Raw genomic sequence first — 57523 nt, forward strand, 5'->3', positions numbered from 1 at the left:
GGCACGGACAAGGACGCTGGCGCGGTGACCGAGGACGTGGACACCAACCCGGCAGAGGCGGGGGTCCAGCTGACCGTGGGTGGTCATCTGACCATCAGCGACGCGGACCAGAACGACAAGCCGGCATTTGACACCACCAAGGTGGGCGCACCGCAGGGCGCGCTGGGCAGCCTGACCATCACCGAGGCCGGTACCTGGAGCTACAGCGTCGACAACAGCAAGGTGCAGTACCTGGGCAAAGACGAGAGCAAGGTGGAAGTCTTTACCGTGTACGGCAAGGACGGCAGCAGCCACCAGGTGACGATCACCATCAACGGCACCGACGATGCACCTACCCTGAGTATCGACAAGGGGGCCGTGGTCTCCGAAGAAGGGCTTGCTGGCGGCATTACCGATACGGCAGGCAGCAGCGATACCACCGACAGAGTGGCCGCCAGCGGCAAGATCACGGTCGGCGATGTTGACAGCCATGATACGCTTACCATCAGCCTGAACGGACCGGCCGGGCTGACGTCCGGTGGGGCCAAGGTCCAGTGGAGCTGGGATGCGGGCAGCAAGACGCTGGTCGGCTACACGGGGGTGATAGGCGGCGCCGATTACAAGGCAGTGGTCGAGGTCAAGCTGACGGCACCCAATGCCAGCGGCAAGGGAGAGTGGACCTATGACGTGACCCTCAAGGGCCCCCTCGACCACGGGGATACGACCTCGGAAGACAAGTTGTCGTTCCAGCTGGACGTGGAGGTCTCCGATGGCAGCGGCGTCACCAAGGGCAAGCTGGATGTCAGCGTCGAGGACGACTCCCCCATTGCCGGCAGCAGCGATGCCGTTTCCGTGGTGAAGACCGATATTCCGAACGTGCTGACCGGGCTCTTCGACCTGACCAAGTACAGTGGCAACCAGAGCACCCTGAACATGGCGGGCTTTACCATCAGCGCCCTGGGCTTCAAGTCGGCAACCGATTCCTCACTGGTAACGGCGGATGTCAACGGCTCCAGCTCGGGGCTGGGGGTGGCCAGCGGTGCTGCGCCTTACCACAACCTCGCCAACGAGATTGACTTCCGTCACTTTGCCGACGGATCGTCCGCCTCCGAGCAGTTGATCGTCAGGCTGGATGCGGGCAAGGTTGCCTACGGCGCCAACATCAAGTTCAGCAAGATGTTTGGCGGCGAGCTGGAGAGCGGGGTCGTGGAGTTCTATCGCGGTGGTGTGCTGATCAGCACCCTGGTATTCAACTCCAACGCATCGGGTGGGGAGTTCAACCAGAACTTCCAGGTGCAGCAGGGTGGCTTCGATACCATGGTGATCAAGGCGACCAACAACGGCAACACCAATACCTCCGACAACAGCGACTTCACCGTACAGAGCATCGAGTTCCTCGGTGCCAACACGGCGCAGGCCATCGCCTATGGTTCCGGCACCGTGACCCCGCAGTGGGGGGCGGACGGCAAGGGCTCCATCGGGCTGGTGCTGGACCCGGCGACCTTCGAGAATGGTCTGCGGACGGCTTCCGGCTCAGCCATCGCCATCACCGCCAGCGGGGCCAATACCCTGCTCGGGAAGGATGCGGGCGGCAACCTCGTCTTCAAGCTGGAGTTCACGCCGGCCACCGGCAAGTGGGAGTTCTTCCAGTACCAGCGCATGTCCAAACCCCTGGGTGATGGTGACATCGACTTCCAGATCCGGGTGGTGGATGGTGACGGTGACGCCAGCACTGGCTCCTTCGCCACCAAGCCTCTCTTCACGCCGCTGGTTCAGGGTGTCTCCAGCGAGAGCGTGACTGAAGGGGGCAACCTGTTGCACAAGGTCACCTTGTCCGATGCGACCCAGGAAGCGACCGAATACGATTTCGCCATTCGCGGATCGGGCAACAACCCCGCCTCCAACCAGGACTGGGGCAATGCCCAGTTCAGCAACGGCGTGACCTACAACAGCACCACCGGCAAGATCACGGTACCGGCGGGCGTGACAGACTTCACGGTGACCATCCCGACGGTGAACGATCGTCTGGTCGAGACGAACGAGACCCTCTCGGTGACCATCGGTGGTCAGAGCGGGACCGGTACCATAGTGGACAACGATCGGGCGCCGACGGCGGCCGGCGGCCACAGCGCCGGTGCCGAAGATCAGCCCCAGGTCCTGACCTGGGCCCAGTTCGGTGCCAGCGACGATCAGGACGCGACCGATCTCGGGGTGCAGATCAACACCCTGCCGCTGAACGGTACCCTCGAATACCTCAATGCGGCTGGGCAGTGGGTTGCGGTGCAAACCGGATCCCTCATCTCCTATACCGAGGTGAACGCAGGCCATCTGCGCTTCGTGCCAGGTCTGAACGAATCGAGCACCCATGCCGCCAACGGCAACGGCGCCGTGGTCGGCAACATGAAGGGCGATTATGCCAGCATCGGCTATCAGATAAGCGACGGTGCCAACCTCAGCAACGGCAGCAAGCTGGTGATCGACGTGGCGGCGGTGGCCGACAAGCCGACCGTCAACCTGAGTCTGGTGGGCAACGGTATTCCCCTTTACAACCTGAGTTTCCCGAGCGCGGGGATCACCACGGGCCAGTTCCAGTCCGGCAGCTTCGACAAGGGGGCCCTCGGGATCACCAACACTCTGACCGATAGCACTTCTAGTAAGGAAACCGTGGTGGGTGGTGATGGCAACGACTACATCGTGAGCCAGAAGGGGGGCGGAGACCACTTCGTCGGTGGCAACGGCAATGACGTGCTGGTCGGTGGCAACTCAGTGTCGGGCGATACCCTCGACGGCGGCGTTGGAAACGACATTCTGGTCGCTGGGTTGGGTGGCGATACTCTCTATGGCGGTGCTGGTGATAAAGATATCGCTGTACTGTCCGGCAACCGTGCCGACTACGCCATCACGAAGGGCAGCGGATACTCGATCAATGATCGCTGGTTCAACTTCTCCGTCACGGAGAAGGGGGTCGGCATCACCAAGGCGCTGCACGACGTGGAGTATGTCCAGTTCGCCGACGGTGTCTACCAGATCAATCAGGATACGGGCGTGCTGACCCTGGTGCAGCCGGTGGTGGTCGACTACCCGCTGGAGGTGAGCGCCTCCCTGAGCGATCGGGATGGCAGCGAAGTGCTCGACAGCCTGGTACTAAGCGGGATGCCCAAAGGCTCCGAGCTCTACAAGGGCAGCCAGTTGCTGGGCACCGTCGGGGTTGATGGCAAGCTTACTCTCACCGTCAACAGCGGTCTGTGGAGTGAGATCGCGCTGGATGTGAAGTTGAGCGGACTGACGCTGCGAGTGCCGGGCAGCAGCGCCGGTCGGGTGGATCTCAAGGTGGAGGCGATCACACGCGAGTTGTATTCGGAGTCGTCAAACACCGCCAGCGACGAAGACAGTATCCGTCTGAGCTACTTCAATGCCACCGAAGGGGAGCCGGGCAACCAGGACCAGACCTATGGCAGTGAGCACAATATCGTTGTGGGGGATCTGGATGGCAGCGTTGTGCTGCCGGGTCAGAACTACAACATTGCCTTCATCGTTGATAGTTCCGGTAGTATCGGTGACGACGCAATAGAGACGATCCGCACACAACTGGAGAAGGTCTTTACCAGCCTCAAGACCAGTGCGGGCACTGACAATGCGGGTACCGTCAATATCTTCCTTGTGGATTTCGATACCACGACCCATGGCAGTGTCAGCGTCAATCTGACCGATAGCGGGGCATTAAAGACCTTGCTTGATGCCCTCAAGGGGATGTCCGCCGACGGTGGCACCAACTATGAGGCCGCATTCAGCAAGGCGGCGGACTGGTTTGCCGCAAGCACGGCGACAAGCAATGTGGATGCGAAGAACCTGGCCTACTTCATCACCGATGGCGAGCCGACCTTCTATGATCTCGGCACCACCACTAGGCTCAGTGATGTGAAGATCATCGACAGGGCTTTTGCCAATGACGACTATCTCAGCGCTACTTCTTTGAACCTCAACAATTATGTGCTCGGCAATACCGTGGCCTATAGCGGTCTCGAAGTGGTCAACAGTAAAGGGGAAGTGATCAAGTGGACTCAAGTATGGGGTGGTTGGTCGAGGACCACGGTGGGAGTTATCGTCAAGGGCAGCAACGGCCAGAACCAGATCCAGCTGCTGGGCGGGGATGGGCGAAACAGCACCGATGAGGTTCGGGCCGACGCCTTGTTGGGTTACCAGCTGTTGACCGCAAAAGGAGTGACCGTCGAGGCGATCGGACTGGGAGCGAATATCTCCTATAACGATCTCAAGTCCTACGACTCTGATGGTGTTATCAAGACAGGGGTCAATGCCTCCGATCTGGCCAATGCCATCCTGGGGACGCCGGTCAGCAACCTGCCCGGCGTTGACAGGCTGGATGGCGGTGCCGGCGACGACATCCTGTTTGGCGACGCGGTACGCTTCACCGGCATCAGCGGGGAAGGGTATGCGGCCATCAAGCAGTATGTGAGCGGCAAGCTGGGGGCAGGGTCGGTGACCGATGCCCAGGTGCACGCCTACATCACGGATCACGCCAGCGAGTTCGATCAGTCGTCGGCCAATGACAAGGGTGACACCCTCCTCGGCGGTGATGGCAATGACATCCTGTTCGGTCAGGGGGGTGATGACTTCCTGTACGGCGGTGCCGGCAACGACACCCTGTTCGGTGGTAGCGGCAACGACACCCTCTATGGGGAGAGCGGCAACGATCGCCTCTATGGCGGCAGTGGCAACGACACCCTCTATGGCGGTACCGGCAACGACATATTGAGCGGCGGGCTGGGCAACGACATCCTGATCGGGGGGGCCGGCAACGACATCCTCATGGGGGATGCAGGTGCCGATACCTTCACCTGGCTGAAAGGGGATACCGAGGCTGGTAAGGTGGCCAAGGACTACATCGTCGATTTCAGCAAGTCGGAAGGGGACAAACTGGATCTGAGCGACTTGCTCGACAGCGATGGCAGCAAGAGCGAGAGCTCCCTGAAGAGCCTGCTCTCGGTGTTCCAGGACAGCGAAGGGGTGCATCTGCAGGTCAAGGAGAGCAGTGCGGCGCCGGTGACCCAGGAGATAGTGTTGATGAACCACACCTTCGACACCCTGACGGGCGGTTCAGGGACGACGGCCAACCAGGTGATCGATTTCATGTTGCAAAACAACATGTTGGATATCAACAAGTAACAGCCAAGCGGGCTGGACAAAAGCGGCAGAGCAATCTGCCGCTTTTTTTATGGGGGATTTTCGGGCGGATGGGCGCAGACGAGGGGGAGGGCAATGCAAGGAGAAGGTAAAAAAGGGCGCCCTTCAAGAGAAGGGTGCCCGGGGTAGACGGGATGATTGCCAGAGGATCAGGCGTTGACCCCTGCCAGGCGGGAGCCGCGCTGGAAGCAGTTGGCCAGCAGCAGCAAGGTGGTGACACCGACGGTGCCGAGCACCAGCCAGGGCAACCAGGGTTGCCCCTGGGCCATGGCGTAGTCGTGCAGGGCACCGCCCCCCACGTAACCCGTCATGCCCCCGAGCGCCAGCCCCAGTCTGCTGAAGCCCATGTAGCTGCCCCGCGCCCCCGGTTGTGCCAGCTTGGTCATCAGGGTTTCCCGCGCCGGCTCGGCGATGACGATGCCGAGATAGAAGCAGGCGAGCAGCAGGAAGACGGCGGGCAAGGTGGTGGCAAAGGCCACCAGCCCGATCCCCGTGGTCATCAGCAGCACCCCCGCCATCAGGCGGTTCTCCAGCTTGAAGTGGCGCTCGCCGAACCGGGCAAGGGGGTAGAGCAGGGCCAGGGAGATGGCCGTCTCCAGGGTATACATCCAGCCCACCGCCGTGGTGCTGCCCGCCATCTGTTTGACCAGAATGGGGAAGATCAGCATGACCTGCACCCAGAGCGCGTAGTAGCCGCTTAAGATCAGCACCAGTCGGCAGAAGGCCTTGTCCGCCAGCACCTGGCCGAGGCCGTCCCGGATCGGCGTCGGGCGCACCGAAAGCTTGTAGGGGGGCAGGATCAGCAGGTTGCACAGGGCGGCGCAGACGAACAGGCCGGCACCCAGCAGGCAGACATATTCAAAATCGAAGTTGAGCAGCCAGCTGCCGAGCAGGGCTCCCACCACGGCGCCGGCGCTCTCCAGCATCATCAGCAGGGAGATGTAGCGACCCCGCTCCCGTGGCCGGGTGAACTTGATCACCAGGGCGGCGCGGGGGGGATCGAACAGGCAGCCACCCAGCCCCGAGATGATGCAGGAGAGGATCAGTTCCAATCCGCTCTGGGCATAGGCCAGGCTGGCAAACCCCAGCGCCCGCAGCAGCATGCCGCAGACGATGAGGGGGCGCGCCCCGAACTTGTCGGCGAGGGAGCCGCCAAAGACCCCCAGCCCTTGCTGGGTAAGCTGACGCAGCCCCAGTGCCAGTCCGACCACACCGGCGGCCCAGCCCAGTTGGTCGACGAAGCGCAGGCTGATCATGGGCATCACCACGAAGAAGCCCAGGATCACCAGCAGGGAATCCAATGCCAAGAACCACCGCCCCAACCGCCTCGCCCGATCCACCATGACCCTGATACCTCTGTTTGCTTCGCTGATATTGTTGTCTTTCTTGCCCGAACGGCGCCGTCACCAAACAGAGCCAAGGGGGATGACAACTCCCTGGCTCGGTGGCGTTCAGCCGGTTCATGACGATTGATGCTGCTATTCTGGTGGGGCTCCAGATATAGTGGTAGCCGACAACTGGCTATATTTCATATTGGATTTGGTTATGGCTATGACCCTCGACGATTTGCAACTGCTGCTGGATGTGGCCAACCGTGGCAGCTTCAGCAAGGTGGCCGCCATTCGCGGCTGGTCACAACCCATGGTGAGCCAGCGCATTGCCGTGCTGGAGCAGGAGCTGGGTCAGTCCCTGTTCCGTCGCCATCGTCGGGGGGCCACCCCGACCCCGGCCTGCGAGCAGTTTCTGCCTGCCGCGACTGCGGCCCTGAGCGCACTGGAAGGGGGGCGGCTGGCGATGCAGGGGGCGCCTGCATTGCCGCGGATCCGGCTCTCCTGCCTCCCCTCCCTGACCACGGCGGTGTTCGGCCCCCTGCTGCTGGCCCTGGTGGACGAGACCTTCGAGATCCGCTGCAACACGGATCACTCTGGCATCATCATGCAGGAGTTGCTGACCGGCGAGACCGACGTGGGCTTCATTCTCAAGTGCCCTGCCATCGCGGGCATCCAGCTCGAACTGCTTTACCGTTCTCCGATCATCGCCGTGGCCTGCGCCACCCACCCGCTGGCCGGGCGGCAGGGGCTGACCCTGCAGGACATTGCCAACGAGCGGCTGGCGCCCCAGCAGTGGGGGACGGGCTGCGACGAGCTGATCCTGCAGTTGCGTCTGCTGCGCCAGGTGGCGAGCCCGCTGCACGCCATCCAGCCAGCAAGTGCGGCGCGTGAGCTGGCGCTGGAGCACGGCTTCATCACCCTGATGCCGGCGCTCGCCATCACCCGGGATCTGGAGTTCGGTCGCCTGGTGAAGCTGGACGTGGTGGATCTGCCACCGGATCACTGGGACGTGATGATGGCCTGGCGCAGCGGCAAGCGCCCCAATCCCGCCAAGGAGCGGGTGCTGGAGGCGGCCCGTACCCTTGCCCGGCGCTGGTCGGGCAAGCGGACATAAAAAAGCGCCGGACCAGGCCGGCGCTCTTCGCTTATTCCCCTTGATGCCCGCTCAGACTCAGTAACTGGCCTTGAGGGTGACGCCGGAGAAGGCGCTGAACCCGCTCAGCTGCACGTGCCAGGTCCCCGCCTTGGGGGCGTTCAGGGTACAGGTTTCGGCATTGCCGCTCTTGTAGGGGCGGCAGTCATAGCTGCTGGCGGTCGGCGCGCTGCCGAACTTCACGTAGAGATCCGCATCCCCGCTGCCGCCGCTGCTGGTCACCACCAGCTGGCTTCTGCCGGCGGGCACCTCGACGGTGAAGTTCAGCTTGCCCCCCTTGGCGGCGGTGAGATTGCTCACCGGTACCCCGTTTTGCAGCACGCTGCCCGGTTGGGGCGTGGTGCCGCCACAGGTGGCATTGACCCCGACGGCGGTGAAGGCGGCTGCCACGTCGATCACGCTGTAGCCGAGATCCGTGGCGGCCTTGGTTACCCCGCACGCCCCCTGATCGAAGGTGGTGTTGGGGCCCCAGTAGAGGCGGTTGGCCAGCACGAACACCTCGAACGCCTTGCGGGTTTGCCAGCCGCTGATGTTGGCCAGCAGGTAGAAGGCGCGGTTGTAGACCCCGGAGCTGTGGTGCACGTCGATGCCGTCATAGTAATCGCTGGCGTGGCCGATGGACTTGCCGTCCCGGGCCGGGTCCTCGAAGTAGCGCAAGGAGCCGTTGCCCTTGAAGATCTGGGCCCCTACCAGCCAGTCGTTGCTGCCCTTCATGTAGTATTCGGCCGCTTCCCCCGCCATGTCGGAGAAGGCCTCGTTGATGCCGCCGGACTGACCGGAGTAGACCAGTCCTGAGTTCTGCTCGGTGAAGCCATGGCTCACCTCGTGGGCCGCCACATCCAGGCTCACCAGCGGATAGAAGGTGGTGGCCCCGTCGCCGAAGGTCATCTGGCTGCCGTCCCAGAAGGCGTTCTCGTAGTTGCGGCTGTAGTGCACCCGCATCTTGAGCTTGAAGCTGAGCGGCGCCGTGTTGTACCAGTTGCGGTACATGTCGAACACCACGTTGCCGAAGTAGTGGGCATCGTTGAGAGGGGAGTAGGCACCGTTGATCTCCTTGACCGTGTTCTCCGGGCAGGTGAACTGGTGGATGGTGCCCCCCGTGGTGCCGTGATTCATGTTGAGGGTGTCCACATTGGTCCCCGTCATGCGGCAGTTGTCATCCACCTGGAGGGGGCCAAAGTCGGCGCCGTAGAAATACTTGCCGGTCTTGACGTTGCCCCCCGGGCCGGTGGCGTCCTTGTGGTTGATCCCCTCCCAGCGTTTGAGCTCGCTGCCGGTCTGGGCGTCGATCATCACGAAGGGGCGGCTCGGTTCCTTGCTGGCGGCGAGCCAGGAGACCAGATAGACCAGTCTGGCCTGGCCGGTCTCATCCTGCATCACGAACAGCTTGACCTGTTCGTTGCTCCCCTTGGCACCGCTGCGAGCCTGGCGTGCGGCGTCGCTGGCGGAGAGGGCAACGGCCGGGCCCGTCAGGTCGGCATCGATCTTGCGCAGCATGGTGCCGGACACCTGATTGACCTGGCCCCCCAGCGCCTGATCGGCCACCAGGACCTGGCCCCACACTGGAATCCCCTGCCAGGTCTGCTCATAGCGTATCCGCTGCTGGCCATTGGGCAGCGTCACCGCTCGCACCTTGCGAAACTCGCCATCCCCGGCGCCAAGGGCGCCAATCTTGGCGGCGCCGCTCACCGCACCGGTCAGGTCGGAGACCTGGTTCACTTCCACCTGTTCTGCCGCCATGGCGGCGCTTCCCCAGCAGGCCAGCATGACGGCCAAATAGACTTTGTTCATCTCGTCTTTCCTTAGTCGATGAAGATTACACGCCGGGTCCGTTGCCCGGCGCTCTTACACTAGTGGGAAGGGGAAAAATAACGGCCTGTCATTTGTCACAGGGCAGCGAAAACAGGTAGCACGATTCACTTTTACAGCGTCAATCATCCATAAATGCTGGTAATGGCAGCATGTTGAACCGCTGTGAGGGGTGATTGATGACCTGGGGGGCAAGGTGCCCGCATGGGGATCGCCATATGGGGGTTGCCAGCGGGGAAGTCGGTTGAAAAGTCCTTGGCAAACAAGGGATTGATTGACTACATTGGCTCCCATGCCGGCAGATGGCCGGAGCGGAACCGGGGAGGAGTGGCGATGTTTTCATGGCAACTGGATGACGAGCTGGCGCTCCTGTTCCTGCAACCCGACATGGCCAGCGAGCTGTTTCGCCTCTGCCAGCGCAACCGCGACTACCTCTCCCAGTGGCTGCCCTGGGTGCCCCACATCCAGCAGCCCGCCGACAGCGCCACCTTCATTCGCCACGCCATCGAGAAGTTTGCCCGGGGGGAGGGGCTGACCACGGCCATCGAGTATCAGGGGGAGGTGGTCGGCGTCATCGGTTACAACCAGATCGATCACGAGCTCGGCAAGGTGACCATCGGCTACTGGCTGGCGGAGCGCTGGCAGGGGCACGGCATCATCACCCGGGCCTGCCAGGCCCTGATCCATCACGCCTTCGAGGAGATGGGGATGGAGAAGGTGGAGATCAGCGCCGCCCTCGAGAACGAGGCGAGCCGAGCCGTGTGCGAGCGGCTGGGAATGACCCAGGAGGGAGTCACCCGGCGGGCGGAGCGGCTGGCGGACAGGGTGGTGGATCATGTGCACTACGGCCTGCTGCGGGACGAGTGGCTGAGGCTGAGGGATCTCTGATGACCCTTCTGTCCGCTTCCAACCTCCTGAGGGCGAGATGACGACGCTGCCCCACATTGCCACCCCCCGTACCCGGCTGACCGTGCTGACCCCGGAGCGGGCCTGCCTGATGGTGGATTTCTATCTGCGCAATCGCGCCCACCTGGCCCCCTGGGAGCCCAGGCGGGAGGAGAGCTTCTACACCCTGGCCCACTGGCAGACCCGCTTGCGCGACGGTTACGGCCACTATTTCGAGGGCAGTGCCGTGCAACTGGTGGCGCTCGATCCCAGGGGGGAGCGGGTGCTCGCCACCTGCAATTTCACGAACATTGTGATGGGCATGTTCAAGGCGTGCCACCTGGGCTATGCCATCGACAAGGAGCACGAGGGGCAGGGCCTGATGCAGGAGGTGGTGGCCGCTGGCATCGATCACCTGTTCCGGGAGCGGGGCCTGCATCGCATCATGGCCAGCTACATGCCCGCGAACCTGCGAAGCGGCGCGCTCCTCGAACGGCTGGGGTTCGAGCAGGAGGGTTACGCTCGGGACTATCTGATGATCAACGGCCGCTGGGAGGACCACGTCCTCACCGCGCTCATCAATCCCGCTGGCTAGCAGAGCCGTTGTCGAAAGGGGGGCTGGCGGGTGACCGCCATCGCTTTTTCACTGCAAGATCGCACTATCTGTACACCTCTCATACCCCTGGGGATAAAAGCGTGTAAAATTGCGCCCTGAATTTTCCCGGCCGGCAGACGCAGGCCGCGACTCCATACATGCAAGGCAGACATTGTGACAGAAGTAGATAGATTCGCGGACATTCGCCCCTATCGCGATGAAGAAGTACCGGCTGCCATCGAGCGGCTGATCCAGGATGACGAGTTTATCGGCGCCATCGCCAAATACCGCTTCGGTTCCCTGATGAGCTGGCTGGGTTGGGCCATTCGCCCGCTGATCCGCCAGTTCCTGCGCCACAAGTGGGCCAAGGTCAGCACCATCCATCAGGTACAGATGGGGGTAACCCGCTACATGACCCGGATGATCGCCACCTCCACCCAGGGAGTGAGCTTCTCCGGGCTCGAACACCTCAAGAAGGAGCAGGGCTACCTGTTCGTCTCCAACCACAGGGACATCGCCATGGATCCGGCGTTCGTCAACTGGGGGCTGCACACCCATGGTTTCGATACCGTGCGCATCGCCATCGGCGACAACCTGCTGCGCAAGCCCTGCGCCACCGAGCTGATGAAGCTCAACAAGAGCTTCATCGTCAAGCGCTCCGCCAAGGGACCGCGGGAGATGATGAAGGCCCTCGGGGAGCTGTCGGCCTACATCGGCCAGTCGGTGCACGAGGGGCACTCCATCTGGATCGCCCAGAAGGAGGGGCGCGCCAAGGACGGGGATGACAAGACGGATCCGGCCATCCTCAAGATGTTCTACGTGGACGGCAAGAAGCAGAAGATCGAGTTCGTCGACTACATGCGCAGCCTCAACATCGTGCCGGTGAGCATCAGCTACGAGCTGGATCCCACCGACAAGGCCAAGGCGCGCGAGCTCTACGAGAAGTCGGTCAACGGCAGCTACGAGAAGGGCGAGTTCGAGGACATCGAGAGTATCGTCGCGGGCATCGTCGGCCAGAAGGGGCGGGTACACGTCTCCTTCGGCGCCCCCATCACCGAGGGCTTCAGCGATCCGGACGAGCTGGCGGCGCTCATCGACAAGGCGATCTGGAGCAGCTATCGCCTCTTCCCGGGCAACTACCTCGCGGCGGATGTGCCCGGCAAGGCCAGCACCATAGAGCAGAGCGCCTTCCTGACTCGCCAGTCCGAGGTGCCACAAGAGCACAAGGCCATCTGGCGCGCCATGTACGCCAAGCCGGTGGAAAACGCCGGAAAGGTTTGAATGGCACCGCTTTTGAGCGGGTGATGGAAAAAAAACGGGAGCAGATGCTCCCGTTTTTGCGTCTGGTCAAAGTCGGGGGAGATTGGGTAGTGAATAATATTGTTTCAACTGGTACGATCATCAGGTAAATGGGCGAGTATCTCTTGGCAGGGGCGGACGAGTATGCAACAGTGACTCGGCGCCATCGGCTTGGAAGCGACAGCGCCCCCGTCTGCACGGATGGCAGACGAGACGATAAAAGGACCTTCAATGGTCCTTTTTCATTGGTGCACAAAGATAGACCACAGATATACCTAAGGATGCGAACCTCATGATCACCGGCAGTCTGGATACCTTGCAACGCACCCCCTTGCCCGCCCCCCTGAACCGTATCGTGGCCGAGGTGGTGCAAAGCGTCGAACGCTGGTTGCACGCTCCCCTCGGCAAGCAGGAGGTCGACGGCCTCACGCTGTTCTGCCTGGTGAGCGAGGATCTGACAGAGCCGGTGGCGGATCGCCGGGGCGAGTTTCATGAGCAGTATCTGGACATCCAGCTGCTGCTGCGCGGCGAGGAGTGGATCGGCGTGGGCCCTCACGCCTACAGCCGGGACGGTGCCGACCATCCTCACCCCGATCTCTGGTTCGTCGATGACGAGCAGACCAGTTATCTGGCGTTGCAGCCCGGCGACTTCGCCATCTTCTGGCCGGGAGAACTGCATCGCCCCCTCTGTACCCTGACGACCCCAGGTTCGGTCAAGAAGCTGGTCGTCAAGGTTCACCAGTCGCTGCTGACCGGCGCCTGAGTGGCAACCGGGGCCTGGAGTCCCGAGTGATTGGGCCAACAGAGGCCCGTTGCGAATCGCTGATTCGACGCGCGCGCCAGACGAACGGTCTGCGCCCAACGATTTGAAAAATTGGACGCACCCTCCTGCGACCATAAGCCCCCGGCAGGGGAATCCCATCCATCGCTGGATGACACGACACTGTCGGCGTAAAGCCGAAGCACAGGAAGATGTAGAACATGAGCAAGTTGGTATTGATCCTTAACTGCGGTAGCTCTTCCCTGAAATTTGCCGTAATGGACGCTGAAACGGGCGAGGACATGCTGTCCGGCCTGGCCGAATGCTTCAATCTGGATGACGCACGTATCAAATGGAAACTCCACGGGGTCAAGGGCGACGCCATGCTGGGCGCCGGTGCCGCGCACCAGGAAGCCCTCGACCACATCGTGGGCCACATCCTGCCCCAGGATCCCGCCCTGGCCGATCAGCTGGTCGCCATCGGCCATCGCATCGTGCACGGCGGCGAGCAGTTCTCCCGCTCCGTGCGCATCGATGACGGCGTGATCGCCGGCATCGAAGCCGCCATTCCGTTTGCCCCCCTGCACAACCCGGCGCACCTCATCGGCATCCGTGCCGCCCTCAAGGTGTTCCCGGCCCTGGCCGACAAGAACGTGGCCGTGTTCGACACCGCCTTCCACCAGACCCTGCCAGAGGAAGCCTACCTCTACGCGCTGCCCTACAAGCTCTATCGCGAGAACGGCATCCGTCGTTACGGCGCCCACGGCACCTCCCACCGCTTCATCGCCGAAGAGACCGCCAAGGCGCTGGGCAAACCGCTCCATGAGCTCAACATCATCAATTGCCACCTGGGTAACGGTGCCTCCGTCTGCGCCATCAAGAACGGCGAGTCCGTCGACACCTCCATGGGGCTGACCCCGCTGGAAGGGCTGGCGATGGGCACCCGCTCCGGTGACATCGACCCTGCCATCGTCTTCTTCATGCACGACAACCTGGGTTACAGCGTGGACAAGATCAACCAGGTGCTGACCCGCGAATCCGGCCTGCTGGGCATGACCGAGGAGAGCAGCGACTGCCGCTACGTCACCGGCAACTACGCCACCGACGCCGGTGCCAAGCGTGCACTGGATGTCTTCACCTATCGCGTTGCCAAGTACGTCGGTGCCTATGCTGCCGCCATGGATGGTCGCCTGGACGCCCTGGTGTTCACCGGTGGCATCGGCGAGAACGCCGCCATGGTGCGCGAGATGGTGCTGGCCCGACTGGCCCTGCTCGGCTTCAAGATCGACAAGGAGGCCAACAACGCAGCCGTGCTGGGCGGTGAAGGCCCCATCACCGTCGAAGGCAGCCGTCTGGCCCTGGTGATGCCCACCAACGAAGAGCTGGTGATCGCCCGTGATGCCCTGAGCCTGGTCGGCTAAGGCACCCTCTGGTGATGACAACGCCCGGCCCCTGCCGGGCGTTGTCGTTTCGGCAATAGTGATCGGCCTGTCATTTGACATGGGGGACCAGATGCGTACCCTGACCGCTGTGTGATATTGCGGAGGTAACGATGAAAGAGATGTTTTTCAACTGGTTGTCAGGCCTGGGGGTCGATGTGACCCCCATGATGGCCCTGGTGATCGCCCTGGGGTTCATCGTGCTGACCGCCATGGTGCTGCACCTGGTGCTGCACCGCATCCTGCTGGTGCGCCTGGTGGGGCTGCTTGGCAAGACCAAGCAGATGTGGCTGCCGCCCCAGTTGCAGCAACGCCTCTTCTACCGGCTCGCCTTCGTGTTCCAGGGCGCCGTACTGCTCGGTCAGGCGGAGATCTGGCTGCCCAAAGCGTCCGAGAGCCTGGCGCTTATCGAGTTGCTGGCCCAGCTCTGGATCCTGCTGTTCCTGCTGCTGGCCCTGTTCGCTCTGCTCGACTGCCTGCTCTCCCTGAGCCGCCATACCCGGCTTGGGCGGGATCTGCCCCTGCGCGGCATCTTCCAGGGGGTGAAACTGGTGGCCAGCATCCTGGTGGGCATCCTGATGATCGCCCTGCTGCTCGGCAAGTCGCCGCTCTTCCTGTTCAGCGGCCTGGGGGCCATGACCGCGGTCCTGATGCTGGTGTTCAAGGACCCCATCCTCGGCCTGGTGGCGGGTATCCAGCTCTCCGCCAACCGCATGCTGAGCGTCGGTGACTGGCTGCAGATGGACAAGTACGGGGCGGACGGCGAGGTGACCGACATCGGCCTCACCACGGTCAAGGTGTCGAACTGGGACAAGACCATCACCACCATCCCTACCTATGCCCTCATCTCCGACTCCTTCAAGAACTGGCAGGGGATGACCGAATCCGGCGGGCGCCGCATCAAGCGCAGCGTCAACATCGACATGACCAGCGTGCGCTTCCTCACCTCGCAGGAGCAGTTGCAGCTCAAGCAGGCCAGGTTGCTGGCACCCTATCTCAGCCGCAAGGAGCAGGAGCTCAGCAGCTACAACCAGCAGCTCAGCGATGCCATCAGCTGCCCCATCAATGGTCGCCACCTCACCAACCTCGGCACCCTGCGCGCCTATCTGGACGCCTACCTGCGGGCTCATGCGGGCATTCGCAAGGACATGACCCTGATGGTGCGCCAGTTGGCACCGACCACGGACGGCCTGCCGCTGGAGATCTACTGTTTCACGGCGACCACCGCCTGGGCCGAGTATGAAGGGATACAGGCTGATATTTTCGACCACATTTTTGCGATAATTGAGCAATTCCATCTGCGTTTGCATCAGTCGCCAACCGGTTATGACATGCACAGTTGGAAAAACGGCTGATCCCGCTTATGACAAGGTGCCGCGGCGCAGCGCGGCACCGTATTTAATCACCGACCCGTCAGCACGTGGCGGTTGAAATTTGCATGGCAGAGGAGAAAAATGGCGGCCTTCTCTTCGCCCCGGGCGCGCCCGTCGCCTCCGCGCTGGCCAGAGTGCTGAACCACCCCCTTTATCACAGGAAAGTTATGAAGCTCCTCCACAACACGGCGGCCGCACTGTGCTGCTCCCTGATCCTGGCCGCCATGCCCGCCCTCGCCATCGAATATGCCCTGCCCGCAGCCAACAGCCGCCTGGTGGGGGAGAACCTGGACTACGTGGTGTCCCCGGAAGAGGCGGGCCAACCCCTGGAAGCGGCAGCGGCCAGATTCCAGCTCGGCTTGACCAACATGCTGGAAGCCAACCCCAAGGCAGACCCCCTGCTGCTGCAGGCGGGCGAGAAGCTGGTCGTGCCGCATCAGCTGATCCTGCCGGATGCCCCCCGTGAAGGCATCGTGCTGAACGTCGCCGAGATGCGCCTCTACTACTACCCCAAAGGCAAGAAGGTGGTGGAAGTGCTGCCGATTGGCATCGGCCAGCTCGGCACCGACACCCCGGAAGACTGGGTGACCAGCGTGCAGCGCAAGAAGGCGGGCCCGACCTGGACCCCGACCGCGAAGATGCACGCCGAGTACGCCGCCCGTGGCGAGACCCTGCCTGCGGTCTGGCCGGCCGGTCCGGACAACCCCATGGGGCTGTTCGCGCTCTACATCGGCAAGATGTACGCCATCCACGGCACCAACGCCCAGTTCGGCATCGGCCTGCGGGTGAGCCACGGCTGCGTGCGTCTGCGCAACGACGACATCGAGTACCTGTTCAAGCAGGTCCCGGTCGGTACCCGCGTCCAGTTCGTGAACCAGCCCATCAAGGCCTCTGTCGAGCCGGATGGCCGCCGCTACCTGGAAGTGCACCAGCCCCTCTCCCGCAACCAGGAGGAGTTCAACTCCAGCCTGCCGGCCCCGCTGCCCATGTCCACCGCCGTGACCCGCTTCATCGCCCACGCGGACAGCGACTCCCAGCTGGTCAAGCAGGCCCTGGAGCAGCGCAGCGGTATGCCCATCGCCATCAACCGCTGATCCCGCCCGTCGGTATCCCGAGCCCCGGCCACTGTCGGGGCTTTTTTATGGCGCGGGTGAGGGGATCATCAGGGTAAACCCTTGGCAGGTCGGGATAAAATCCGGCCTTATTGCAATTGAGTGGTTGCTTGGTTAGGTGTTAAACGTTTTCCGTGTGTTTTTTATTTGTTAAAAGTGGTTGTGGTCCAGCGATCTGCTGATTACTCTAGGCCGGTTTTTTAAGGAAGAGTTCGTCGCAAGAACGAACACAGACGTCACATAACGGAGTTTTGAATGACAGCTAGCACCCCCATGCTCATCACCTTTCTGGTGTACATCCTCGGGATGGTATTGATCGGCTTTATCGCCTATCGCGCCACCCAGAACTTTGACGACTACATTCTCGGCGGCCGCCGCATGGGGAGCTGGGTGACCGCCCTCTCCGCCGGCGCCTCCGACATGAGTGGCTGGCTCCTGATGGGCCTGCCCGGCGCCGTCTTCATCGGCGGCATCTCCGAGAGCTGGATCGCCATCGGCCTCGTCATCGGCGCCTACTTCAACTGGCGCTGGGTGGCCGGTCGGCTGCGGGTTCACACCGAGAAGAACCGCAACGCCCTGACCCTGCCGGACTACTTCACCTACCGCTTCGAAGACAAGAGCCGGGTGCTGCGCATCCTCTCCGCTCTGGTGATCCTGCTGTTCTTCACCATCTACTGCGCCTCCGGCGTGGTGGCCGGTGCCCGCCTGTTCGAGAGCACCTTCGGCATGAGCTATGACACCGCCCTCTGGGTCGGCGCCGCAGCCACCATCACCTACACCTTCTTCGGCGGCTTCCTCGCGGTGAGCTGGACCGATACCGTGCAGGCCACCCTGATGATCTTCGCCCTCATCCTCACCCCGGTGTTCGTCATCATCGCCGTGGGCGGCATCGACACCGCCATGGTGCAGGTGGCGGCGCAGAACGCCAGCAACCTCGACATGTTCAAGAACCTGGACTTCATCGCCATCATCTCCCTGATGGCCTGGGGCCTGGGCTACTTCGGCCAGCCCCACATCCTGGCGCGCTTCATGGCGGCGGACTCCCACCACACCATGGCCAGCGCCCGTCGCATCAGCATGACCTGGATGGTGCTGTGCCTGGGCGGCGCCGTGGCCATCGGTTTCTTCGGCCTCTCCTACTTCTCCACCTTCACCGAGCAGGCGGGCGGCGTGACCACCAACCCGGAGCGCGTCTTCATCGAGCTCTCCAAGATCCTGTTCAACCCCTGGATTGCCGGCGTGCTGCTCTCCGCCATCCTGGCGGCGGTCATGAGTACCCTCAGTTGCCAGCTGCTGGTCTGCTCCAGCGCCATCACCGAGGATCTCTACAAGCCCTTCCTGCGCAAGAACGCCTCCCAGAAAGAGCTGGTGTGGGTCGGCCGCGCCATGGTGCTGCTCATATCCCTCATCGCCATCGCCGTGGCGGTGAACCCGGAGAACCGGGTGCTGGGGCTGGTAAGCTACGCCTGGGCCGGCTTCGGTGCCGCCTTCGGTCCCGTGGTGCTGCTCTCCGTGCTCTGGTCCCGCATGACCCGCAACGGCGCCCTGGCGGGCATGCTGACCGGTGCCCTGACCGTCATCATCTGGAAGCAGTTCGGCTGGCTGGGTCTGTACGAAATCATCCCGGGCTTCCTGTTTGCTACCCTGGCTATCGTGCTGTTCAGCCTGTTGGACAAGGCCCCCTCCAAGGCCATGCAGGATCGCTTCGCAGAAGCCGAGCAGGAGTTCCAGAGCCCCATGGCAGACGCCATCGCGGCAAAATAACCCCCGCCTCGACGACAAAAGCCCCGCAATTGCGGGGCTTTTTAATGGGTAAAACATGCCCATGGCAGGGATTAGGCGGGGCGCCTGCCCAGCCGCTGCACATCCTGGCGGGCGGCGGCCCCGGCCTGGCGGAGCCAGCGCTGGCGGGCCCCCTCATCCGAGGTGTGGACGGGCCCCAGATGCTGGCGGTGGGTCAGCCGGATACCGCACAACCCCAGCACCGGCTTGTCCAGGGTGCGCTCCAGGGGGGCACCCTGCCACCAGCGGTAATACCAGGGGGGGCTGTCCATGGTGAGCAGCAGGCGCGCCGTTTTGTCGGCGAGCAACTGCTCCGGGTACGCCTTCCCCGGCTGGTAGCGAAAGGCGAAACCCGGCAGCAGGGTGCGATCCAGCAGCCCCTTGAGCCGGGCTGGCAGGTGGCCCCACCAGACGGGGGCGACGATCACCAGATGGTGGGCCTCCATCAGGCTCTGCTGCACCGCCTGCAGATCCGGTTCGAGGGGCTGCACCTCGTCATAGCCATGGTGCAGATCCGGCGCGAAGGCGAGCTCCCCCACGTGATGCAGGGTGACGCGCGCGCCCCCTTGCTCGGCGCTGCGGGCATACTCCCGGGCGAGGGCGTGGCAGAGGCTGTCGGGTTTGGGGTTGCCGTTGAGAACAAGCAGGTTGGGGGTCATGGTATGGCTCCTTGAAGTGAGCCCCCATTACACCCCTTGCCCCATGGGACAGAGTCAAGCCACCTTGTGCGCCCGATCCGCGGCGGCGGGATGGTCCCGCCCGTCGGGGGATTGCCGCGCCGGGGCGCCATAGCGGCAGGGGTGCTGCGCCAGCAGCGTGGCGCACTGGCTCAAGCCCTGATGCTGGCGTTGCAGCCTGGCGACCTCCGCTTCGATCTGCGCCAGCTTGGCTGCGATAAGCTGCTCCACCTTCTGCCAGGGGAAGTGATCGAGGCTGGTGACGCCCGCGAGCAGGGGAACCAGCTCCCCGAGCTTGCAGCCAAGCCGCTGGGCCTCGCGGATAAAACCGACCCACTCCAGATCCTCGGCCCGGTAGACGCGATACTTGCCGCGCCGCCTGGGCTCGGGCAGCAGCCCGAGCTGCTCGTAGAGACGGACCGCCTTTGGGGTGGTGCCCGCCAGCCGGGCAAACTCGCCGATATACATGGTGCTGCTCGCAAAGGTTGTTCGAGTAGGGGCTCACTATAGGCCAGTGGCAGGGGGAAATGCATCCCCAGGGGGGAGCTGTCGGCGCAGTGCATTGCGCAGCAGCGCTCTGGATGTGGCTTTGTCCCATAGAATGCGAGGGCCTTGCCCTCGGGTCGCCCACCCGTCAGACCGGGGCGGGAAATGGCCGCTTTGACCCCTGGTGGGGCCAAAACGGACGTCAGTGGACAGGTGATAGCCACTATAAGCAAATATGGGCCATTCTCGGAAAACCCATAAATTGAGATTATCGTGGCTATGGAACGCCAGACAGGGCCATCAGGGGCCGAAAAGGGCTCCCCAAGTTCCCGATCCTTGTTGATGTCGTGGCTGGTTTATATGCGATGGTATGAATGCGCTTCTCTAATCACATCTACGGGCTGACACTTGAGCACTTTTTGATGGCTAGTTGCTAACACCTGCCTAAGGAACGGACAATGCCACGCGAAGACAGTCCCTCTTGAGACCTTTGTTATTAATTTTCATCTACAAACTCTAATAACTTATAAACGGTTCGCTCTGGACGGCGCAATGGTTTTATTGATTTTGTCAACAAGTTAACTCTAACCTGCTTACCGATTAACTCTGATCTAAACTGTTCCGCGGCTAGCCTAGTTGTTGAACCATAGATAATGTTTCCTTCTCTTGTTACAGCCTCAAACTTACAGTGCTCCGGAAGCAAACCTAAAACTTTCAGCTCCACCAGTTCTTCATCTTCATCAATTTCTGTTGCCTCTGTTCTTTGTCTTGCTCGATGAATCCAGTTGGAATCAAGGGAATATTCTTGATTATCACCAACTAAACGCATTGTTGAATGGGCTTTATCAAGGGTAATGAAAAAATCTTTTAGCGACTGTAATACTCGCTTATCAAGTGATTCAATCAGTTTTTCAAAAGTTTCATCGTCTGGCTGAGCTGATGCGTTAATTAAATCTAAAACATAATCAACAGTATGCTTAAGAGCAGTTTCTGTAATTTCTAATTGGTCTGAAACTTCATCAAGAATAAATCCAAATGAGCCTTTGGCTACTTGTGTAACCATAAGGTTCGAATTGGCTTTTAACGGGATCTTACCCCGCTCACCTAGGCTACCATTTTCTTTACTTGCAAAAGCTTTATTTATTAATTCTTGGAAGTTTTCTAAAACATTGCCCGCAAAGCTAGCAAGTATTCCTTGAGATCCTAATACTGGTTCGCCACCAAAAAATAGGGCGACACTGGCATTAGTTTCATTGGCATTTTTTAGCAAGGAAATTTCTCTATCAAGTTTCTCTAACTTTTCACGATACTGTAACTCCCCGACGATATCTCCATACTCAATGGCTTCAGAGATCAACTGCTGTACTGCATGCTGATCAGACGTCAAACTATTCAGTTTCAATTTACGAGGCATTGTAACCTCCGTTTATCAGCTTATTAAGAATCTCTGTTTCATTATAGGAAAGATCTACTTCAAGCATTCCTTTCCACAAACTTGTTTCTCTTTGATGAGAAAACAAACCAAACCAGTATTTTGTATGGGAAACAATAGCCTTAGTGGGCAAATCTAAGTCTACAAAATATGCATCACATTTATATGATGCTTTCGCCATTTCAGGAGAAAACAAACCTATATTGGCTTGTACAAAATTTTTCCAATCATCAAGAGTAAAACCTACAGGTCTATGAGCGAATGTTACTAAATCAATATCATTGGGTGCTCTTCCTCTGGTTTTTTCAACATTCTCAACAAAGCTACCATCAAGCCATTGAAAACCATTTTTAATACCTAAGCATCTCAAATCATAGCGGTACTTAAGAAATCCAATTAAAATCTCAATTCTTTCATTACTTGTTGCAAAGTGCTCGACAAAAGCCTCCAAAGAAACTTTGTAAGGAGCTTGATTTGCTGGTTTGGTTGGACAAGCTCCAATGAAAGGAGGAAGCACTCCTGACTCTTCAAAGTTTGGAATCAAATCCCGTCTCCTTTAAAATTTATAACAGTGATTAGATGGAGGATGGTACTAATACTCTAATATTGCCTTCTATCTAACCCTACTTCACCTTAATTAAGGGAATTGTAAATGATATTTTAAATAAATGGTTTACTTTCTTGCCTCTGCAGTGGACGATATTCGCTTGCCCTCTTCTTTTGCACAACTTTTTCGATTGCATAGAAAAGTCGTGTGACATAGGCATGGCAAATGCCGGGATAGCTACCGCACTGGATTTCAGCTTCCAGCTTGCTGCGATTGACCAAAGGGGCGTGGTTGGCATGGCTCATGGGAGACTCCGACGAGGCGTGTGTTGCCAATTGGCTATATTAACGGCCCGCGAGCGAAGGGGAAGGAGGAAATGGCGAATTGCCGGGCAAGATCAACAAATGGAGGCCAGCCCGAAAGCCTGGCGTCCGGGCTGGATTGGCGAGAGAGGGCTGGGGATAGGTAAAAGGGGGGCGAGTGGCCACCAACTGGTGACCCTCTTGCTGCCTGTACGGGAGTGGTTGCCCGGCCTCTGGCCGGGCGGGGGATCAGTTGCCCGGGATCTCGCTGCAGTTAAGGGTGGGCTGACCGTAGCGCTCCAGCATGGCGTCGCTCCCCTTGGTCCAGAGGGTGAGGTTTTGCCCCTCGTACCGGGCGCCGCTGGCGCTGGGGGTCTCATAGGCGAGCACCTGCTGCTGGTTGTTCCCCTCGCTCAAATTGATCATGGCGGCGGGCCGCTTGGCCTCGTTGTAGAAGTAGGTGGAGAGGGTGACGCTCTTGCCGCACTGGTAATCGACCGGCATCGGCACCCTCAGCTGGCCCCCTTTTATCTGCAACTCGGTGATCCGCAACTGGTAGCTCTCTTCCACGCATTGGCGCAGGTCGCCCGCCTTCCAGCAGTCGTTGCGCCCCTTGATCCAGCCGCGCTGGATGGCGCGCTCGCTCTTCTGCTGCTCGGGGGAGAACCCGGCAATCGCCTTGGGATAGAGGGCTGACAGCTCGTTATCCAGCGCAGCCAGTCCGGCATCCTTGCAAATGAGGGTTTCGGCGGCGCCTTTCGCCTTGGCGCATTCGAAGGACGGGGTGGCCGCCGCGGCCAGCAGAGGGGAAAACAGCAGGGTTCCAAGCAAGATCTTGTTCATCGACAGGGCTCCAACAGGGGGCATGATGCCCCGTGACCAGAGCACACTTTACACCCGAAGTAGGCAGGAGCACCCCGTGTTTTTGGGTGGCGGGCGGCCCTGCATGGCAATCAGACGCCGGCCAGCGCCAAGGTCTGGCGGCTGCGCCACAGTCGCTCGTGGAAGAAGAAGACGACGGTGTTGATGGCAGGTTCGATCAGTGCCATCACGCCGCCGGTGAGCAGCTCGCCACTCAGCAGGTAGGCGACACCGAAGGCCACCGAGAAGTGGACCAGGGCGAAGCTGCTGGTCTTGGCCTGCAGGCTGTGGTGGGGCTTGAGCTTGTGCCAGCCAAGGTCGTGGAAGTAGAAGGCGACCGTGTTCACGGCGGGCTCGATGAGGGCGATCAGGCTGGCGGTGAGCAGTTCGCCGGTCAGCAGGTAAGCCACGGTGAAGGCGACACAAAAGTGCAGGATGGCGAAGCTGATGGTCTTTTTCATGGTGGTGTCTCCTCTGGCGATGAAGGCAGTATCATCCAGAATTCCATTAAATGAAAACCATTCTCATCTATCGGCGAAATAGAAAATGCCTATCGACCGGGGGAGGCCCCACCAGATTGGGAGTTGCCTGGGAACGCAACGGCGCTAGAGTGTGCCTTTTGCCATGAAAAAGGAGCTTTCATGACCATCAACTCCAACCTGTTTGTTCTCTTCATGCTGCTGCTGATGATCGTCGTCGGCGTGGTGGCCTGGCGACTGGCCCGGCGCAAGAGCCGCCACCCGGGGCTTGTCACCTTCCTGTGCGTGCTGCTCTGCCTGGTGCCGCCCTTTGCCCTGCTGGCGCTGCTCATTCTGGCGCTCTGGCGGGACATGCCCGCAGGCGCCGATGCCAGACAAGCCTAGTCTCTTCCGCCACTGCCGCAGTCATAGAAAAGCCCCTTGCGGGGCTTTGTCGTGTTGGCGGCGGGTGAACGGTCAGGCCTCGGCCTTGTTCAGCCACTCCACCCTGTACTGGGCGCCGGCGCCCTGGGCCAGCTTGGCGCACAGGGGTTTCAAGAAGGCATCGATCTGCTCGTCCAGCATCCAGGGGGGGCTGACGATGAGGATGCCGGAGCCGTTCATGCCCCAATCGGCAGTCTGGCCGGCCACTTCCAGCTCCGCCACCAGGACGTTGCCGAAGTTCTCCCGCTTGATCGCTTTGAGCATGTCGCGGGACTTGTCCGCCTCTTGCCCGAGGATGGGATACCAGAGGGCGTAGATGCCGGTGGCCCAGCGCTTTTGCGCTTTTTTAAGGGTATCGACCACGGCGAAGTAATCTTCCTTGAGCTCATAGGGAGGATCGATCAGCACCAGACCGCGGCGCGGGGTGGGGGGCAGCAGGGCGACCAGCCCCTCGAAGCCGTCGCGATGGTGGACGGCGACGCGGGGGTCGTACCCCATGTTGGCGCGAAGATCTTCCACCTCGTTGTTGTGCAGCTCCATCAGCGCCAGCTTGTCCTGATCGCGGATAAGGCGGCGGGAGAGCTCCGGCGAGCCGGGGTAGTAGTGCAGCTGGCCATCGCTGTTCATCTCCTCGATGACACCCAGATAGGGGGCCATGGCAGACCACTGGGCCCGCTCATCCCACAGGCGTTTGATCCCGTCGGCGTATTCCGCCTTCTTCTGGGACCAGTCGCCGCGCAGGTCGTAGAGACCGCCACCGGCATGGGTGTCCAGCACGATGAAGGGTTTCTCCTTCTTCTTGAGGGACTCGATGATCAGGGCCTGGACGGCGTGTTTGAGCACATCGGCGTGGTTGCCGGCGTGAAAGGCGTGGCGGTAGCTCAGCATATGAGATCTCTGAGGGGGCCCTGCTGGGCACCCAGTAACGATAGATAGTGAAACAGGTTGCGGCTGTCGCCGCGAAACAGGGCGAGGGTGCGCAGGGTCTGCAGCAAGACCCCCTGTTGCAGCCGCTCCAGCTCCAGTTCGTGGGCCAGCATGGTCTGGTACTCCTCGGCCCCCACCCGTGACTTGGCCTGCTGGCGCAGGGTGCGCCAGGGGAGCAGCACCGCCTCGGTCTGTACCAGGGCCGGTTGCAAGTCCGTGAGGTCGACCGGGATCCGGAGCAGGTCGAGGTGGTGCAGCAGGAGCGCCAGGTTGACGTTGCCCCCCATGCTTTGCACGTGGAGCCAGTCCTGGCTGCGCTGGCCATAGGCGCCTGTGCTCCATGTCCAGAACTCGGAAGGGGTGGGCAGGGCGTCGGGGCTGACCCGCTCGCTGGCCATCAAGGCTTCATCACGCAAAGAAGGCCTGCTCCATGGTTTCCAGCTCTTCAGAGAGGCTCATCCACTCCAGCTCGACGTGCTCCAGCTCCTCCTTGAGGGGGCCCTGGGACTTGAGCAGCTCGGAGAGCTTGCCCTTGGCGCTCTCTTCATAGATGGCGGGATCGGCCAGCTGCTCTTCCACCGCGGCCAGCTTGGCCTGCAGTTTCTCCATGCTGGTTTCGAGCTTCTCGAGCTTCTGGCGCAGCGGCCGGGTCGCTTGCCGGAACTGGGCTTCGAGGCGCTTCTGATCCTTGCGCGCCACCGCCGAGTTGGCGGAGACGGTGCCATCTGCCGGCTTGGCATTGGCCTCTTTCTCCTGTTCGCCGAGCCACTTGTGGTAGTCGTCGAGATCCCCGTCGAAGGGCTCGACCCGGCCGCCGTGGACCAGATAGAAGTCATCCGTGGTGGTGCGCAGCAGGTGACGGTCGTGAGAAACCACCACCATGGCCCCCTCGAACCCTTGCAGGGCCATGGTCAGGGCGTGGCGCATCTCCAGATCCAGGTGGTTGGTCGGTTCATCCAGGAGCAGCAGGTTGGGCTTTTGCCAGGTGATGAGGGCCAGCACCAGACGCGCCTTCTCACCGCCGGAGAAGGGGGCTACCTTGTCGAGTACCTTGTCGCCATGAAAACCGAAGCTGCCGAGGTAGTTGCGAAGCTCCTGCTCGGTCTTGTCCGGCGCCAGGCGCACCAGGTGATCGAGGGGGCTGTCGTCTAGGCGCAGGGTCTCGAGCTGATGCTGGGCGAAGTAGCCGATGCTCACCCCGGCGCTCACCTCCAGCTTGCCGGAGAGGGGCGGGTTGGAGCCCGACAGCATCTTGATGAAGGTGGACTTGCCCGCGCCGTTGCGACCGAGCAGGCCGATGCGCGAGCCCGGCACCAGGTTGAGCTTGATCTTCTCCAGGATCACCTTGTCGCCGTAACCGGCGCTGAGGTTCTCCATGGCGATGAGCGGGGTCGGCAGAGCGGAGGGCTCGCGAAACTCGAAGCTGAACTCGGAGTCGGCGTGAGCGGGCAGGATCTTCTCCATCCGCTCCATGGCTTTGAGCCGGCTTTGGGCCTGACGGGCCTTGGAGGCCTTGTAGCGGAAGCGGTCCACATAGGATTGCATGTGGGCCATCTCCCGCTGCTGCTTCTCGTACATGGACTGCTGCTGGGCCAGGTGCTCGGCCCGTTGCAGTTCGAAGTCGGAGTAGCCGCCGCTGTATTCGTTGAGCTTGCCGTTCTCGATATGGATGATGCGATTCACCACGGAGTCGAGGAAGTCGCGGTCGTGAGAAATGAGCACCAGCGTGCCCTGATAGCCCTTGAGCCACTTCTCCAGCCAGATGACGGCGTCCAGATCCAGGTGGTTGGTCGGTTCATCCAGCAGCAGCAGATCGGAGCGGCAGAGCAGCGCCTGGGCCAGGTTCAGGCGCATGCGCCAGCCGCCGGAGAAGCTTCTGACCGGCGAGTCGAGCTGATCGCCGCCAAAACCCAGACCGTGCAGCAGCTCGGCGGCGCGGGCGCGAATGCTGTAGGCACCTATGGTATCGAGCTTGCCGTGCAGCTCGGCCACCAGCAGACCGTTGTCATCCGCCTCGGCCTGGGCGAGCTCGGCCTCCAGGGCGCGGAACTCCTTGTCGCCATCGACCACGTATTCGAGCGCGGAGCAATCTAGCGCCGGGGTCTCCTGGGCCACGCCGGCAATCTGCCAGCCGGCGGGCAGGCTGAAGCTGCCGTTGTCGATGGCCAGTTCGCCCCGCACCAGCGCAAAGAAGGTGGACTTGCCACAGCCGTTCTTGCCCACCAGGCCCACCTTGTGGCCGGGGTGTATGGTGGCGGACGCGTTGTCCAGCAGCGTGCGGCCGCCGCGGATCAGTTCGATTTGACTGGCAACTATCATGGATGGGTCTGCTTGGCTCGATTGAAGGAGAGAAACTGGCGCGGATCTTACGTGAAATGACACAAATTTGCACTTGAGGGCGGGGGGGATGGCTGCCGCCGGAAAAACGTGTCATAACAGAGACATCTGGGGGCAGGAGGCTGACCATGTTGATTAAAGAGATCATGACGACCCGGGTCGCGACCGTTTCCATGGATGACAGGCTGAGCGTCATCAAGGAGATCTTCGAGCAGGCCCATTTCCGCCACCTCCTGGTGGTGGAAGAAGAGGAGCTGGTGGGGGTCATCTCGGACCGGGATCTGCTGCGTGCCATCAGCCCCTATCTGGACACGGATGCCGAGATGAACCGGGATACCGAGACCCTCAACCGGCGCGCCCACCAGATCATGAGCCGTGAACCCATCACCGTCTCCCCCGAACGCTCCCTGAAAGAGGCCGCCGGCCTCATGCTGGAGCACCAGATCTCCTGTCTGCCTGTGCTGGAAAACGGCGCCCTGGTGGGCATAGTGAGCTGGAAGGACCTGCTGAGGGTCATGCGCGGCTGGCAGCCGGTCTGACGAGGCGGGGAACATAAGCGGGGAGTCCGTGTCGCCCGGCAGGGCTTCCCAGCTTCTCGCTTTGCTGAAGGATTAAACTGCATTAATCAAATATTTCAGTTCACTTATGTTGTAAAAGTGATTTTTGTGGTCATAAATTCTACCGATGTCATTTCATGTGACACTATATGTCGCGGCGTCAGCTCGAATTGACGCTTTTATAATTAATCGTTCGCCGCTTCAGTTCCCATCAAGGTTTCCGGATCTACCTTAGGCCATCGGCACATCAACCGATCATCACGACCGAACTCTGGTCTGACAGAGAGTGCTTACACCTGAGGAAAGAACAATGAAAAAGACAGCATTGACGATGGCCATCTCCAGCCTGCTGCTGGCCGGTGGTGCACAGGCCGCCAACGTTTACGATCAGAATGGTACCAAACTGGACATCGGCGGCCGCGTCAACGGCATGTACTACGGCACCGATGACAACGCCACCGAAGGCGATGCCAGCTACCTGCGTCTGCACATCGCAGGTGAAACCAAGGTTGACGAGGATCTGACCGCGTTCGGCTTCGCCGAGTACAACCTGCCGGTCTCCGGTTCTGACAACGACGAGCTGCGTTACGCCTATGCGGGCATCAAGCACGATCGCTTCGGTGCCTTCAGCTACGGCCGCCAGGACGGTCTGTTCACCAAGGCGGTGAACAACTACACCGACGTGCTGCCGGAGTGGGGTGGTGATGGTCTGGGCAAGGACACCGAGGTGTTCGGCACCGGCCGTACCAACGGCCTGGCCCAGTACATGTACAACTGGCAGGGGCTGACCCTGGGTGCCCAGTTCACCGGCAACAACGACCCGCAGAACGCGAGCCGCAGCGAGCGCGTCGGTCCGAACAGCACCTGGAGCCCGAAAGGTTCTTCCGAGGGGTATGCCCTCTCTGCCAACTATGACTTCAACATGGGCCTGAGCCTGGGTGCCGCCTACAACCAGGCAGGCAAGACCGACGAACAGGCCGAGAACGTGAGCTTCGGCGGCGACAACGACGCCAAGCTGTTCGGGGTGGGCGCCAAGTATGCCGTCGGCAACCTCTACATGGCCGCCACCTACTCCCACGGTGAAGATCACCTCTTCGTGGACACCGGCTCCATGCGCGGTTACGCCGAGAAGATGGATGGCTACGAAGCGGTCGTGCAGTACAACATCACGCCGAAGTTCAAGCCCTCCCTGGCCTACCTGCGTACCGACGTGAAGGACAGCGCTCACGGCATCGATGACACCGCGACCGAATATGTCTCCGTGGGTGCCTGGTACAACTTCACCGACAACTTCAATGCCTACGTGGACTACAAGATCAACCTGCTGGACGAAGTGGGTTCCACCGGCAAGAACAGCCTGAACAAGTCCACCGACGACATCGTCGCCGTGGCCCTGCAGTACAACTTCTAAGTCGTCCCGGACGCACTGCACATCTCAGGACCGGCCCATGTGGCCGGTCTTTTTGTTGCTGGCGGACCGCGCTGGATGACAAGAGCGGCACGCCGGGGTTCAGCAATGCCCCTGTGTGGTCGATACCCTTGTTGTCGGGGCCGGTGCGTGGCTGTGCTTGCCATGAGGCAGTGATGGGGCGATGATCACGCCCCGTGGTCAAGATCCTATCTTTCCTCGACGCTTTTCATTATTTCTATATAGGCTTGCGTTGTCCCGACAGGGAAAGCGGGGCTGGTTGGCATGTCGCAGCTCCGGTGCGGGGCAATTTCGGGAAATGGACGTAAGGGCGTTATATGGCGAGCATATTGGATTCAGTGGATCAACGTACCCAGCTTGTAGGGGAGAATCGCCTGGAACTGCTGATGTTCCGTTTGGGTGCCCAGCAACTGTTTGCGATCAACGTCTTCAAGGTGCGGGAAGTGGTCAAGCTGCCCCATCTGAACAAGATGCCGGGGTCCCACCACAACATCAGCGGCGTCGCCAACATTCGCGGCGTCTCCATCCCCGTCATCAACCTGCGCGGTGCCATCGGGATGCGTCCCATGGCCATCGATCAGGAGTCCAACCTCATCATCACCGAGTACAACCGCACCATTCAGGGGTTCCTAGTGGGGCAGGTGGCCCACATCGTCAACATGACCTGGAAGGACATACTGCCGCCGCCCCGCTCGGCGGGTCGTGCCAACTACCTCACCGCCATCACCCGCATCCCGGAAGGGGGGGTCGACCAGATCGTCGAGATCATCGACGTGGAGAAGGTGCTGGCGGAGATCATCACCTACGACGTGCGCATCTCGTCCGAGGTGCTGGACGAAGAGATCCTGCCCCAGATGCAGGGACGCCGGGTGCTCATCGTCGATGACTCCAGCACGGCCCGCAACCAGGTGCGCGAGACCCTCGCCCAGCTCGGGCTCGAGGTCATCGAGTGCCAGGACGGCTTGCAGGCCCTCAAGCTGCTCAAGGGGTGGTGCGATGCGGGCAAGAAGGTGACCGACGAGATCATGCTGATGATCACGGATGCCGAGATGCCGGAGATGGATGGTTATCGCCTGACTCACGAGGTGCGCAGCGATCCGCGCATGTCCGAGCTCTTCATCACCCTCAATACCTCCCTGAGCGGCAACTTCAACGAGGCCATGGTCAAGAAGGTGGGGTGTGATCGCTTCATCTCCAAATTCCAGCCCGACTTGCTGGTGGACGTGGCCCAGCAGCGGATGCGGCAGATCCTGGGCCGTTGAACCCGGCACGCCGAACCATGAAAAAGCCCCCGCCATGCGGGGGCTTTTTGCTGGGCAAGGGGAAGGGCCATGGGCTCGGCCACCGGGCTACTGAGTCAGCAGAGGCTCGACAAAGCGGGCGACCTTGTCGCGGATCCGGGGCTGGGCGGCGGCCGTCGGGTGCAGTCCATCGTTCATCATGAGTTCAGGGCGCAGCACAATATCATCCAGAAAGAAGGGCATCAGCGGCAGGTCGTTGGCCTTCGCAAGATCCGGGAAGATCTGCTCGAACTGTTGCAGATAGCGCGCCCCATAGTTGCGGGGCAGCAGGATCTGGGTCAGCACCGTCTTCGCCTGGTGCGCCCGGGTGAGCTCGATCATCTTGGTCAGGTTGGCCCGGGTGATGGCGGGAGCAAATCCCCGCAGCCCGTCGTTGGCGCCGAGTTCGATCAACACCCAGTCCGGTTTGTGGGTTTCGAGCAGGGCGGGCAGGCGGGCCAGGCCGCCCTGGGTCGTTTCACCGCTGATGCTGGCATTGATGAGGGTGTGTTCTCCCCCCTGCTGCTGCCACTTTTCATTGAGCAGGGCAGGCCAGCTCTGTTCGGCCTGCATCTGGTAGCCGGCGCTCAGGCTGTCGCCCAGTACCAGCAGGGTCTGGGCCTGGACGGACGCTGCCCAGCAGCACAGGCAACTCACGGCAAACAAGAGACGCATCATGCAGTCAACTCCCACGTTCTATTGTCATTACAGGTTCAGGCAAACAGGATACCCAAGATGAGTTCAACGCCCATTATCGCCGTCAGGGGGCTCGGTAAAACCGTTCGCCTCGGTCAGGAAAGCCTCACCATCCTTGAAGGGATCGATCTGCAAGTCAATACCGGCGAGACGCTGGCGCTGGTCGGTGCGTCCGGTTCCGGCAAGTCCACCCTGCTCGGTTTGCTGGCCGGTCTCGATCTGCCGAGCAGCGGCGAGATAGAGATCCTCGGCCACTCCCTCACCCGGCTGGACGAGGAGGGACGCGCCAGGCTGCGGGCCGAGCAGGTGGGGTTCGTGTTCCAGTCGTTCCTGCTGCTGCCCACCCTGAGCGCCCTGGAGAACGTCATGTTGCCGGCCGAGCTGCGGGGGGAGACCGACAGCGAGCCCCGTGCCCGGGAGCTGCTGGCCCAGGTCGGCCTGGGAGAGCGGTTGCACCACCTGCCGCCGCGCCTCTCCGGCGGCGAGCAGCAGCGGGTCGCCATTGCCCGTGCCTTCATGACCCGCCCCAGCCTGCTGCTGGCGGACGAGCCCACCGGCAACCTCGACAGCAAGACCGGGGAGACGGTGATCGAACTGCTGTTTCGTCTCAACCGCGAGCACAACACCACCCTGGTGGTGGTGACCCATGACCATGAGCTGGCCCAGCGCTGCCAGAGGCAGCTGGTGATGTCAGCCGGGCGGCTGGAGGCACAGACTGTCATGGCGGCCAGGGTGGGAGAGCTGTCATGAGTCAGTGGAGACAGAGCTGCACCAGGGGATCGCTGGCAGCAGCATGGACGGTGAGGGAGGCGTCATGAGTCAGTGGCGACTGGGATTGAAGCTGCTGCGCCGGGAAGGGTTCAGTGGCGAGCTGCGCTGGTTTGTGCTGGCGCTGGCGCTGAGCGTCGCCTGCGTGCTCAGCGTGGCCCTGGTGGCGGATCGGCTGGATGCGGGGCTCAAGGCCTCCGGGCGGGATTTCATCGGAGGGGACAGGGTGCTGCGCTCCGCGACGCCGGCACCGGCAGAGTGGCTGGCGCAGGCGCATCAGGAGGGGCTTGCCGTGCAGACCACGGTCAGCTTCAACAGCATGCTGTTTCACGGCGATACCCTGCAACTGGCCTCCATCCGCGCCGTGCCCGGGGATTTTCCCTTCTACGGCAAGCTGGAGCTCACTCCCCAGCGCGCCCCGGCGCCCGGCGAGATCTGGCTCTCCGCCAGGGTGATGCAATTGCTCGGCGCCAAGGTGGGGGAGGCACTCGAGGTCGGCAACACCCGGCTGACGGTGGCAGGGGAGCTGGGCCAGGAGCCGGATCAGGGGTTCAGTCCCTTCCAGATGGCGCCAAGGGCCTTGATCCACAGCGCCGATATCGAGGCGACCGGGGCCCTGCTGCCGGGCAGTCGCCAGCAGTGGCGCTATCTCGTCAAGGGGCCCCGTGACGCCATCGCCCGCTATGAGGCCTGGCTCAACCCCAGGCTGAGCGCCGGGCAGAAGCTCGTCAAACCCGACGATCAGGGTACCCAGGTGGGGAAATCCCTGGGCAATGCCGAGCGCTTCTTCCGTCTGGCATCCCTTGCCGGCGTGCTGCTCGGCGCCCTGGCCATGGGGATAGCGGTGCGTCATTTCGCCGAGCGCCAGACCAACATGGTGGCCCTGCTCAAGACCCTGGGGGCCTCGCGGCGCACCCTGTGGCAACTGATGGGCACCCTGCTGTTCTCCCTGACCCTGGTGGGGGCCCTGATGGGGCTGGTGGCGGGCAGCGCCATGCAGTGGCTGACCCTGAACCTGCTGGGGGATCTGCTGCCTGCGGATCTGCCGCCCCCCTCCTGGCGACCCTTCGCCCTGGGCCTCGCGGTCGCCTTCTTCATCACCCTGATGCTGGCGTTCGTCCCCTTCCTGAGGCTGCTCAAGGTACCGCCGCTGCGGGTGCTGCGCCGGGAGCTGGAGGCGGGGATCCCCCCCTGGCTGACGGTGCCCGTGGGGCTCATCGGGCTGTTTGCCCTGGTGTGGGGCTTTACCGCCGACATCAGGCTGGCCTGCGGGCTCATCGGCGGCATGGGGGTGTTGATGGCGCTGCTGGCCCTGCTCGCCTCCGTGCTGCTGCGTCTTGGCAGTCGGCTCAAGGGGCCCCATGCCCTGCGCCTGGCCATCAATCACCTCTCCCGGGAGCGGGGCAGTGGTCTGTTCCAGCTGGCGGGCTTCGCCCTGGCCCTGATGCTGTTCGGGCTGCTGTGGGCGGCGCGGGTCGATCTGCTGGAGGATTTTTCCACCCGGTTGCCTGCCGATGCCCCGAACCGCTTCCTGGTCAATGTGGCGGACAGCGAGCGGGAAGGGATCCTGGCCGATCTGCACCAGGCCGGGGCCATCACCTCGGACTTCTACCCCATGGTGCGCGGGCGCCTGACCCGTATCGCCGGTGAGGCGGTGGGGGAGGATGCGGCGCGGGAGGGGGTGGACAGGGAGCTCAACTTCACCACCACATCGGCCCTGCCCGCCGACAACAAGGTCACTGCCGGTCAATGGCTGGCCGGCAAGGGGGAGGTCTCCGTCGACGAGGCACTGGCGGGACGGCTCGGCATCGCGCTCGGAGACGTGCTCGGCTTCACCATAGAGGGGCAGGCGTTCGAGGCCAGGGTGACCAGCCTGAGGTCCATCAAGTGGGACAACATGAGGCCGAACTTCTACATGATCTTCTCGCCGGACGTGCTGGCCCCCTTCTCCCAGACCTGGCTCGGCAGCTATCGTCTGCCGCCAGAGGGGCGAGGGGCAGAGGTGGAACTCATCCGCCGCCACCCCACGGTGAGCCTCATCGATGTGGAGGATCTGATAGGCCGCCTCACCCTGGTCTCCGATCAGGTGAGCCGCGCCCTGGGGTTGATGCTCGGGCTGGTGACGGTGGCTGCCCTGCTGGTGCTGCTGACCCAGACCCAGGCCGGCATGGCCCATCGGCGCCGGGAGCTGCTGCTGATGCGCACCTTGGGGGCGGGCAGCGCCCTGCTCGAGAAGATGTTGCGCTGGGAGCTGGTGGCGAGCGGTGCCCTGGCAGGGCTCTGCGCTGCCATGGTGGTGGAGCTCTGCTCCTTCGGTCTGCAGTGGTGGTGGGAGGGGGCGCAGTGGCAGTTCCACTGGGCCATCTGGGCTGCACTCCCCCTGCTTGGGGCCGTGCTGGTGACCCTGGCCGGACAGGGCATGCGCCGCCAACTGCTGGCGGGTACCCTGAGCGACCGGCTCAGGGGACTGGGGCAGGGGCTGCTCTGATGGCTCGACACATCCCGACCTCGGTCGGGATGTGTCATTGGGTCAACGGGGTGAGTGCAGCAGATTGTCCAGAGCGCCGGGCAGGGCCGGGAAGCTGAAGTGAAAACCGGCCTGCTGCAAGCGGGCGGGCAGCACGTGCTGTCCGGTGAGCAGCAGATCCGCCGCCTCTCCCATCAGGAGTCGCAGGAGGGGGGCTGGTACGAAGAAGAGATGCGGGCGATGGAGCGTGGCGGCCAGGGTCTCGCTGAACCGGCGATTGCTGACCGGTTGCGGGGCCGTGCCGTTGAAGATGCCGTCACACTCGCCGTGCTCGATGAGAAACAGCATGGCCCGCACCAGATCCTGCACGTGGATCCAACTCATCATCTGGGTGCCGCTGCCCATGGGGCCGCCGAGGCCGAGGCGGTAAGGGGGCAGCATCCTGGGCAAGGCGCCCCCCTCCATGCCGAGTACCAGGCCGATGCGCAGGATGCAGACCCGGGTCTGGGCCGAGCGGGCCTGCTGGGCAAGCTGCTCCCACTTCTGACAGAGACGGTGGGTGAATTCGTCGTGAGGGCTCTGGCATGTTTCATCCAGAGGGGCGTCATCCTGGCGGCCATACCAGCCGATGGCGGAGGCATTGAGCAGCAATCTGGGGGGCGTGCTGGAGAGTTTGACGAGATCCACCAGCTGTTCGGTCAGCAGCCAGCGGCTGTTGCAGAGCAACTGCTTGCGGGACTCGCTCCAGCGTCCGGCGGCGATGGGTTCGCCGGCCAGGTTGATGACGATGTCCACGTCATTGAGGTGATCCAGCCTGTCCAGGCTGTCCAGCAGGGTGACATCGTGGCCGAGCAGCTCGTAGGCCCGGCTGCCCTGGCGGGTCAGCACGACTACTTCGTGCGCCACCTTGAGGTGTGCCACCAGACGGCGGCCGATAAACCCCGTGCCCCCCGTGATCAGTATCTTCATGTCCTGCCTCCCTGACGCTCTAGGGTCTACTCTAGAGCCTGGGTGCCCGATGGACAAGCTCCTGTTTTTATGAGCATTATGATTTTTGTCTCCCAAGACGCCGCCCCCTTTGTCCACGGGGTTGCCGGGCGTTGCGACCACGGGGGGCGCCGTGGCGCGGCGGTATCAGGGGCTCATTCCGGCTTGCCAAACGGGCGCCAGCGGGTAAACTCGAGCGCTTTTTCGCCATGTTCATGAGGGCCGTTATGCCATTTCGACGTTTGAAGGTACGTCAATTCTATGTCCGGCTGCTCTGTGCCTTGCTGGCCGGTCTGTTGCCCATGCTCCTTGGGCTCGTCATCGTCATCTGGCAGACCGCCACCGGCGTGAAACAGGATGCGGTGGCGCGCCTGGAACATGCCAGGGTCATGTTTGACCGCACTCTGGACAATGCCCAGTTGGCGGCGTCGGCCCTCACCGGCAGCCTGGGCAGGCCCTGTCTCGAGGTGGTGCAGGGGCTCAGGGATCAGGTGGCCACGGTGCCGGATGTGCGTAGCGTCAACCTGGCCAGGGGGGATCGGATCTACTGCTCTTCCCTCTATGGCCCGGTCGATGGCGGCATCAAGCTGGATGACTATGTCGGGGGCAGGCTCGACCTGATGAAGGGCAACCCGGTCACCCCGAATCGCCCCCTCATCGCCTACCGGGAAGAGGTGGGCGAGTTCAGCGTGCTGGTGGGGGTCGACGGCTACTACCTGCTCAACATCCTGGACATGCTGAGCCGCAACTCCCCACTGGGGCTGGTGGTCGGCAACGAGATGCTGCTGCGAAACAGCGAACTCACCGACAAGCTGATCCCCAAGGATCGCAATGGCTATCTCGAACAGGTCTCGACCAGGTACCCGTTCAAGGTAGTGACCACGGTGTCGGTGGATGAGTACCGTGCCCACATCTGGGACTACTCCAAGGTGGGCGTCATTATTTATCCTCTGCTGAGCCTGCTGCTCGGGGTGGCGGTCTTCTGGCTGATGGGCCGTTCGACTTCGCCGGCCCAGGAGCTGAAACGGGCACTCTCCCAGCAGGAGTTCATCCCCTATCTGCAACCCGTGGTGAACGGGGAGGACGGCCAATGGAGCGGTTGCGAGGTGCTGATGCGCTGGCAACACCCCCGTCAGGGGATGATCTCGCCGGATCGCTTCATTCCCCTGGCAGAGGACAGTGGTCTCATCGTGCCCATGACCCGGCTGCTGATGGCGCAGGTGCGCGAACAGTTTGCGGGCAAGGCGCACCATCTGCCGCGAGGGTTCCACTTCGGCTTCAACATCAGCGCCAGCCACTGCAAGGATCTGAGCCTGGTGGAAGATTGCCGGGATTTCATCAACGCCTTCAAGGGGAATCCCATCAAGCTGGTGCTGGAGCTGACCGAGCGCGAGCTCATCGTGGCGGACGAGACGACGGACCGGCTCTTTGCCGAGCTGCATGCCCTCGGGGTCTTCATCGCCATCGACGATTTCGGCACCGGCCACTCCAGCCTGACCTACCTGCAGACCTTCCAGGTCGACTTCCTCAAGATCGATCAGAGCTTCGTCGGCATGATTGGGTCGGACGCGCTCTCCAGCCACATCGTGGAGAACGTCATCGATCTGGCGACCCGGCTCGGTCTGCAACTGGTGGCGGAAGGGGTGGAGAATCAGGTGCAGGCCGACTATCTGAAGGCCCGAGAGGTGACCTTCCTGCAGGGCTATCTGTTTGGCAGGCCCATGCCCATGAAGGAGTTTGTCAGCCAGCTGGCCGGGCAGGGGCGCTGAGAGGAAAGCGCGAGGCAAAAAAAAACCAGCGACCGGGTCGCTGGTTTTTTTATGGCCGGATGGCTCAGAGCATGCGAGCCAGGGCGCGGCACAGACGCTGAACACCCTCTTCCGTGGTCGCCTCATCCACACAGGAGAAGCTCAGGCGCAGGGTGTTCTGGATCTCGGGGCGCACATAGAAGGGGGCGCCGGGCACGAAGGCAACCTTCTCCTTGATGGCCTCGTCGAACAGGGCCATGGCACTGACGCTGGGCGGCAGGGTCAGCCAGAGGAACATGCCCCCTTCGGGACGGGTGTAGCTGACGCCGGGCGGACAGTGGCGGGCGAGGGCGGCTTCCATGGCGGCACGCTGGCGACCATAGACCTCCTTGATCTTCTCCAGGTGAGCGTCGAGGGAGTTGTCGGTCAGGAAGCGGTGCAGCACCTGCTGGCTGAAGGCGTTGCTGTGCAGGTCGGTGGCCTGCTTGGCGATGGTGACCTTCTTGCGCAGCCAGTCCGGCACCACCATCCAGCCCAGGCGGAAGGCGGGTACCACCGTCTTGGAGAAGGACCCGAGCAGCACGGTGTTGTGGGGGGCCAGCTTGGCGATGGGGGGCAGGTGCTCCCCTTCGAAGCGCAGCTCGCCATAGGGGTCGTCTTCCACCATCAGCAGATCGTGGCGCACCAGGCGCTCGGCCAGGGCTTCCCGGTTGGCGCGGCTGTAGGAAACACCGCTCGGGTTCTGGAAGTTGGGCACGCCGTAGAGCAGCCTGGCGCTGGAGCCCTGCTCCAGCAGCGCATCCAGCGCGGCCAGATCCAGCCCCTCTTCACCCAAGGTGATGGGCTTGAAGTTCGGTTGATAGACGGAGAACGCCTGGATGGCGCCAAGGTAGCCCGGCTCTTCGATGATGAGATCCTGCCCCTCGTTCACCAGCACCTTGCCCAGCAGATCCAGCGCCTGCTGGGAGCCGCTGGTGATGAGGATGTTGTCCGGATTGACCTCCATGCCGTGGCGGCTCAGGTAGCGATCGGCGATGAACTGGCGCAGCGGGGCAAAGCCCTCGGTGGTGGCGTATTGCAGCGCGGCGGCTCCCTGCTCGCGCAGCACGTCCTGGCACGCTTGCTCGATGGCCTTGACCGGGAACAGATGGGGGTTGGGCAGGCCGCCGGCGAAGGAGATGATCTCCGGATTGGCGGCAACTTTGAGGATTTCACGGATAAAGGAAGGCTCGACCTTCTCGAAGCGCTGGGCAAAAAACGGCTGCATAGGGTTCTCTCTGACTAGGTGGCGGTCGCTCCATTCAACCGCCAGGTTATCCGTTTGTATCAGATTTCAGAAATGAGGCAATGGCTGTCACAAAAATCCATAAAAAAGGGCAGGTTTGGCACCTGCCCGAATTTTATCGTCCCGACCCCGGTCAGGGGCGCAAAAACCCCTGTCAGGGGGACATCGGGCGGGATGGGGCTCAGAGCCCCGGTGCCTTGAGGAAGCGGATCATCAGGTCGGTGTTGGCCCCGAGCTGCTGCTCGATCCGGCCCGGGAAGAGCTCGGCCATCTTGTCGAGGCGATCATGCTCCGTGTGCCAGATCTTGCCCCACTGGGTCTCGCTGTCCCGGTCGCAGGCGCTCTTGGTGGCGTCGTCGTAGCAGTCCCACAGCGCCGGATTGGTGCTCTGGGAGTAGCCGTCATAGCCATCTTCCCCGTTGATGGTGAAGTTGGTGGCCTCCACGTAGGCGATGGGCACCCCCAGGCAGGCAAAGGGGGCATGATCGGACCAACTGCCGGTCTCCCCTTCCGGGTAGCCGCTGTAGCTGGGGTGAATGGCGAACGGGGTGGCGGTTTGCTGGGAGATGGCCAGCAGGCGATCGCGCACCTTGGGATCGAAGCTGTAGCGGCTCGGGTCGGCGCAGTTGTACTCGGCCACGTCGGAGTGGGCCGAGTGGACATAGATGATGTCACCCCCGGCGATGGTGTCATAGTTCACCATGGCCAGCAGCTTGGCGACGGCGTCGGTGTCGAGACTGGCGGCATAGGCTTTGGAGCCGTTGAGGCCGTTCTCCTCTGCGCCGAAGAAGGCGAAGCGCACCGTGTAGGGCAGGGTCTCTCCCTTGAGTGCCTCGGCAACCGCCAGCAGGGCGGCGACGCCGGCCCCGTTGTCGGTGGCGCCTTCGGATCCTTTCTTCTCGCCGGTGCTGTCATAGTGGGCACCGATGAGGATCACCCTGTCGCTCTGACCCTTGAGCTCGGCGACGATGTTCTGGGAGGTTCGGTCTGTGCCGCCCCGGGTGTAGGTGAACGGCTGGTTCTGCACCTCGTAACCCCAGCCGGCCAGGTGATCCTGGATCCAGGCGGCGGCGCGGGTTTCGGCCTCGGTGCCAGTGGGGCGAGCGCCTATCCCTTCTGCGCCAGAGCTCAGTTGCACCAGGAATTCATGGGCCTGAGCGGCGGGGGCAGGGGGTTGGGAGTCGTTGTCAGAGGGGTTGCAACCGGCCAGCAGGGCAGGCAGGACGAGGGCCAACAGGGTTTTCTTCATACTGCAATCCTTTGTTGTATATGGTTTTATTTTTCCGCATCAGGATGAACCTGACGTCCGGCAGATTCTGTGAAGGGGGTGGCATTTGTCAACCTTGCCGGTGGATGTGGGCAGTCCCGGGGGATTTGTTGTGGGAAACACTTGCGCCTTGTGCCTATCTTGGGATAATTCGCTCCCCTGTTTTTGCGAACTGATGCAATAACGAGCGATCCATTTATGTCGGCTCTGTTCCAGAGCGATGCAATAACGAGCAATTTACTATGTCTGTGACCCAAGATGTGTTTAACGAAGACGGCAAGTTCATGCGCAAGATCCGCAGCTTCGTCCGTCGCGAAGGCCGCCTGACCAAAGGGCAGGAGAAGGCCCTGGAAGAGCTCTGGCCGGTCATGGGCATCGATTTCGCACCAGAGCCGCTCGACATGGTGGCCCTGTTTGGCCGCGAGGCACCCGTGGTGCTGGAGATCGGTTTCGGCATGGGCGCCTCCCTGGTGGAGATGGCCAAGAACGCCCCCGAGAAGAACTTCATCGGCATCGAGGTGCACTCTCCGGGTGTGGGCGCCTGCCTTGGCACCGCCCAGGAGGCGGGCGTCACCAACCTGCGCGTCATCTGCCACGATGCGGTGGAAGTGCTGGAGCACATGATCCCGAACGGTTCTCTCTCCTGCCTGCAGCTCTTCTTCCCGGACCCCTGGCACAAGAGCCGCCACCACAAGCGCCGCATCGTGCAGCCTGCCTTTGCCCAGGATATCCGCCAGAAGCTTGCCATCGGTGGCGTCTTCCACATGGCCACCGACTGGGAGAACTACGCCGAGCACATGCTGGAGGTGATGAGTGCCGCCGAGGGGTACGAGAACACCTCCGCCACCGGCAACTGGGTGCCCCGTCCCGACTGGCGCCCCCTGACCAAATTCGAGCAGCGTGGCCATCGTCTGGGCCACGGTGTCTGGGATCTGATTTTCAAACGAGTCAACTGAGTCAACGTATCAACTAAGGAGCTATCATGGCCAACCGTAGCCGCCGTCTGCGTAAGAAACTGCGCGTCGATGAATTCCAGGAAATGGGGTTCGACATCAGTTTCAACTTCCCGGTCGGCACCGCCGAAGAGACCATTGATGCCGTGGTCGATGCGCTGATCGACGAGGTGATTGAGCCTCGCAAGCTGGCCTTCGCCGGCTCGGGTCACCTGGCCTGGGAAGGGATGATCTGCACCCAGCAGCTCGGCAAGTGCACCGACGAAGACCGTTCCGCCGTTCAGACCTGGCTGCAAGGCAAAGGGCTGGAGGCCGTGGTGGTCACCGAGCTGTTCGATCTCTGGTACGGCGAGCCGGCCTGATATCTGACTGCCTCCCGGGCAGATAGAAAATCCCGCCGCCGGCGGGATTTTTGTCGGTGGGCTGGCCCCGCCTCGTTTCACGTCATGGAATAGCCAATGGTGTTGTCATCCGAATTACTGGCCGGCATCCTGGAAGAGGTGCGTCCGCTGCTCGGGCAGGGGAAGGTGGCCGATTACATTCCCGCCCTGGCCCAGGTGCCTGCCGACCGGCTGGGGATCGCGGTCTGTACCGTTGAAGGGGAATTGTTCACCGCAGGTGACGCTTTCGAGCCTTTCTCCATCCAGAGTATCTCCAAGGCCCTGAGCCTCACGCTGGCCTTGACCCTCTATCAGGAGGAGGAGATCTGGGCCCGGGTGGGCAAGGAGCCCTCCGGCCAGCCGTTTAACTCCCTCGTCCAGCTGGAGTTCGAGCAGGGTATTCCCCGCAACCCCTTCATCAACGCCGGTGCCCTGGTGGTGAGCGATCTGCTGGAAACTCGGCTCACCGCTCCCCGCCAACGCACTCTGGAGCTGGTGCGCCGCCTGTGCGGCAACCCGGCCATCATGGCGGATCAGGTGGTGGCGCGCTCCGAGTACCAGCACTCCGCCCGCAATGCCGCCATCGCCTATCTGATGAAGGCCTATGGCAACTTCGAGAACGAGGTGGACAAGGTATTGCAAAGCTACTTCAATGCCTGCGCCATCCGCATGAGCTGCGTCGATCTGGCACGAGCCTTCGTCTATCTGGCCAACCGGGGCGTCCCTCTTGGCGAGAGCACGCCCCTGCTGCCGGCCCGGACCACCAAGCAGGTCAATGCCCTGCTTGCCACCTGCGGCCTCTATGACGAGGCGGGCGACTTTGCCTACCGGGTTGGCATGCCGGGGAAATCCGGGGTGGGGGGCGGCATCATGGCGCTGATCCCGGGAGAGCTTTCCATCTGCGTCTGGTCACCCGAGCTCAACAAGGCGGGCAACTCCCTGGCCGGGACGGCGGCGCTGGAGCTGCTGGCCGAGCGCCTGGGCCGCTCCATTTTTTAACTCTCTTCACTATGCATCGAGACGACATCATGAAACGAATGACTGGACTGTGGCGAAGCTGCCTGACCGCCTTGCTGCTCTGGTGTGCCTGGCCCGCGCTGGCCGCCGAGCTGCCCCCGCTCTCCCTAGCGGATGCCAAGGGGAAGGAGGCGGTGATCCTGGATACCCGCCCGAGCTATTTCTATCAGGGCTGGCCCATGGACGGGGAGAAGCAGGGGGGTCATGTGGCCGGTGCCGAGCTGCTCTCCGCAGAGTGGAAATACAGTGACGAGGAGTGGCCTGTGGCGCTTGCGAGCAAGGGGCTGAAGGCCGACAAACCCGTCGCCCTCTATGGCACCCCTCGCGAGGTGGCCGAGGTGGCCCGTCTGCTGCGCCAGCAGGGCATCAAGCAGCTGTTCGAGCTGCAGGGATGGAAAGAGGCGCCCCGGGAGCATCTGGCACGCTGGCAGCAGCTGGTCCATCCGCTCTGGCTGGCAGACTTGCAGGCAGGCAAACCGGTCATCGCCGCCCCCAAGGGGGAGTGGAAGGTGTTCGAGGTGGACTGGGGATCCCCCAAGGCCTATCTGCTGAGCCACATTCCGGGAGCCGGCTACATCGACACCAACCGGCTGGAAGGGGAGCCGCTGTGGAACAAGGTCTCTGACGAGGCGCTCAAGGCGCTGCTGCTGGAGAACGGCATCCGTCATGACACCACCGTCATCCTCTATGGTCGCAACACCATGGCGGCGGCCCGTGCGGCCCATCTGATGATGTATGCGGGGGTCGAGGATGTGCGACTGCTGGATGGCGGGCTGGAGGCCTGGTTCGTGCAGCATCTGCGCACCGAGACCGGGCTGGCCAACAAGTTCACCCCGGCCAAGGAGTTTGGCGTGGCCATCCCGGTCCATCCCGAGTACTACACCACCCTTGACCAGGCCAAGGCTCTGCTCAAGCAGCCGGACGGCGCCCTGGTCAGCGTGCGCACCTGGGACGAGTTCGTGGGCAATACCTCGGGCTACAGCTACATCAAGCCCAAGGGGGACATTCCCGGGGCCAGATGGGGTCATGGCGGGGTGGATGCCAACAGCATGAGCGACTTCCACAACCCGGACGGCACCATGAAGCCCGCCCGCGAGATCCTCGCCATGTGGGATGAGTGGAATATCGAGCCGACCCAGCAGGCCGCTTTCTACTGCGGCACCGGCTGGCGCGCCTCCGAGGCGTTCTTCTACGCTTGGTTGATGGACTGGAAGCGGATCAGCGTCTACGACGGCGGCTGGTTCGAGTGGAGCATGGATCCGGCCAACCCCACCGTCACCGGCGAGCGCAAGCCGGGCAAGTAACTAATAATCCAGAGCAGGCCGGACAGATGTCCGGTCTTTCTTTTCTTGATAGATCATTTTCAATGGCTATAGCAGGTGGATTCTTTCTGTGAATCCTGTTGCTGCAATCAAGGTAAACGGGCCATCCGGTTGAGCTAGGCTTCACCTATCACCGCCAGGGTGAGCGTGAAGAAGGGGAGAGTGATGAAAGCTGTGATGATGCTGATTTGTCTGTTGGGATTGGCGGGGTGCAGCTCCCAATACATCATGAGCACCAAGGATGGCAAGATGATTGCCACCGACAGCAAACCCAGGTTGGACGAGACCACAGGCATGTATCGCTATTACGATGAAGAGGGGCGGGAGGTGCATATCAACAAGGACGACATCACCCAGATCATGGAGCGTTGAGGCTCTCCTCAAGCAACAAGGGCTGCCCGCGGGCAGCCCTTGTTATTTTTGGCGCTCATGCCGTCTGGGGCACTTGACGGTTGACCTGGCCGGCAAAAAGCTGGTGGAAGCGGGAGTGGGAGTTGGCCAGCAGGCTCACCGGCGAACCCTGCTCCACCACGGTGCCGGCCTCCATCACCACTACCTTGTCCACCGACAAGAGCGGTTCCAGATGGTGGGCGATCACCAGATAACTGGCCTCCGGCCGGTAGCGGTAGAGCAGCTCTGCCATCTTGCGCATGCCGCCGTGATCGAGGTCCGAGGTGGCCTCATCCAGCACGATGAGCGGGCGGCGCGACAGCAGGATGCGGGCGATCACCAGCAACTGGGTCTCGCCAGCGGAGAGTTGTAGCCTGTCGAGATCCTCGTCCAGCCGCCCGGCGCAGCGCTCGGCCAGTCCCACCCGGGCAAGCGCCTGCTCAAGCATGGCGTCCTCATGCTCGGTCAGGGGCGCCAGATTGGCCCGCAAGGAGCCAAAGAAGGTGAGCGGGATCTGGGAGACGGTGTCGTAGAGATCGCGCACCGCCTCCGGTGCAAGTCGTGACAGTGGCTGATTGCCGTAGAAGATCTCCCCCTGGGAGGCGGGATACATGGCCTGCAATACCCCCAGCAGGGAGCTTTTGCCTGCCCCGGTACGCCCGCACACACCCACCTTTTCACCTGGGGCCAGCTCGAAGTTCACCTTGTGCAGTGCCCACTGGCTGGTCTGGGGGTAGCGCAGCCCCAGGTTGTCGAAGCGCACTGCGGGGTGAGGGGTGGCGAGGGCCTCTCCCTCCTGGCGTTCGCTCTCTATTTCGCTGTATTCGCGCACCCGTTCCACCGCGTTCATCACCTGTTCCACTTCGGCAAAGGTGCGGATGAGGGAGTTGAGCATGGCGGAAGCGGTAAAGGCATAGGTGATGGCAACCGCCCCCAGCAGCGGGCTGTTGCCAAAGGCCACCATGAGTGCCACGGCCCCCACCAGGGCGGCGGAGAGCAGGGTCTGGTGCATGCCGAGCCAGCGGTTGATGGAGGTGGTGGTGTACCAGCTGCGCAGGTTGTTGTCATAGTGGTGCAGCACCTGGTCCAGCGCGAAACGCTCGGCCCCTGCCAGGCGCAGGGCGGGGGCGCCGCGGATGGTCTCGCTGATGCTGATGTAGAGCGGGGAGCGCAGCACCGAGGACTGGCGCCGCAGCTTGAGTTGCACCGCCCGGTAGCGGCGCTGTAATACATAGAGCGCCCATCCCACCAGGGGGGCGATGAGCAGCAGCAGGGGAATATTGATGCCGATCACCACCACCTGCAAGGCCACGGACACCAGCATGCCGAACAGTCCCACCAGCATGGAGAGCAGCATCTCTTGCGCCTCCCCCAGATCCCGGTCGAAGCGGTTGAGGATGCGCCCCTGGGGCACCTTGTCGAAGAAGGCCATGGGGGCGCGGCTGATGCGCCCCAGCATGCCGTCAAACAGGGTCCAGGCCAGCTTGAGGCCGAGTTTGTAGTTGATGACTCGCACCGCCATGATGCAGGCGAGGGAGCCCGCCCCCAGCAGCACATAGATGCCGAGCAGGGTCGTGACGTCGCTCACCTCGGCCTTGCCGCCGAGCCAGAGATCCGAGGCGATGCGCAGCCCCTCCTGGCCCAGGGTGAGCAGCAGGACGAGCAGGATGGCTCCGGGGGCGGCGAGGCGCTGCCACATGAAGCCAAACAGCCCCCAGTCCACCTTGCCCTCCACCACTTTCTCCTCGCTGAACTGCTCCGCCTCCTGAGGGGGGATCGGCGGGGTGGGCTGGGGATGCTGGACAAGATCCGCCAACTGGTGGGCATCGAGCTCCACCAGGCGCCCTTGCTCGATGCGGATCACCCGATCGCACCTGGCCAGCACATCCGGGTCGTGGCTCACCAGGAGCCGGGTTGGCCCCGGCTTGAAGGCGAGCCCCTGCTCCAGTACCTGGGCCGCGACCATGGGGTCGAGCGCAGACAAGGGGTTGTCCAGCAGCAGGATATCGGCCCGGGCGTAGAGGGCGCGAGCCAGGGCGACCCGCTGCTGCTGGCCGCCGGAGAGGCGGGTGCCGAGCTCGCCCACCAGGGTTTGATCCCCGTGGCTGAGCAGCGCGAGATCGGCCGTGAGGGCGCAGGCGCCGAGCACCCAACGATAGCGCTCGACGTGCCAGGGCTGGCCGAACAGGATGTTGTTGCGGATGGTGTCGTTCATCAGCCAGGGCTTGTGGCCCAGATGGGCAACCCGGCCGTGGCGACGGATGCTGCCGGCAAACTCGCTGTCAAAGCCGGCAACCAGATGCAGCAGGCAGCTCTTGCCCGCCCCGGTGGCCCCGGTGATCCCCACGAGCTCCCCCGGTGCGATGGCGAGGTTGGCTCCCTCGAGCACCGGTTTTTGCTGGTGCAGGGCACTGACGCCTTCCAGGTGGAGGGCCCCCGCCGGCAGGGCGGGATCATCGAGTTCCCGATGCTGCTCCGGGCTGTTCAGGAACTCGCACAGCCGGTTGAAGCCGGTGTTGAAGTTGATCAGGGTGCGGATGAGGTAGGGCAGTCGCATCATGGGGATGCGCAGCACGGTAAACAGGGCGATGGTGGTGAACACCTGGGGCAGGGTGAGGGTGTTGCCCGACGCCAGGTAGGTGGTGAAGGTGGCCAGGGTCACCAGCAGGGGAGTGCTCAGCATCAGCCCTTCGTTGATGGCATCGAGCCTGAGCACCCGGCCCAGCACCCCCAATTCCTGCTGGCGCTTGGTGTTGGCCGCCCGGGTGAAGAAGGGGCCAAGCCCGTTCTGGCGCACCAGCCGCAGCTTCTTGATGTATTCCGCCAGGATGCCGTTGCGCTCGTCCTGTTGACGCTTGAGCTGCTGCTCCTGCTGGTTCATTCGCCGTACCACCCGGGTGGAAATGAGCAGCAGCAGGGCCAGCACCGCGAAGCCCACCAGACCGGCACTGCCCACCTGCCACACCAGCAGGGCGATGGTGCCGATGAGTTGCAGCGCCATGGTGACCGGCATGGCGGGGTCCGCAAGAATCCAAGTAATGTCCCACACGTCCCGGTTGATGAGGTTCTGAACCCGGCCGCCGGCCCTGTCGTCGAAGCTCTTGCCACCCTGCTTCATCACCTTGGCGAGCAGGGATTCGGCCAGCAGACGGCGGATGGGCACGTGCATCTTGAGGGCCAGTTGCAGGGAGTGCTCCGCCAGCATGCCGGCGGCGAGCACGGAGGCGAACAGGGCCAGGGCCAGCAGCAGCTTGTGGCCGGTGGTGGCATCGGTGCCGAGCTGGGTCATGCTGTGGTTGAGCAGCCAGGGGCTGGTCAGGGTGGCCAGCATGCCGAGCAGTTGCAGCAGGGTGAGCAGGCCAATCCGTCCCTTGTAATGGCGCCAGATAAAGGCGGTCAGGGGCCAGGGGCGCACCGGCTGGCGGGCGGTGAGCGCGAGGAAGGCGTCGGCGCGGCCGTCGCGCCTGTCTTCCGGCAGCAGGGGATAGAGATCGTCGAGACTGACCTGGGGCTGGGTCAGCCCCTTGCGCAGCAGCGGGCCGGTCCAGCGATAGAAGAGGCGACTCAGCCAGCCGGCCGAGATTTCCGGATGATCCAATGGGTGTCCTTGTTGTTTTGTGTTGCTTCCATGGGCGGGGCGGCTCATGGGCCGCCCTCGAACTTGTTGTCTTGCTGCGGGCGTGCACCCGGCGGGATCAGCGATCCCGGTTCATGCGGATGAGCCGATCCAGGATCCGCTCGCCATCGACCCGCAGGCCGTTGTGTTCGTACTCGTTGGTGATCCAGGCGCGCCTGTTGCCAAGCCCCTTCAGGGTGTCGCGGCTGTAGTCAAACTCCACGTACATGTCCTCGGCATAGACGGCGCAGGCCACCGGCACAGTGTTGCGGGCCAGCTGCGCCGGGTCGTAGAGGGGACCCCAGTCCGCTTTCTGGGCAAGCAGGTGGGCGGCCTCCTTCAGGGGAATGAGCTCGCGGAACTGCTCGAACATCCAGGGGAAGATCATCTCACCGGTGAAGGCGAAATCTTTGCCTGGCGCCCAGGCCAGGGAAGGGAACTCCCTTCTCACCCGCTCGGCCGCCCAGTTGCTGGCACTCCCTTCGCAATAGATGAGCTCGTGCAGGATGGCGAACACCGGGTTGGTGTTGAACGGCTGCATGGCCTGCACCTGATAGAGGAAGGCGGGGTTGAGGCGTTCGCCGATGAAGGCGTCTTCCAGCAGGTAGTAAAGTGCCTCGAAGGCGCCGCTGGCCCCCAGATCCAGCCCCTGCTGCTGCAACTGCTCCACCGTCAGGCGCTGGCCGTTGGGCAGGCGCACGTCGTGGTGGTGCAGGTGATTGGCCAGCCGGTTGGCCAGGGCCTGTGCATGGGGGAAGCGGGTGAAGAAGGCGCGGTTCTTGTCCGCCACCCGCTGGTAGGTGGCGCGGTAGACCTCATCCGCACTGCGCCCGATGGGTGCCACGCCGCCGGTGAGGTAGACCTCGTGCAGGCTCCGCGGGAACAACGAGAGATAGGTAAGGCTGCAAAAGCCGCCGAAACTCTGGCCGAGCAGGCTCCAGGGGCGCCCCGGGCTCAGCACCTCGCGAATGCATTCGGCGTCGCGCACAATGCTGTCGGCGCGAAAATGGCCGAGGTAATCCGCCTGCTCACTTGGGGTCATCCCCGCCAGGGCGTCAGCACTGATGGGAGTGGAGTGGCCGGTGCCGCGCTGATCGAGCAGCAGCACCCGAAACTCCTGCAGGGCCCGCTTGATCCAGCCGCCATCGGCGGTCGGGCGAGGAGCGCCGAAGCCCGGGCCCCCTTGCAAATAGAGCAGCCAGGGCAGGTCATCATCCAGCTTGTCCTTGCGGCAGAGGGTGCGGCCAAACAGGGTGAGGGTCGCCTCCTCGTCGGGATGCTGGTGGTCGAGGGGCACGGTAAAAAAGTGTGGCTCGCAATGGATGCCATCCAGCACATAGTGCAAGGGGCTGCTCATCTGGGGTCTCCCTGAGGGTAGGAAAATCGTCGGCCTCATCATAGCCCTGGCGCAGGAGCGGGTCACGCCGGTTTTCCAGATTGTTAACAGAGATGGAGCCTGAGGTTGGTGTCGTACAAGGTGTGGTTTCGCCGCGGTTGACGGCGGGCTGCAACTGGACAAAGATGAGCCGCCTGCCGGGATGGGCAGGGATAGGTCAGCACCCCGGGTGCAGGAAACTGGATGGAGTTGGCTCGATGAAGCCGAGATGGATACGTGTTCGCAAGAGACGCACACAGAGGGATCCGGAGGGGGTGCTGCAGGTGGGTTTGCTGGTGTTCAGCGCCACCTGTGGTGCCACTCTGTTGCTGGCGGCCTGCAATGGCGGTTAGCTGAGTGAAACAGACCCGCTTGTCATGAGCGGGTTTTTTCATGCCGGAGCAGAAGGTCGGGACCTGCCTGTAGCCCTTTGCTGGCGCGGGTTTGCGGTATGCAGAGTACGGCTGCTATGGTCAATTTACGACCGGATCCACAGAGGGAGGCGATCATGAACAGTCGTGAAAAAGTCCTGGCTCATTTGGCCACAGATCACCGGGTTGCAGGATTGACCGCCGGCGAGGCACTGGCTGGCATGAGCCACTCGATGAGTTCGCTCCTGCTGCAACAGGATCAGCACTTCTTCCGCCGCCATGCGGACGACCCTTGCCACGAAGTCGCCCGGGCCTGCTCGGCCGGACACGTATGGCATGGGGACGAAAACCACTACTAGCCCCGGCATGTGAGTAAATGACAGATGCAAAAAGGCCCGCTCATCTGAGCGGGCCTTTCGAATTTGGCTCCTCCTACTGGACTTGAACCAGTGACATACGGATTAACAGTCCGCCGTTCTACCGACTGAACTAAGGAGGAATAGTTGGTGCCCAGAGACGGAATCGAACCGCCGACACGGGGATTTTCAATCCCCTGCTCTACCGACTGAGCTATCTGGGCAACGGCGCGCATTAAACCCTTTCTGGACTGGGGTGTCAACCTTGTGGGCCCAGATTCTGGCATGTTTTTGCATAGGGTGAACTAAGTGGCGAGATAGTGTTCAAGGAGTCCCTGACCCAACACCGGGGTCCGGTTGTCGGCAGGTTCTTCTATCGAGGTTTTTTCCCTTTATAGAATTACCTTTTCGCTCTCTCACCCATCCCGAGCCTCCAACAAGTGAGCCCATTTTTTGTCAAAAAACTGATGAACTAACGTGCATGTTTTTTGTGCGCTGAAAAGTTACCAGAAATTGACCAGACAGGGTTTGGTGCGTCGATACCGAAGGACCTCCGGTCGCTCAACTTTCGTATCTGCTTTTGAAGAAGAGTGATAACCCCCTACAGCAAGAGCTGTAGGGGAAGTAAATACTTGTGCTCAATGTGGTGTTTTAGCTCATAAAGCGAGCAGAGCATCGGGGGACGGAAAAAAAATAAAAATATTTTTCTGTCAAAAATTGGACTCTATTGAGTTGTGATTTTCTGATTCTTTAGAGGGGGGCAAAAACTGATTTCGATTCAACTGCTACAAGAGAAAAACACCATGCATAAAACATACCATGTGCAGGGTAGTCTGTTTTTATAAGGCATTATCGGATGGTTACGCTCTGGAGCTGGTCTTCCATTTCGGTTTTTCTTCGTCCAACATTCTTGTCATGAGTCACCACGGTGGGGGCTCTAGATGATAGGAGGTGCGATGCTCGAACAGGCTGTAGCTCCAACTGTAGATAGTACCAAGTTGGAGGAGTGCAGTTCAAAGCAGCGTGAAAGTAAAGATAAATACGAGCGTTCCCTTACGTGGATTACTTATGCCACTGGTCGCAAGGTTGGTTGTCTTAGTTTCACCAAAAATAAAGTCCGTTATCGGTTAAAAATTGCGAGCACGGACGAAGTCAGCGTTAAAGAGATACGTGAGCAGGCAAGAAAGCTAAAAGCGGAGTTTGTACTGGATCCTGTGGGATTCAACCAAACCTATCTTTCGAGCTTGTCAGTAGAACAGTTTATACATGATAAATACCTGCCTTCAGTACGAGCAACTCATCGGTCACATAAAACCATCGAGTCTCGGGTAAAGCCGATCGTGGCAGCTCTAGGGCACAAGCCATTAAACAGAGTAACCCGTTTCGACATCGAGGATTTTCTTACAGAATCAAATAAAACGTGCTCTGTCGCCACGCGGAACCGCTACTTGGCACAGGTAAAGGCCATCATGTCCTTCGCTGTAGAGCGTGGCATTCTCAAGTCCTCGCCAGCAGCAGGTATTCCGGCAAAGCATGAAGCTGTTTTGCCACCCAAGGGGTTGCCTGATGAGGTGGTGAATAAGGTGGTCCATCGTTTGATGAAAGACATCGACGATGAAAAAGCTAGGCTTCTGCTGTTCCTGTTTGCAACAGGGTGCAGGCTGGGTGAGGCCCGAGCGCTAAAGCTTCAAGATTGTAATCTCAATCGAAAGATAGCGTATTTGCCCACCAGTAAGTCTGGTCGAGAAAGGCTCATACCACTTAATCATTTCGCGCTGGAGTTGATTCAACTCCAATTCCAGCGCCATGGCACAACCGGTCTGCTCTTTAGAGGCCAGGATAGTGTCTCTCAGATTTCCGAACCTCGGCGGTATTGGTACCGGGTCTGCAATGATTGCGGACTATCAGGAGTGCGCATGCATGACGCCCGCCATACCGTCGCTACATCGCTGTTAAACCAAGGTTGCTCGCTGGATGTACTGCAAAAAGTCCTAGGCCATAGCTCGCCGAAAATGACTGAGCGATACGCACGTCTCCACGATACCACGCTGGTTAAGGCCGTCAACGAATTACACACCGCGTGGGACCTCCCACGCATCACCTGTTAACAATTTTTTTGGAGAGTGGGGGAGGAGACTCCCCCATAAAGAATTATGCGTAGACCCAGAACTAATAGTGATAACCCACTGGGACGTTTTTCCCGTCTTCCAAGGACTCAAGAATATCTTAATAGGAAGATAAGTCAGGTTGTACCGCCGACAGACTCGGTACCGGACTCGAATCAGGAGGCATCTGCGCCAGAATCGATCCCTACGGTCGCTCCTGGATCGCAGCCGTTACTGGTGTCGGTAACGCATGATGAGCAACCTCATGATGATTACTGTACAAGAGCGCAGGTAGACCAAGAGCTGGAGGCATTCCGTGTTAGGCACATGCATGCCGCCTTTTATGCTTCTGAAGAGGGGCAAACCCTCAATAAGGGTAAAGAGCCGGATGAGTGTCTAGTTTTGCGGGATGGCTCCTCGTCACCTTACTGCATCAAGGAGTTGACAGCGTGGCTGGGCTCACCATTTATCCCTGAAAATTTCAAGATCACTCCTGAGGGCAAGGTCATGTTCATGGCTGGTAAATCCCCCTCCGAGGTTTTTGAGGGAGTCACATTGCCAATAGCCACATACCTGGACAAAGACGGTCGGCTTGAAGCCGTGGAGCTGGCTTGCCTTGCTCCCGATGGCAGCGTAGTTACCTTCCAGTTATCCCTGAAGGACATTCATAACGACCTGAAAAAAGTCAAGACAACGCTGAGCTCTTACCGACTCGCTTACTACCAAGGAACAGAGAGCCTACTAATGCGCTTTATGCTTGGCTGCGCGAAGATGGAGCTGATGAAGTCCATTTACTTGGTGGAACAGGCAGGTTTTGTGCCTGAAAAACAGGTCTATGTGACTCATGAAGCTACCCTGAGCCGCGAAGATGGTCACCCAGCAAAGCAGTACCGATATCGACTTCGCAAGCAGCTTGGGCAACTGAGTTCTAGAGATTCATTGGAAGCCTGGAAACGGAATGTCGCGGAGCCAGTACGGCAGTTCCCGATAATGGTGTTTTCGATATTGGCGATGCTGACCAATGTGTTGATAAACCTGCTGCAAAAGTCCTCAACGATAGTTCATGTTCATGGCCTGAGCTCCGTGGGGAAAACGACTCTAGCGATGCTGGCTCAGAGCACAGTAGGACGGGCTACTGACCCTAGTGAGGATGGTAATTCTGCTATTAGAAAATGGCACAATACTTTCAATGCATTGATATCACTCATTGAAATGCACCATGGGATGGGGTTGGTACTTGACGAGTTGGGTTCGTTCACCGGGAAGAATTTCAGCTCGCTCATGTATGCGATGACAAATGGGCAGAGCAAAGGGCGCTGTGAAAAAGACGGCTCTCTGATTGAAGCCCAAAATACAGCGGCGCTCTGCATTTTCTCGACGGGCGAAATGAGCGCTGATGATTTTTTGCGCAAACTGCGTGACTCTGTAAACTCAGGTGCTCGTGTCCGGATGCTTAATATCGAGATCCTGCAGGATGATGCCAGGCTGCCCGACGAAACCCTGGCCCAAGCCAAAGCCCGGATTGACCAACTCAAGGCGGCCTGTGGTCAATACTACGGCACAGCCCTTCCGGCTTTGGCACAAGGGCTGTTGAACTTGCCGGAGGCCACTTCTTATGAGGCTTTGCAAGAGTTAGTTCGCAACCGGGTTCATGAGTGTGCCGAGCGCCTGATGCAGATGGTCGATGGCGCGATGGATTCACCTCTGGTTCGTCGTGGCCTGGATTTCTTCGCTTTAACGCTGGCTACCGGCTTGTATGGTATCGAGCTGGGGGTGTTGCCCTTCACGAAGAGTGAGGTGGAGGCCGCCGTGCTTGAGGGTGCCAATCGCTGGGTTGCGTCCTTGGAGGATCAACTGGATGACGTCACCCGTGCCGCTACCCAATTCATGAATACGGTAGCACTCCAACGACATAAAATTCATCTTGGCAAGCCAGCCGTAGTAACAAGGGAGCTCCTGGGCTTCATAGAAGGCGAACGGTGTTACATCTTTAAGGAGCACTTCGACAAACTGGTTCCGAGCATGGGTAATGCTGTTAAAGCATGGTTGTCCGATAACCAGTATCTTGAGAGGTATGCACCAGACCGCTATGTAAAAGATATCAAGGTAGCGGGTTTGGATAGTAGCGTTTACTCGTTCTATTTGAATAGATTATTTGGTGGTGCTGGTGAGGTTATCAGTAGCCATGCCGGAGAGAGTGGCAGCCTGAAGGGCTCGCAGCCAAAACGCGAACCATCAAAGCGAGTTTTTAGCCGATTCTCAAACAGCAAGACCGGTAGCATCAGCGTCCCCCCCACATCTGAAACACCGGAGGAGACGACACACATCGAGCAGTTTTAAGAGTAAGGGGGGCCAGTGCGAACTGGCCCCCTTGCTTTATGGGATCCGGTGTCAAAAGCAGGCAGCAAGGGGAGGAACGTTTTAGCAGGCCGAGAAGGCCAGGATGATCTTGTTGCGGAGGTTTGGAGGGCGGCGCAGCCAAAACGGCTCATTGGGTCGCTAAACCGCGATACAGGTGCCTAGCCATGCGGGGATTACCCCGGTATTGCTCACTGGTGTGATCTCAGCCTGTGCTGTCGAACGGTCCAAAAAAAAGAGGCCAGTAGAACTGGCCGCTTTGTCGTTACGAGCGTTTCGTGGCAGATATCGCTCACAGGAGTCAACTAATGACCAACTAACATGTACGCGTTGACGTTATCGATATACTTCATATCCGGCAGGAACGCGGTCTTCATTATCGACTTCCTCTCGGGATTCACCGATCACCCGGTTCACCCGATCCCAGAAAGCCTGGCCATCCGTTTCGGTCAGGCCGTATTCCTGCTTCACCTCGCGCTTTGCGGTGGACTCTTTCATTTGGATCATTTTACTCATGCATCACTCCTTGGATTGCTACTGCTTGATGGTTGACGACAATGCAAAACTGCGGCGACAGGTGGTGTCGCGGCATGTCAGGCGCTGTCGCCAGATGTATAAACTGGGATCTTTGTCACAAATGAATCAGGGTGGAGCCTGACTCATCAGGGTCAATAGATGGCGTAACTCACGGACGATCTGCTCATGGATAAAACCGGGCGAGATCACGGTGAGCCCCGGCATCCAGGATTTGATGACGGGCAGAATTTGATTGGCATCGAGTACGCGACTGCTCAATAACAGCGCACCGTCATCCAGGGTTTTGACAATCTCTTGCTCAGGCAGCAACGGGCGATACTGAAAGTTGATGGCGATGGCGGCACTGGCCTTGAGGAGCACCTCGATCATGCCGGAGCGCCAGAGCGTCGGGTCGGTATCGATTTGTCGTTGAATGAGCGCATCACGGGTAAAGGTCTGTTGCGATAGCTCAACCAGTGTGATGTTGCTCAGCGGATAGGCTTGCAATCTCCCCTCGCTGACGCCGACCAAGTGCCAGGTGCCCTTGTAGTTGACGAGCTGATAGGGGCTAAACAGCTGCTTGCGCTGGTCTTTGGTGATGAGCCAGCATTGCAGATGCTGGGTCATTGCCTGCTCTAATACCGGTAACTGGTGGCTCAGTGAGTCGGTAGACTGGGCATCGAATCCCTTGATGGCGAAGAGGCTTGGGGTGTCTCTGTCCAGCACCTGGCCCAGACGATGTTCACTGGCGCGGGGGAACAGGTCGGTGATACCCAACTGTTCGGCCAGCTTTCGCAGTTTTCTGTCGTTCTTGTGATTGAGAAACTCAGGATCCAGCCAGTATTGCTGGCTGCGGTGCTCTATCGGTAGATAGTTGAGGCGTTGATTGAAATCCCGCTGCAGGGTGCGCACGGTGACGTTGTACTCGGTGGCCAGATCACTCAGGTGTAGCTTCTCACCACTGTACAGGCGGGTGAGGAGCATACCGAGGCGTTGAGCAATCTTGTCGTGTTCGTGCATACTATCAAACAAGGGGAATAGCCGTGTCGCGGATTATCCAAACAGGCCGCGACACGTCGTGACGAATTGGATTGCAGGCAGTTTTTCGCAAAACCCATCATCGACGATGGGCTTTTGTCATCAGGTGAGGGGTTTTGTTATCAACCGGGGCGTTGTTGCCCAAATCAGTTGTAAGAGCACAGCTTCCCCAGCCCCAAGTGACCGCTACACTCAGGGCTGTCTGACGGGCAGACCAAGGCTGTTCAGTTTGTTTATTGCTCCAACATACGCCATCACTTCCCCTACCTGACCGTTGTATGTTCGCAGACTGATTTTCCCCGCCAGCAACTGCTTGAACCGATACATCGCTGTTTCCGCCAGCGAGCGACGGTGATACCCCGATATCTTCTTCCAGTGCGCCAGCCCTTCCTTGCGCATTACCTGCACAGCCTCATTTCTTGGATGTCCCTTTTCCCATAGGCCAGCGTTCTTGCGAGGTGGGATACAGGCTGTCGCCCCTTTGTACGAGATAAGCTGATGGCTGGCCTTGCTGTCGTAGGCGCCATCCGCATAAACCCGGCCCAGCTTACGCCGCAGTGGATTGAGTAAGGTTGGCAGCACCTCGGCATCATGGACATTCTCCAGTGACACTTCTGCTGCCACGATATCGTGGGTTGCCGGGTCCACCGCCAGATGCAGCTTGCGCCACACTCGCCGTTTCTCGGCGCCGTGTTTTCTGACCTTCCACTCGCCTTCACCAAATACCTTCAGACCGGTCGAGTCGATGACCAGGTCGGTGATACGCCCCTTGGCCGGCTGCCGATAGGCCACCGTTACCGTGCGGGCCCGCTTGCTTACGCAGCTATAGTCCGGTGCGCACAGCGGCACATTCATCAACTCGAACAAGGAGTCGAGTAGCCCCTGAGTTGCGCGAAGCGTGAGGTTAAAAATCCCCTTGAGCATCAGGAAGGTTGAGATGGTCTGGTCGGTGTAGAGCTGGCTGCGGCACCGTCGTCCGTGATGGTCGTGGTGGAACCAGTTGTTCATGACCTCGGCATCACCCCAGAAGGTGAGCGAGCCACACTTAATCAAAGATTTGTTGTATTGAGGCCAGTTAGTGATGGAGTGAAGCGACGCGCCCATGATGCAGACTTGAAGGGAATGGTAGTGATCAGATCACTGCGTCCTCAGTTAGTTCCATTCACGCTGCATCGATTTGGGAACAACGCCCTTCGCGTATCATTTTTGAACATTGGATGGCGCCTTATGACACCAATGCCTTCCTTCATGTGGAAAGAGGTCGCCAAGCTGGCAGTGGGCTAGCGAGTGTCACTGAGCGGGAACTTCACATTCATCTTTACCCCTGCTTTTCACGCGGGAAAATTTGGAACCCGCCTTCGGACAAGGGGCGGAGGAAATTGCCATCAAGGGGTAAATTCAGTGTTTTTACTCTGATCCTGGGCTCATTTTGGTGCGAATCTCTGTACAGTTTGTGACGCCTCTTGTGTAAAATCCTCAGCCCGATTTTTCTCTCCAGCCAAGCCATGGCTCAGGCCGTTATCCATCCCAGAGTGAATCAAGTGACCGCGACCCACCCCATGCTCGACAGTTATTACAGCCACGACCTAGTGTTCTTCTCCATCCTGCTGGCGGTGCTCGCCTCCTACACGGCGCTGAACATGACGAGCCGGGTGAGCCAGAGCCAGGGAAGGGCCGCCGTTCTGTGGCTCACGGGGGGCGCCTTTGCCATGGGGCTCGGCATCTGGTCCATGCACTTCATCGGCATGCTCGCCTTCAACCTGCCCATCGCGCTCGGCTACGATCTCCCCCTCACCGGTCTCTCCCTGGTCGCGGCCATCGGCTCGTCGGCCTTCGCCCTCTGGCTGGTGAGCCGCCCCCAGCTCCCCTGGGGCCGGATCCTGTTCGGGGCCGTGCTGATGGGGGCCGGGATCGCCACCATGCACTATATCGGCATGGCGGCCATGAAGATAATGCCCGGCATTAACTACCAGAGGGGGCTCTTCGTCCTCTCCATCCTCATCGCCGTGCTCGCCTCGGGGGCCGCCCTCTGGATTGCGTTCAGGCTGCGCA

48 protein-coding genes and 2 tRNA genes (1 of these 50 cut by a window edge) are annotated in these 57523 nt (G+C 61.0%); 27 read left to right on the forward strand and 23 right to left on the reverse strand.

All coding sequences use genetic code 11. From position 1 onward, the window contains the following. Positions 1-24: 24 nt before the first annotated feature. The gene (locus tag AB5Y68_RS05305; protein WP_368206942.1) at positions 25-5163 is read left to right on the forward strand and encodes a VCBS domain-containing protein; all 5139 of its coding nucleotides are present in this window, start codon (positions 25-27) and stop codon (positions 5161-5163) included. A gap of 167 nt (positions 5164-5330) precedes the next feature. On the opposite strand, the gene mdtH is transcribed toward AB5Y68_RS05305, so the two are convergent. After that, positions 5331-6524: a multidrug efflux MFS transporter MdtH gene (gene mdtH / locus AB5Y68_RS05310; protein ID WP_029314794.1), complete on the reverse strand. Its 1194-nt coding sequence runs from the start codon at positions 6522-6524 to the stop codon at positions 5331-5333. Positions 6525-6726: 202 nt separating this feature from the next. Here mdtH and AB5Y68_RS05315 point away from each other — a divergent pair, with 202 nt between their 5' ends. After that, complete coding sequence (locus AB5Y68_RS05315) at positions 6727-7626, forward strand: LysR family transcriptional regulator (RefSeq protein ID WP_029314793.1); 900 nt, start codon at positions 6727-6729, stop codon at positions 7624-7626. Between the two features lie 57 nt (positions 7627-7683). On the opposite strand, the gene AB5Y68_RS05320 is transcribed toward AB5Y68_RS05315, so the two are convergent. After that, on the reverse strand, positions 7684-9456 hold the full coding sequence (locus AB5Y68_RS05320) for a M4 family metallopeptidase (RefSeq protein WP_368206944.1): 1773 nt from the start codon (positions 9454-9456) through the stop codon (positions 7684-7686). A 351-nt stretch (positions 9457-9807) separates the two neighbouring features. Between AB5Y68_RS05320 and AB5Y68_RS05325 the strand changes: the two genes are divergently transcribed. The 8 genes from AB5Y68_RS05325 to putP all read left to right on the forward strand — a co-directional run bounded on the left by AB5Y68_RS05325 (position 9808) and on the right by putP (position 18701). Continuing rightward, complete coding sequence (locus AB5Y68_RS05325) at positions 9808-10362, forward strand: GNAT family N-acetyltransferase (RefSeq protein WP_039040200.1); 555 nt, start codon at positions 9808-9810, stop codon at positions 10360-10362. Positions 10363-10399: 37 nt separating this feature from the next. Then, positions 10400-10954 (forward strand): GNAT family N-acetyltransferase, encoded by a 555-nt coding sequence (locus AB5Y68_RS05330; RefSeq protein ID WP_039040199.1) that lies wholly within the window; start codon positions 10400-10402, stop codon positions 10952-10954. 174 nt (positions 10955-11128) lie between these two features. Further along, the gene (locus AB5Y68_RS05335; RefSeq protein WP_010675527.1) at positions 11129-12235 is read left to right on the forward strand and encodes a 1-acyl-sn-glycerol-3-phosphate acyltransferase; all 1107 of its coding nucleotides are present in this window, start codon (positions 11129-11131) and stop codon (positions 12233-12235) included. A gap of 310 nt (positions 12236-12545) precedes the next feature. Next, on the forward strand, positions 12546-13016 hold the full coding sequence (locus AB5Y68_RS05340) for a YhcH/YjgK/YiaL family protein (RefSeq protein ID WP_039040198.1): 471 nt from the start codon (positions 12546-12548) through the stop codon (positions 13014-13016). A 218-nt stretch (positions 13017-13234) separates the two neighbouring features. Further along, positions 13235-14434 carry an acetate kinase gene (locus tag AB5Y68_RS05345; protein WP_010675525.1) on the forward strand — a complete coding sequence of 400 codons (1200 nt, stop codon included), beginning with the start codon at positions 13235-13237 and terminating at the stop codon, positions 14432-14434. A gap of 131 nt (positions 14435-14565) precedes the next feature. Next, a complete protein-coding gene (locus AB5Y68_RS05350) occupies positions 14566-15807 on the forward strand; it encodes a mechanosensitive ion channel family protein (protein WP_010675524.1) in 1242 nt (413 codons plus the stop codon). A gap of 185 nt (positions 15808-15992) precedes the next feature. Then, complete coding sequence (locus AB5Y68_RS05355; RefSeq protein ID WP_010675523.1) at positions 15993-16919, forward strand: L,D-transpeptidase family protein; 927 nt, start codon at positions 15993-15995, stop codon at positions 16917-16919. Between the two features lie 273 nt (positions 16920-17192). After that, positions 17193-18701, forward strand: a complete 1509-nt coding sequence (gene putP / locus AB5Y68_RS05360) for a sodium/proline symporter PutP (RefSeq protein ID WP_039040197.1) — start codon at positions 17193-17195, stop codon at positions 18699-18701. A gap of 71 nt (positions 18702-18772) precedes the next feature. Here putP and AB5Y68_RS05365 read toward each other — a convergent pair whose 3' ends face one another. The 7 genes from AB5Y68_RS05365 to AB5Y68_RS05395 all read right to left on the reverse strand — a co-directional run bounded on the left by AB5Y68_RS05365 (position 18773) and on the right by AB5Y68_RS05395 (position 23485). Further along, positions 18773-19378 carry an NAD(P)H-dependent oxidoreductase gene (locus AB5Y68_RS05365; protein ID WP_039040196.1) on the reverse strand — a complete coding sequence of 202 codons (606 nt, stop codon included), beginning with the start codon at positions 19376-19378 and terminating at the stop codon, positions 18773-18775. 54 nt (positions 19379-19432) lie between these two features. Continuing rightward, a complete protein-coding gene (locus AB5Y68_RS05370; RefSeq protein WP_039040195.1) occupies positions 19433-19864 on the reverse strand; it encodes a MerR family transcriptional regulator in 432 nt (143 codons plus the stop codon). Positions 19865-20378: 514 nt separating this feature from the next. Further along, complete coding sequence (locus AB5Y68_RS05375; RefSeq protein ID WP_152610189.1) at positions 20379-21296, reverse strand: hypothetical protein; 918 nt, start codon at positions 21294-21296, stop codon at positions 20379-20381. Continuing rightward, complete coding sequence (locus AB5Y68_RS05380) at positions 21286-21858, reverse strand: hypothetical protein (protein ID WP_080770005.1); 573 nt, start codon at positions 21856-21858, stop codon at positions 21286-21288. Before AB5Y68_RS05380 ends, AB5Y68_RS05375 begins: the two co-directional genes overlap by 11 nt. A 116-nt stretch (positions 21859-21974) precedes the next feature. Then, positions 21975-22166 carry a hypothetical protein gene (locus AB5Y68_RS05385; RefSeq protein WP_152610188.1) on the reverse strand — a complete coding sequence of 64 codons (192 nt, stop codon included), beginning with the start codon at positions 22164-22166 and terminating at the stop codon, positions 21975-21977. Between the two features lie 246 nt (positions 22167-22412). Continuing rightward, complete coding sequence (locus tag AB5Y68_RS05390; RefSeq protein ID WP_039040194.1) at positions 22413-23006, reverse strand: MliC family protein; 594 nt, start codon at positions 23004-23006, stop codon at positions 22413-22415. A 110-nt stretch (positions 23007-23116) separates the two neighbouring features. After that, entirely contained in the window at positions 23117-23485 is a 369-nt protein-coding gene (locus AB5Y68_RS05395; protein WP_039040193.1) for a DUF2061 domain-containing protein, read from the reverse strand. Between the two features lie 180 nt (positions 23486-23665). On the opposite strand from AB5Y68_RS05395, the gene AB5Y68_RS05400 reads away from it, so the two are divergent. After that, positions 23666-23887, forward strand: coding sequence for a hypothetical protein (locus AB5Y68_RS05400; protein ID WP_039040192.1), 222 nt, complete (start codon positions 23666-23668; stop codon positions 23885-23887). A gap of 72 nt (positions 23888-23959) precedes the next feature. Here AB5Y68_RS05400 and AB5Y68_RS05405 read toward each other — a convergent pair whose 3' ends face one another. From AB5Y68_RS05405 to AB5Y68_RS05415, 3 genes are read right to left on the reverse strand one after another with little or no spacing between them, the layout of a single operon-like run. After that, entirely contained in the window at positions 23960-24814 is an 855-nt protein-coding gene (locus tag AB5Y68_RS05405) for a 23S rRNA (adenine(2030)-N(6))-methyltransferase RlmJ (RefSeq protein WP_039040191.1), read from the reverse strand. Beyond that, positions 24808-25269: a DUF2390 domain-containing protein gene (locus AB5Y68_RS05410; RefSeq protein WP_039040190.1), complete on the reverse strand. Its 462-nt coding sequence runs from the start codon at positions 25267-25269 to the stop codon at positions 24808-24810. Before AB5Y68_RS05410 ends, AB5Y68_RS05405 begins: the two co-directional genes overlap by 7 nt. Next, on the reverse strand, positions 25262-27172 hold the full coding sequence (locus tag AB5Y68_RS05415; RefSeq protein WP_039040189.1) for an ABC transporter ATP-binding protein: 1911 nt from the start codon (positions 27170-27172) through the stop codon (positions 25262-25264). The genes AB5Y68_RS05410 and AB5Y68_RS05415 overlap by 8 nt, the downstream gene beginning before the upstream one ends. Before the next feature lie 146 nt (positions 27173-27318). On the opposite strand from AB5Y68_RS05415, the gene AB5Y68_RS05420 reads away from it, so the two are divergent. The 3 genes from AB5Y68_RS05420 (at position 27319) to AB5Y68_RS05430 (ending at position 30438) form a co-directional block, all read left to right on the forward strand. Further along, complete coding sequence (locus AB5Y68_RS05420) at positions 27319-27729, forward strand: CBS domain-containing protein (RefSeq protein ID WP_010675511.1); 411 nt, start codon at positions 27319-27321, stop codon at positions 27727-27729. Between the two features lie 328 nt (positions 27730-28057). Further along, positions 28058-29158: a porin gene (locus AB5Y68_RS05425; RefSeq protein WP_039040188.1), complete on the forward strand. Its 1101-nt coding sequence runs from the start codon at positions 28058-28060 to the stop codon at positions 29156-29158. Between the two features lie 335 nt (positions 29159-29493). Beyond that, the gene (locus AB5Y68_RS05430) at positions 29494-30438 is read left to right on the forward strand and encodes a chemotaxis protein CheV (RefSeq protein WP_039040187.1); all 945 of its coding nucleotides are present in this window, start codon (positions 29494-29496) and stop codon (positions 30436-30438) included. A gap of 87 nt (positions 30439-30525) precedes the next feature. On the opposite strand, the gene AB5Y68_RS05435 is transcribed toward AB5Y68_RS05430, so the two are convergent. Beyond that, complete coding sequence (locus AB5Y68_RS05435; protein ID WP_039040186.1) at positions 30526-31134, reverse strand: arylesterase; 609 nt, start codon at positions 31132-31134, stop codon at positions 30526-30528. Positions 31135-31191: 57 nt separating this feature from the next. Here AB5Y68_RS05435 and AB5Y68_RS05440 point away from each other — a divergent pair, with 57 nt between their 5' ends. Further along, entirely contained in the window at positions 31192-31902 is a 711-nt protein-coding gene (locus AB5Y68_RS05440; RefSeq protein ID WP_010675507.1) for an ABC transporter ATP-binding protein, read from the forward strand. A gap of 64 nt (positions 31903-31966) precedes the next feature. Beyond that, a complete protein-coding gene (locus tag AB5Y68_RS05445; protein WP_039040211.1) occupies positions 31967-34408 on the forward strand; it encodes an ABC transporter permease in 2442 nt (813 codons plus the stop codon). Between the two features lie 42 nt (positions 34409-34450). Here AB5Y68_RS05445 and AB5Y68_RS05450 read toward each other — a convergent pair whose 3' ends face one another. Continuing rightward, a complete protein-coding gene (locus AB5Y68_RS05450) occupies positions 34451-35356 on the reverse strand; it encodes a TIGR01777 family oxidoreductase (RefSeq protein ID WP_039040185.1) in 906 nt (301 codons plus the stop codon). A gap of 245 nt (positions 35357-35601) precedes the next feature. On the opposite strand from AB5Y68_RS05450, the gene AB5Y68_RS05455 reads away from it, so the two are divergent. Beyond that, on the forward strand, positions 35602-37143 hold the full coding sequence (locus tag AB5Y68_RS05455; RefSeq protein WP_039040184.1) for a cyclic diguanylate phosphodiesterase: 1542 nt from the start codon (positions 35602-35604) through the stop codon (positions 37141-37143). A 64-nt stretch (positions 37144-37207) separates the two neighbouring features. Here the strand turns inward: AB5Y68_RS05455 and AB5Y68_RS05460 are convergent, their stop codons facing one another. Then, positions 37208-38389 carry a PLP-dependent aminotransferase family protein gene (locus AB5Y68_RS05460; RefSeq protein ID WP_039040183.1) on the reverse strand — a complete coding sequence of 394 codons (1182 nt, stop codon included), beginning with the start codon at positions 38387-38389 and terminating at the stop codon, positions 37208-37210. A gap of 199 nt (positions 38390-38588) precedes the next feature. After that, on the reverse strand, positions 38589-39656 hold the full coding sequence (locus tag AB5Y68_RS05465) for a M28 family metallopeptidase (RefSeq protein ID WP_039040182.1): 1068 nt from the start codon (positions 39654-39656) through the stop codon (positions 38589-38591). A 260-nt stretch (positions 39657-39916) separates the two neighbouring features. On the opposite strand from AB5Y68_RS05465, the gene trmB reads away from it, so the two are divergent. From trmB to AB5Y68_RS05490, 5 genes are all read left to right on the forward strand, one after another. After that, complete coding sequence (gene trmB / locus AB5Y68_RS05470; RefSeq protein WP_010675501.1) at positions 39917-40630, forward strand: tRNA (guanosine(46)-N7)-methyltransferase TrmB; 714 nt, start codon at positions 39917-39919, stop codon at positions 40628-40630. 26 nt (positions 40631-40656) lie between these two features. Then, positions 40657-40989 carry a YggL family protein gene (locus AB5Y68_RS05475; RefSeq protein WP_039040181.1) on the forward strand — a complete coding sequence of 111 codons (333 nt, stop codon included), beginning with the start codon at positions 40657-40659 and terminating at the stop codon, positions 40987-40989. A gap of 96 nt (positions 40990-41085) precedes the next feature. Then, positions 41086-42006: a glutaminase B gene (gene glsB / locus AB5Y68_RS05480; RefSeq protein ID WP_010675499.1), complete on the forward strand. Its 921-nt coding sequence runs from the start codon at positions 41086-41088 to the stop codon at positions 42004-42006. Between the two features lie 29 nt (positions 42007-42035). Beyond that, positions 42036-43328, forward strand: coding sequence for a sulfurtransferase (locus AB5Y68_RS05485; protein ID WP_039040180.1), 1293 nt, complete (start codon positions 42036-42038; stop codon positions 43326-43328). Positions 43329-43511: 183 nt separating this feature from the next. Then, complete coding sequence (locus AB5Y68_RS05490) at positions 43512-43718, forward strand: YgdI/YgdR family lipoprotein (protein WP_010675497.1); 207 nt, start codon at positions 43512-43514, stop codon at positions 43716-43718. Positions 43719-43773: 55 nt separating this feature from the next. Here AB5Y68_RS05490 and AB5Y68_RS05495 read toward each other — a convergent pair whose 3' ends face one another. Both AB5Y68_RS05495 and AB5Y68_RS05500 read right to left on the reverse strand, forming a co-directional pair. Then, the gene (locus tag AB5Y68_RS05495; protein WP_039040179.1) at positions 43774-47334 is read right to left on the reverse strand and encodes an ATP-binding cassette domain-containing protein; all 3561 of its coding nucleotides are present in this window, start codon (positions 47332-47334) and stop codon (positions 43774-43776) included. Between the two features lie 97 nt (positions 47335-47431). Beyond that, the gene (locus tag AB5Y68_RS05500) at positions 47432-48709 is read right to left on the reverse strand and encodes an alpha/beta hydrolase (protein WP_039040178.1); all 1278 of its coding nucleotides are present in this window, start codon (positions 48707-48709) and stop codon (positions 47432-47434) included. 236 nt (positions 48710-48945) lie between these two features. Here AB5Y68_RS05500 and AB5Y68_RS05505 point away from each other — a divergent pair, with 236 nt between their 5' ends. Both AB5Y68_RS05505 and AB5Y68_RS05510 read left to right on the forward strand, forming a co-directional pair. Beyond that, entirely contained in the window at positions 48946-49080 is a 135-nt protein-coding gene (locus AB5Y68_RS05505) for a hypothetical protein (RefSeq protein ID WP_080560565.1), read from the forward strand. A 155-nt stretch (positions 49081-49235) separates the two neighbouring features. Next, complete coding sequence (locus AB5Y68_RS05510) at positions 49236-49457, forward strand: hypothetical protein (RefSeq protein WP_010675494.1); 222 nt, start codon at positions 49236-49238, stop codon at positions 49455-49457. A 64-nt stretch (positions 49458-49521) separates the two neighbouring features. Here AB5Y68_RS05510 and AB5Y68_RS05515 read toward each other — a convergent pair. Further along, a tRNA-Asn gene (locus AB5Y68_RS05515) sits at positions 49522-49597 on the reverse strand. Positions 49598-49602: 5 nt separating this feature from the next. After that, positions 49603-49678: transfer RNA gene (locus AB5Y68_RS05520), tRNA-Phe, on the reverse strand. Positions 49679-50410: 732 nt separating this feature from the next. On the opposite strand from AB5Y68_RS05520, the gene AB5Y68_RS05525 reads away from it, so the two are divergent. After that, a complete protein-coding gene (locus AB5Y68_RS05525; RefSeq protein ID WP_368206946.1) occupies positions 50411-51562 on the forward strand; it encodes a tyrosine-type recombinase/integrase in 1152 nt (383 codons plus the stop codon). A gap of 324 nt (positions 51563-51886) precedes the next feature. Beyond that, positions 51887-53899 carry a DUF927 domain-containing protein gene (locus AB5Y68_RS05530; protein ID WP_368206947.1) on the forward strand — a complete coding sequence of 671 codons (2013 nt, stop codon included), beginning with the start codon at positions 51887-51889 and terminating at the stop codon, positions 53897-53899. 354 nt (positions 53900-54253) lie between these two features. Here the strand turns inward: AB5Y68_RS05530 and AB5Y68_RS05535 are convergent, their stop codons facing one another. The 3 genes from AB5Y68_RS05535 to AB5Y68_RS05545 all read right to left on the reverse strand — a co-directional run bounded on the left by AB5Y68_RS05535 (position 54254) and on the right by AB5Y68_RS05545 (position 56575). Next, a complete protein-coding gene (locus tag AB5Y68_RS05535) occupies positions 54254-54433 on the reverse strand; it encodes a hypothetical protein (protein ID WP_029304370.1) in 180 nt (59 codons plus the stop codon). A gap of 126 nt (positions 54434-54559) precedes the next feature. Further along, the gene (locus tag AB5Y68_RS05540; protein WP_368206949.1) at positions 54560-55453 is read right to left on the reverse strand and encodes a helix-turn-helix transcriptional regulator; all 894 of its coding nucleotides are present in this window, start codon (positions 55451-55453) and stop codon (positions 54560-54562) included. A 210-nt stretch (positions 55454-55663) separates the two neighbouring features. Then, a complete protein-coding gene (locus AB5Y68_RS05545) occupies positions 55664-56575 on the reverse strand; it encodes an IS5 family transposase (RefSeq protein WP_368206951.1) in 912 nt (303 codons plus the stop codon). A 428-nt stretch (positions 56576-57003) separates the two neighbouring features. Here AB5Y68_RS05545 and AB5Y68_RS05550 point away from each other — a divergent pair, with 428 nt between their 5' ends. After that, positions 57004-57523: the 5' end (the start) of a putative bifunctional diguanylate cyclase/phosphodiesterase gene (locus AB5Y68_RS05550; protein WP_368206952.1), read on the forward strand. Its footprint extends 1649 nt past the window's final position; only the first 520 of its 2169 coding nucleotides appear in the window; its start codon is at positions 57004-57006; the stop codon falls past the right edge of the window.

It is taken from the genome of Aeromonas sp. R6-1 (assembly GCF_040908165.1).
Taxonomy (GTDB): Bacteria; Pseudomonadota; Gammaproteobacteria; order Enterobacterales; family Aeromonadaceae; genus Aeromonas; species Aeromonas caviae.

Bases quoted from the DNA above. Each gene is read 5' to 3' on its own strand.
- AB5Y68_RS05415 (WP_039040189.1), bottom strand. From the start codon at position 27,172: ATGATAGTTGCCAGTCAAATCGAACTGATCCGCGGCGGCCGCACGCTG.
- mdtH (WP_029314794.1), bottom strand. From the start codon at position 6,524: ATGGTGGATCGGGCGAGGCGGTTGGGGCGGTGGTTCTTGGCATTGGAT.
- AB5Y68_RS05365 (WP_039040196.1), bottom strand. From the start codon at position 19,378: ATGACCCCCAACCTGCTTGTTCTCAACGGCAACCCCAAACCCGACAGC.
- AB5Y68_RS05450 (WP_039040185.1), bottom strand. From the start codon at position 35,356: ATGAAGATACTGATCACGGGGGGCACGGGGTTTATCGGCCGCCGTCTG.
- AB5Y68_RS05430 (WP_039040187.1), top strand. From the start codon at position 29,494: ATGGCGAGCATATTGGATTCAGTGGATCAACGTACCCAGCTTGTAGGG.
- trmB (WP_010675501.1), top strand. From the start codon at position 39,917: ATGTCTGTGACCCAAGATGTGTTTAACGAAGACGGCAAGTTCATGCGC.
- AB5Y68_RS05545 (WP_368206951.1), bottom strand. From the start codon at position 56,575: ATGGGCGCGTCGCTTCACTCCATCACTAACTGGCCTCAATACAACAAA.
- AB5Y68_RS05405 (WP_039040191.1), bottom strand. From the start codon at position 24,814: ATGCTGAGCTACCGCCACGCCTTTCACGCCGGCAACCACGCCGATGTG.
- AB5Y68_RS05400 (WP_039040192.1), top strand. From the start codon at position 23,666: ATGACCATCAACTCCAACCTGTTTGTTCTCTTCATGCTGCTGCTGATG.
- AB5Y68_RS05540 (WP_368206949.1), bottom strand. From the start codon at position 55,453: ATGCACGAACACGACAAGATTGCTCAACGCCTCGGTATGCTCCTCACC.
- putP (WP_039040197.1), top strand. From the start codon at position 17,193: ATGACAGCTAGCACCCCCATGCTCATCACCTTTCTGGTGTACATCCTC.
- AB5Y68_RS05435 (WP_039040186.1), bottom strand. From the start codon at position 31,134: ATGATGCGTCTCTTGTTTGCCGTGAGTTGCCTGTGCTGCTGGGCAGCG.
- AB5Y68_RS05530 (WP_368206947.1), top strand. From the start codon at position 51,887: ATGCATGCCGCCTTTTATGCTTCTGAAGAGGGGCAAACCCTCAATAAG.
- AB5Y68_RS05340 (WP_039040198.1), top strand. From the start codon at position 12,546: ATGATCACCGGCAGTCTGGATACCTTGCAACGCACCCCCTTGCCCGCC.
- AB5Y68_RS05390 (WP_039040194.1), bottom strand. From the start codon at position 23,006: ATGAACAAGATCTTGCTTGGAACCCTGCTGTTTTCCCCTCTGCTGGCC.
- AB5Y68_RS05525 (WP_368206946.1), top strand. From the start codon at position 50,411: ATGCTCGAACAGGCTGTAGCTCCAACTGTAGATAGTACCAAGTTGGAG.
- AB5Y68_RS05330 (WP_039040199.1), top strand. From the start codon at position 10,400: ATGACGACGCTGCCCCACATTGCCACCCCCCGTACCCGGCTGACCGTG.
- AB5Y68_RS05485 (WP_039040180.1), top strand. From the start codon at position 42,036: ATGAAACGAATGACTGGACTGTGGCGAAGCTGCCTGACCGCCTTGCTG.
- AB5Y68_RS05505 (WP_080560565.1), top strand. From the start codon at position 48,946: ATGAAGCCGAGATGGATACGTGTTCGCAAGAGACGCACACAGAGGGAT.
- AB5Y68_RS05395 (WP_039040193.1), bottom strand. From the start codon at position 23,485: ATGAAAAAGACCATCAGCTTCGCCATCCTGCACTTTTGTGTCGCCTTC.
- AB5Y68_RS05475 (WP_039040181.1), top strand. From the start codon at position 40,657: ATGGCCAACCGTAGCCGCCGTCTGCGTAAGAAACTGCGCGTCGATGAA.
- AB5Y68_RS05375 (WP_152610189.1), bottom strand. From the start codon at position 21,296: ATGCCTCGTAAATTGAAACTGAATAGTTTGACGTCTGATCAGCATGCA.
- AB5Y68_RS05325 (WP_039040200.1), top strand. From the start codon at position 9,808: ATGTTTTCATGGCAACTGGATGACGAGCTGGCGCTCCTGTTCCTGCAA.
- AB5Y68_RS05420 (WP_010675511.1), top strand. From the start codon at position 27,319: ATGTTGATTAAAGAGATCATGACGACCCGGGTCGCGACCGTTTCCATG.
- AB5Y68_RS05370 (WP_039040195.1), bottom strand. From the start codon at position 19,864: ATGTATATCGGCGAGTTTGCCCGGCTGGCGGGCACCACCCCAAAGGCG.
- AB5Y68_RS05345 (WP_010675525.1), top strand. From the start codon at position 13,235: ATGAGCAAGTTGGTATTGATCCTTAACTGCGGTAGCTCTTCCCTGAAA.
- AB5Y68_RS05350 (WP_010675524.1), top strand. From the start codon at position 14,566: ATGAAAGAGATGTTTTTCAACTGGTTGTCAGGCCTGGGGGTCGATGTG.
- AB5Y68_RS05455 (WP_039040184.1), top strand. From the start codon at position 35,602: ATGCCATTTCGACGTTTGAAGGTACGTCAATTCTATGTCCGGCTGCTC.
- AB5Y68_RS05510 (WP_010675494.1), top strand. From the start codon at position 49,236: ATGAACAGTCGTGAAAAAGTCCTGGCTCATTTGGCCACAGATCACCGG.
- AB5Y68_RS05490 (WP_010675497.1), top strand. From the start codon at position 43,512: ATGAAAGCTGTGATGATGCTGATTTGTCTGTTGGGATTGGCGGGGTGC.
- AB5Y68_RS05445 (WP_039040211.1), top strand. From the start codon at position 31,967: ATGAGTCAGTGGCGACTGGGATTGAAGCTGCTGCGCCGGGAAGGGTTC.
- AB5Y68_RS05460 (WP_039040183.1), bottom strand. From the start codon at position 38,389: ATGCAGCCGTTTTTTGCCCAGCGCTTCGAGAAGGTCGAGCCTTCCTTT.
- AB5Y68_RS05440 (WP_010675507.1), top strand. From the start codon at position 31,192: ATGAGTTCAACGCCCATTATCGCCGTCAGGGGGCTCGGTAAAACCGTT.
- AB5Y68_RS05425 (WP_039040188.1), top strand. From the start codon at position 28,058: ATGAAAAAGACAGCATTGACGATGGCCATCTCCAGCCTGCTGCTGGCC.
- AB5Y68_RS05385 (WP_152610188.1), bottom strand. From the start codon at position 22,166: ATGAGCCATGCCAACCACGCCCCTTTGGTCAATCGCAGCAAGCTGGAA.
- AB5Y68_RS05465 (WP_039040182.1), bottom strand. From the start codon at position 39,656: ATGAAGAAAACCCTGTTGGCCCTCGTCCTGCCTGCCCTGCTGGCCGGT.
- AB5Y68_RS05315 (WP_029314793.1), top strand. From the start codon at position 6,727: ATGGCTATGACCCTCGACGATTTGCAACTGCTGCTGGATGTGGCCAAC.
- AB5Y68_RS05355 (WP_010675523.1), top strand. From the start codon at position 15,993: ATGAAGCTCCTCCACAACACGGCGGCCGCACTGTGCTGCTCCCTGATC.
- glsB (WP_010675499.1), top strand. From the start codon at position 41,086: ATGGTGTTGTCATCCGAATTACTGGCCGGCATCCTGGAAGAGGTGCGT.
- AB5Y68_RS05500 (WP_039040178.1), bottom strand. From the start codon at position 48,709: ATGAGCAGCCCCTTGCACTATGTGCTGGATGGCATCCATTGCGAGCCA.
- AB5Y68_RS05535 (WP_029304370.1), bottom strand. From the start codon at position 54,433: ATGAGTAAAATGATCCAAATGAAAGAGTCCACCGCAAAGCGCGAGGTG.
- AB5Y68_RS05320 (WP_368206944.1), bottom strand. From the start codon at position 9,456: ATGAACAAAGTCTATTTGGCCGTCATGCTGGCCTGCTGGGGAAGCGCC.